Source organism: Klebsiella sp. KPN54798, assembly GCF_021184225.1.
GTDB lineage: Bacteria > Pseudomonadota > Gammaproteobacteria > Enterobacterales > Enterobacteriaceae > Klebsiella > Klebsiella pneumoniae.
This window is the reverse complement of the sequence record NZ_CP089234.1, coordinates 2,400,787-2,455,910: the sequence shown is the minus strand read 5'-3', so window position 1 is coordinate 2,455,910 and position 55,124 is coordinate 2,400,787. Positions and strand designations below refer to the sequence as shown.

The 55,124-nt window shown below is 56.7% G+C and carries 59 protein-coding genes and 3 tRNA genes (2 of these 62 only partly in view); 38 read left to right on the top strand and 24 right to left on the bottom strand.

Features of this window, described 5'->3' with window-relative positions; all coding sequences use genetic code 11:
• From pcaG to LPQ25_RS11800, 3 genes are all read left to right on the top strand, one after another.
• On the top strand, positions 1–346 hold the 3' portion of the coding sequence (gene pcaG, locus LPQ25_RS11810) for a protocatechuate 3,4-dioxygenase subunit alpha (protein WP_004175889.1). It extends 275 nt beyond the left edge of the window; 346 of the gene's 621 nt are visible here — the last part of the coding sequence; the start codon falls outside the window, past its left edge; its stop codon occupies positions 344–346.
• Positions 347–501: 155 nt separating this feature from the next.
• Entirely contained in the window at positions 502–1,446 is a 945-nt protein-coding gene (locus LPQ25_RS11805; protein WP_032439458.1) for a LysR substrate-binding domain-containing protein, read from the top strand.
• A gap of 300 nt (positions 1,447–1,746) precedes the next feature.
• Positions 1,747–4,119, top strand: coding sequence for a membrane-bound PQQ-dependent dehydrogenase, glucose/quinate/shikimate family (locus LPQ25_RS11800; RefSeq protein ID WP_014907498.1), 2,373 nt, complete (start codon positions 1,747–1,749; stop codon positions 4,117–4,119).
• A gap of 69 nt (positions 4,120–4,188) precedes the next feature.
• Here the strand turns inward: LPQ25_RS11800 and LPQ25_RS11795 are convergent, their stop codons facing one another.
• The 3 genes from LPQ25_RS11795 to cybB form a co-directional block, all read right to left on the bottom strand.
• Positions 4,189–5,307: an S-(hydroxymethyl)glutathione dehydrogenase/class III alcohol dehydrogenase gene (locus tag LPQ25_RS11795; RefSeq protein ID WP_004143804.1), complete on the bottom strand. Its 1,119-nt coding sequence runs from the start codon at positions 5,305–5,307 to the stop codon at positions 4,189–4,191.
• 24 nt (positions 5,308–5,331) lie between these two features.
• The gene (locus LPQ25_RS11790) at positions 5,332–5,607 is read right to left on the bottom strand and encodes a metal/formaldehyde-sensitive transcriptional repressor (protein ID WP_002907563.1); all 276 of its coding nucleotides are present in this window, start codon (positions 5,605–5,607) and stop codon (positions 5,332–5,334) included.
• A 104-nt stretch (positions 5,608–5,711) separates the two neighbouring features.
• Positions 5,712–6,239 (bottom strand): cytochrome b561, encoded by a 528-nt coding sequence (gene cybB / locus LPQ25_RS11785; protein WP_002907640.1) that lies wholly within the window; start codon positions 6,237–6,239, stop codon positions 5,712–5,714.
• 259 nt (positions 6,240–6,498) lie between these two features.
• Between cybB and LPQ25_RS11780 the strand changes: the two genes are divergently transcribed.
• Positions 6,499–6,861, top strand: coding sequence for a hypothetical protein (locus LPQ25_RS11780; protein WP_004143806.1), 363 nt, complete (start codon positions 6,499–6,501; stop codon positions 6,859–6,861).
• 9 nt (positions 6,862–6,870) lie between these two features.
• On the opposite strand, the gene LPQ25_RS11775 is transcribed toward LPQ25_RS11780, so the two are convergent.
• Both LPQ25_RS11775 and LPQ25_RS11770 read right to left on the bottom strand, forming a co-directional pair.
• On the bottom strand, positions 6,871–7,056 hold the full coding sequence (locus LPQ25_RS11775) for a hypothetical protein (protein WP_002907644.1): 186 nt from the start codon (positions 7,054–7,056) through the stop codon (positions 6,871–6,873).
• Between the two features lie 243 nt (positions 7,057–7,299).
• Complete coding sequence (locus LPQ25_RS11770) at positions 7,300–7,683, bottom strand: winged helix-turn-helix transcriptional regulator (RefSeq protein ID WP_004143807.1); 384 nt, start codon at positions 7,681–7,683, stop codon at positions 7,300–7,302.
• A gap of 274 nt (positions 7,684–7,957) precedes the next feature.
• Here LPQ25_RS11770 and LPQ25_RS11765 point away from each other — a divergent pair, with 274 nt between their 5' ends.
• Together LPQ25_RS11765 and add are read left to right on the top strand one after the other, a co-directional pair.
• A complete protein-coding gene (locus tag LPQ25_RS11765) occupies positions 7,958–9,112 on the top strand; it encodes an MFS transporter (RefSeq protein ID WP_041168959.1) in 1,155 nt (384 codons plus the stop codon).
• Between the two features lie 156 nt (positions 9,113–9,268).
• Positions 9,269–10,270 (top strand): adenosine deaminase, encoded by a 1,002-nt coding sequence (gene add / locus LPQ25_RS11760; protein ID WP_004151209.1) that lies wholly within the window; start codon positions 9,269–9,271, stop codon positions 10,268–10,270.
• Between the two features lie 35 nt (positions 10,271–10,305).
• Here the strand turns inward: add and LPQ25_RS11755 are convergent, their stop codons facing one another.
• On the bottom strand, positions 10,306–11,346 hold the full coding sequence (locus LPQ25_RS11755) for an oxidoreductase (protein WP_014907495.1): 1,041 nt from the start codon (positions 11,344–11,346) through the stop codon (positions 10,306–10,308).
• Positions 11,347–11,536: 190 nt separating this feature from the next.
• Between LPQ25_RS11755 and blr the strand changes: the two genes are divergently transcribed.
• From blr to gstA, 13 genes are all read left to right on the top strand, one after another.
• Positions 11,537–11,674, top strand: coding sequence for a division septum protein Blr (gene blr, locus LPQ25_RS11750; RefSeq protein WP_004227851.1), 138 nt, complete (start codon positions 11,537–11,539; stop codon positions 11,672–11,674).
• Positions 11,675–11,789: 115 nt separating this feature from the next.
• On the top strand, positions 11,790–13,160 hold the full coding sequence (locus LPQ25_RS11745) for a GH1 family beta-glucosidase (protein ID WP_004180160.1): 1,371 nt from the start codon (positions 11,790–11,792) through the stop codon (positions 13,158–13,160).
• Positions 13,161–13,376: 216 nt separating this feature from the next.
• Positions 13,377–13,592: a transcription modulator YdgT gene (gene ydgT / locus LPQ25_RS11740; protein ID WP_002907652.1), complete on the top strand. Its 216-nt coding sequence runs from the start codon at positions 13,377–13,379 to the stop codon at positions 13,590–13,592.
• 75 nt (positions 13,593–13,667) lie between these two features.
• On the top strand, positions 13,668–14,108 hold the full coding sequence (locus LPQ25_RS11735) for a DUF2569 domain-containing protein (RefSeq protein WP_002907654.1): 441 nt from the start codon (positions 13,668–13,670) through the stop codon (positions 14,106–14,108).
• A gap of 78 nt (positions 14,109–14,186) precedes the next feature.
• Positions 14,187–14,768, top strand: coding sequence for an electron transport complex subunit RsxA (gene rsxA / locus LPQ25_RS11730; RefSeq protein WP_002907658.1), 582 nt, complete (start codon positions 14,187–14,189; stop codon positions 14,766–14,768).
• On the top strand, positions 14,768–15,346 hold the full coding sequence (gene rsxB, locus LPQ25_RS11725) for an electron transport complex subunit RsxB (RefSeq protein ID WP_004143816.1): 579 nt from the start codon (positions 14,768–14,770) through the stop codon (positions 15,344–15,346). Before rsxA ends, rsxB begins: the two co-directional genes overlap by 1 nt.
• A complete protein-coding gene (gene rsxC, locus LPQ25_RS11720; protein WP_015874858.1) occupies positions 15,339–17,600 on the top strand; it encodes an electron transport complex subunit RsxC in 2,262 nt (753 codons plus the stop codon). The genes rsxB and rsxC overlap by 8 nt, the downstream gene beginning before the upstream one ends.
• A complete protein-coding gene (gene rsxD / locus LPQ25_RS11715) occupies positions 17,601–18,653 on the top strand; it encodes an electron transport complex subunit RsxD (RefSeq protein WP_002907730.1) in 1,053 nt (350 codons plus the stop codon).
• A gap of 10 nt (positions 18,654–18,663) precedes the next feature.
• Entirely contained in the window at positions 18,664–19,284 is a 621-nt protein-coding gene (gene rsxG, locus LPQ25_RS11710) for an electron transport complex subunit RsxG (RefSeq protein ID WP_015874859.1), read from the top strand.
• Between the two features lie 2 nt (positions 19,285–19,286).
• Positions 19,287–19,985 carry an electron transport complex subunit E gene (locus LPQ25_RS11705; RefSeq protein ID WP_002907733.1) on the top strand — a complete coding sequence of 233 codons (699 nt, stop codon included), beginning with the start codon at positions 19,287–19,289 and terminating at the stop codon, positions 19,983–19,985.
• A gap of 1 nt (position 19,986) precedes the next feature.
• On the top strand, positions 19,987–20,622 hold the full coding sequence (gene nth / locus LPQ25_RS11700; RefSeq protein ID WP_002907734.1) for an endonuclease III: 636 nt from the start codon (positions 19,987–19,989) through the stop codon (positions 20,620–20,622).
• Positions 20,623–21,229: 607 nt separating this feature from the next.
• Positions 21,230–22,735: a dipeptide/tripeptide permease DtpA gene (gene dtpA / locus LPQ25_RS11695; protein WP_004151206.1), complete on the top strand. Its 1,506-nt coding sequence runs from the start codon at positions 21,230–21,232 to the stop codon at positions 22,733–22,735.
• A 110-nt stretch (positions 22,736–22,845) separates the two neighbouring features.
• On the top strand, positions 22,846–23,451 hold the full coding sequence (gstA, locus tag LPQ25_RS11690) for a glutathione transferase GstA (RefSeq protein ID WP_002907736.1): 606 nt from the start codon (positions 22,846–22,848) through the stop codon (positions 23,449–23,451).
• A gap of 42 nt (positions 23,452–23,493) precedes the next feature.
• Here the strand turns inward: gstA and pdxY are convergent, their stop codons facing one another.
• The 5 genes from pdxY to anmK form a co-directional block, all read right to left on the bottom strand.
• On the bottom strand, positions 23,494–24,354 hold the full coding sequence (pdxY, locus tag LPQ25_RS11685) for a pyridoxal kinase PdxY (protein WP_002907739.1): 861 nt from the start codon (positions 24,352–24,354) through the stop codon (positions 23,494–23,496).
• Positions 24,355–24,415: 61 nt separating this feature from the next.
• Entirely contained in the window at positions 24,416–25,690 is a 1,275-nt protein-coding gene (gene tyrS, locus LPQ25_RS11680; protein ID WP_014907489.1) for a tyrosine--tRNA ligase, read from the bottom strand.
• Positions 25,691–25,814: 124 nt separating this feature from the next.
• The gene (gene pdxH / locus LPQ25_RS11675) at positions 25,815–26,471 is read right to left on the bottom strand and encodes a pyridoxamine 5'-phosphate oxidase (RefSeq protein ID WP_002907742.1); all 657 of its coding nucleotides are present in this window, start codon (positions 26,469–26,471) and stop codon (positions 25,815–25,817) included.
• 57 nt (positions 26,472–26,528) lie between these two features.
• The gene (gene mliC / locus LPQ25_RS11670; protein ID WP_002907744.1) at positions 26,529–26,852 is read right to left on the bottom strand and encodes a C-type lysozyme inhibitor; all 324 of its coding nucleotides are present in this window, start codon (positions 26,850–26,852) and stop codon (positions 26,529–26,531) included.
• 92 nt (positions 26,853–26,944) lie between these two features.
• A complete protein-coding gene (anmK, locus tag LPQ25_RS11665; RefSeq protein ID WP_004143831.1) occupies positions 26,945–28,069 on the bottom strand; it encodes an anhydro-N-acetylmuramic acid kinase in 1,125 nt (374 codons plus the stop codon).
• 267 nt (positions 28,070–28,336) lie between these two features.
• Here anmK and slyB point away from each other — a divergent pair, with 267 nt between their 5' ends.
• Positions 28,337–28,804 carry an outer membrane lipoprotein SlyB gene (gene slyB / locus LPQ25_RS11660; RefSeq protein WP_002907749.1) on the top strand — a complete coding sequence of 156 codons (468 nt, stop codon included), beginning with the start codon at positions 28,337–28,339 and terminating at the stop codon, positions 28,802–28,804.
• A 222-nt stretch (positions 28,805–29,026) separates the two neighbouring features.
• Positions 29,027–30,388 carry a sensor domain-containing diguanylate cyclase gene (locus LPQ25_RS11655; RefSeq protein ID WP_004151205.1) on the top strand — a complete coding sequence of 454 codons (1,362 nt, stop codon included), beginning with the start codon at positions 29,027–29,029 and terminating at the stop codon, positions 30,386–30,388.
• A 33-nt stretch (positions 30,389–30,421) separates the two neighbouring features.
• On the opposite strand, the gene slyA is transcribed toward LPQ25_RS11655, so the two are convergent.
• Positions 30,422–30,862 carry a transcriptional regulator SlyA gene (gene slyA, locus LPQ25_RS11650; RefSeq protein WP_004143833.1) on the bottom strand — a complete coding sequence of 147 codons (441 nt, stop codon included), beginning with the start codon at positions 30,860–30,862 and terminating at the stop codon, positions 30,422–30,424.
• A gap of 172 nt (positions 30,863–31,034) precedes the next feature.
• On the opposite strand from slyA, the gene LPQ25_RS11645 reads away from it, so the two are divergent.
• From LPQ25_RS11645 to LPQ25_RS11635, 3 genes are read left to right on the top strand one after another with little or no spacing between them, the layout of a single operon-like run.
• Positions 31,035–31,271 carry a DUF1656 domain-containing protein gene (locus tag LPQ25_RS11645; protein ID WP_004143834.1) on the top strand — a complete coding sequence of 79 codons (237 nt, stop codon included), beginning with the start codon at positions 31,035–31,037 and terminating at the stop codon, positions 31,269–31,271.
• Positions 31,272–31,281: 10 nt separating this feature from the next.
• Positions 31,282–32,178 carry an efflux RND transporter periplasmic adaptor subunit gene (locus LPQ25_RS11640; protein ID WP_014907487.1) on the top strand — a complete coding sequence of 299 codons (897 nt, stop codon included), beginning with the start codon at positions 31,282–31,284 and terminating at the stop codon, positions 32,176–32,178.
• Positions 32,178–34,202 (top strand): FUSC family protein, encoded by a 2,025-nt coding sequence (locus LPQ25_RS11635; RefSeq protein WP_014907486.1) that lies wholly within the window; start codon positions 32,178–32,180, stop codon positions 34,200–34,202. Before LPQ25_RS11640 ends, LPQ25_RS11635 begins: the two co-directional genes overlap by 1 nt.
• Here LPQ25_RS11635 and sodC read toward each other — a convergent pair.
• The 3 genes from sodC to LPQ25_RS11620 form a co-directional block, all read right to left on the bottom strand.
• Positions 34,195–34,716 (bottom strand): superoxide dismutase [Cu-Zn] SodC, encoded by a 522-nt coding sequence (gene sodC / locus LPQ25_RS11630; protein ID WP_004184268.1) that lies wholly within the window; start codon positions 34,714–34,716, stop codon positions 34,195–34,197. The genes LPQ25_RS11635 and sodC overlap by 8 nt on opposite strands.
• A 69-nt stretch (positions 34,717–34,785) precedes the next feature.
• The gene (locus LPQ25_RS11625; RefSeq protein ID WP_002907760.1) at positions 34,786–35,682 is read right to left on the bottom strand and encodes an aldo/keto reductase; all 897 of its coding nucleotides are present in this window, start codon (positions 35,680–35,682) and stop codon (positions 34,786–34,788) included.
• Between the two features lie 48 nt (positions 35,683–35,730).
• Positions 35,731–35,973 (bottom strand): DUF1289 domain-containing protein, encoded by a 243-nt coding sequence (locus tag LPQ25_RS11620; protein WP_004189722.1) that lies wholly within the window; start codon positions 35,971–35,973, stop codon positions 35,731–35,733.
• Positions 35,974–36,112: 139 nt separating this feature from the next.
• On the opposite strand from LPQ25_RS11620, the gene LPQ25_RS11615 reads away from it, so the two are divergent.
• The 4 genes from LPQ25_RS11615 (at position 36,113) to rnt (ending at position 39,134) form a co-directional block, all read left to right on the top strand.
• Positions 36,113–36,712, top strand: coding sequence for a TetR/AcrR family transcriptional regulator (locus LPQ25_RS11615; RefSeq protein WP_004175857.1), 600 nt, complete (start codon positions 36,113–36,115; stop codon positions 36,710–36,712).
• A gap of 53 nt (positions 36,713–36,765) precedes the next feature.
• Positions 36,766–37,863, top strand: coding sequence for an alkene reductase (locus tag LPQ25_RS11610; protein WP_002907763.1), 1,098 nt, complete (start codon positions 36,766–36,768; stop codon positions 37,861–37,863).
• 78 nt (positions 37,864–37,941) lie between these two features.
• Positions 37,942–38,349 (top strand): lactoylglutathione lyase, encoded by a 408-nt coding sequence (gene gloA, locus LPQ25_RS11605; protein WP_002907764.1) that lies wholly within the window; start codon positions 37,942–37,944, stop codon positions 38,347–38,349.
• Positions 38,350–38,486: 137 nt separating this feature from the next.
• Positions 38,487–39,134: a ribonuclease T gene (gene rnt, locus LPQ25_RS11600; protein ID WP_002907766.1), complete on the top strand. Its 648-nt coding sequence runs from the start codon at positions 38,487–38,489 to the stop codon at positions 39,132–39,134.
• Positions 39,135–39,181: 47 nt separating this feature from the next.
• Here the strand turns inward: rnt and LPQ25_RS11595 are convergent, their stop codons facing one another.
• A complete protein-coding gene (locus LPQ25_RS11595) occupies positions 39,182–39,529 on the bottom strand; it encodes a Grx4 family monothiol glutaredoxin (protein WP_002907768.1) in 348 nt (115 codons plus the stop codon).
• Positions 39,530–39,869: 340 nt separating this feature from the next.
• Between LPQ25_RS11595 and LPQ25_RS11590 the strand changes: the two genes are divergently transcribed.
• Positions 39,870–40,742 carry a C40 family peptidase gene (locus tag LPQ25_RS11590; protein WP_004151204.1) on the top strand — a complete coding sequence of 291 codons (873 nt, stop codon included), beginning with the start codon at positions 39,870–39,872 and terminating at the stop codon, positions 40,740–40,742.
• Here LPQ25_RS11590 and LPQ25_RS11585 read toward each other — a convergent pair.
• Entirely contained in the window at positions 40,697–41,182 is a 486-nt protein-coding gene (locus LPQ25_RS11585; RefSeq protein ID WP_004212764.1) for a helix-turn-helix domain-containing protein, read from the bottom strand. The two genes, LPQ25_RS11590 and LPQ25_RS11585, sit on opposite strands and share 46 nt — an antisense overlap.
• Before the next feature lie 469 nt (positions 41,183–41,651).
• On the opposite strand from LPQ25_RS11585, the gene sodB reads away from it, so the two are divergent.
• Positions 41,652–42,233, top strand: coding sequence for a superoxide dismutase [Fe] (sodB, locus tag LPQ25_RS11580; protein ID WP_015874862.1), 582 nt, complete (start codon positions 41,652–41,654; stop codon positions 42,231–42,233).
• A gap of 61 nt (positions 42,234–42,294) precedes the next feature.
• On the opposite strand, the gene LPQ25_RS11575 is transcribed toward sodB, so the two are convergent.
• Positions 42,295–43,461 (bottom strand): MFS transporter, encoded by a 1,167-nt coding sequence (locus tag LPQ25_RS11575; protein ID WP_002907773.1) that lies wholly within the window; start codon positions 43,459–43,461, stop codon positions 42,295–42,297.
• A 167-nt stretch (positions 43,462–43,628) separates the two neighbouring features.
• Positions 43,629–43,721, bottom strand: coding sequence for a cytochrome bd-I oxidase subunit CydH (gene cydH, locus LPQ25_RS11570; protein WP_002907776.1), 93 nt, complete (start codon positions 43,719–43,721; stop codon positions 43,629–43,631).
• 292 nt (positions 43,722–44,013) lie between these two features.
• Here cydH and purR point away from each other — a divergent pair, with 292 nt between their 5' ends.
• Positions 44,014–45,039 carry an HTH-type transcriptional repressor PurR gene (purR, locus tag LPQ25_RS11565; protein WP_002907778.1) on the top strand — a complete coding sequence of 342 codons (1,026 nt, stop codon included), beginning with the start codon at positions 44,014–44,016 and terminating at the stop codon, positions 45,037–45,039.
• On the opposite strand, the gene punR is transcribed toward purR, so the two are convergent.
• Positions 44,966–45,970, bottom strand: coding sequence for a DNA-binding transcriptional activator PunR (gene punR / locus LPQ25_RS11560; protein ID WP_048265636.1), 1,005 nt, complete (start codon positions 45,968–45,970; stop codon positions 44,966–44,968). The genes purR and punR overlap by 74 nt on opposite strands.
• Before the next feature lie 112 nt (positions 45,971–46,082).
• Here punR and punC point away from each other — a divergent pair, with 112 nt between their 5' ends.
• Positions 46,083–47,264 carry a purine nucleoside transporter PunC gene (gene punC, locus LPQ25_RS11555; protein WP_014907484.1) on the top strand — a complete coding sequence of 394 codons (1,182 nt, stop codon included), beginning with the start codon at positions 46,083–46,085 and terminating at the stop codon, positions 47,262–47,264.
• Between the two features lie 292 nt (positions 47,265–47,556).
• The gene (gene cfa, locus LPQ25_RS11550; protein ID WP_002907788.1) at positions 47,557–48,705 is read left to right on the top strand and encodes a cyclopropane fatty acyl phospholipid synthase; all 1,149 of its coding nucleotides are present in this window, start codon (positions 47,557–47,559) and stop codon (positions 48,703–48,705) included.
• A 36-nt stretch (positions 48,706–48,741) separates the two neighbouring features.
• Here cfa and LPQ25_RS11545 read toward each other — a convergent pair whose 3' ends face one another.
• A complete protein-coding gene (locus LPQ25_RS11545) occupies positions 48,742–49,377 on the bottom strand; it encodes a riboflavin synthase (protein WP_002907792.1) in 636 nt (211 codons plus the stop codon).
• 229 nt (positions 49,378–49,606) lie between these two features.
• On the opposite strand from LPQ25_RS11545, the gene mdtK reads away from it, so the two are divergent.
• Both mdtK and asr read left to right on the top strand, forming a co-directional pair.
• Positions 49,607–50,980, top strand: a complete 1,374-nt coding sequence (mdtK, locus tag LPQ25_RS11540) for an MdtK family multidrug efflux MATE transporter (RefSeq protein ID WP_014907483.1) — start codon at positions 49,607–49,609, stop codon at positions 50,978–50,980.
• A gap of 175 nt (positions 50,981–51,155) precedes the next feature.
• Positions 51,156–51,563, top strand: a complete 408-nt coding sequence (asr, locus tag LPQ25_RS11535; protein WP_004200137.1) for an acid resistance repetitive basic protein Asr — start codon at positions 51,156–51,158, stop codon at positions 51,561–51,563.
• A 139-nt stretch (positions 51,564–51,702) separates the two neighbouring features.
• Here the strand turns inward: asr and LPQ25_RS11530 are convergent, their stop codons facing one another.
• The gene (locus LPQ25_RS11530) at positions 51,703–52,281 is read right to left on the bottom strand and encodes an LOG family protein (protein ID WP_004175848.1); all 579 of its coding nucleotides are present in this window, start codon (positions 52,279–52,281) and stop codon (positions 51,703–51,705) included.
• A 254-nt stretch (positions 52,282–52,535) separates the two neighbouring features.
• Between LPQ25_RS11530 and LPQ25_RS11525 the strand changes: the two genes are divergently transcribed.
• The 3 genes from LPQ25_RS11525 (at position 52,536) to LPQ25_RS11515 (ending at position 52,774) form a co-directional block, all read left to right on the top strand.
• Positions 52,536–52,612: transfer RNA gene (locus LPQ25_RS11525), tRNA-Val, on the top strand.
• A 4-nt stretch (positions 52,613–52,616) separates the two neighbouring features.
• A tRNA-Val gene (locus tag LPQ25_RS11520) sits at positions 52,617–52,693 on the top strand.
• A gap of 4 nt (positions 52,694–52,697) precedes the next feature.
• A tRNA-Val gene (locus tag LPQ25_RS11515) sits at positions 52,698–52,774 on the top strand.
• 186 nt (positions 52,775–52,960) lie between these two features.
• Here the strand turns inward: LPQ25_RS11515 and LPQ25_RS11510 are convergent.
• Together LPQ25_RS11510 and LPQ25_RS11505 are read right to left on the bottom strand one after the other, a co-directional pair.
• Entirely contained in the window at positions 52,961–53,188 is a 228-nt protein-coding gene (locus tag LPQ25_RS11510) for a hypothetical protein (protein ID WP_015874864.1), read from the bottom strand.
• A gap of 1,281 nt (positions 53,189–54,469) precedes the next feature.
• On the bottom strand, positions 54,470–55,124 hold the 3' portion of the coding sequence (locus LPQ25_RS11505) for an SDR family oxidoreductase (protein ID WP_014907481.1). Its footprint extends 98 nt past the window's final position; 655 of the gene's 753 nt are visible here — the last part of the coding sequence; its start codon lies off the right edge, out of view; its stop codon occupies positions 54,470–54,472.

Genomic DNA, 55,124 nt, shown 5'->3' with positions numbered 1-55,124 from the left:
CCCGGCCTTCCGCGGCTGGGGGCGTACCTGCTCTGATTTCACCTCCGGCATTTGGCGCTTTGAAACCATCAAGCCGGGCCCGGTGGTCGGTCGCGATGGCCGCCTGATGGCGCCGCACGTCAACCTGTGGGTGGTGGCGCGTGGGATCAATATTGGCCTGAATACGCGGATGTACTTTGCCGATGAACACGAGGCCAACGCCAGCGACCCGGTGCTGAATCTCATCGAGTGGGAGGTGAGACGCAAAACCTTAATCGCCGAGCGCGAGGTTCGCGGTACGGAAGTGGTCTATCGTTTTGACATTCATCTGCAGGGCGAGAACGAAACCGTCTTTTTCGATATTTAGCCGTCGCGGTGACCACCACCTTCGCCCCGTTTCTGCGGGGCGAAGGCGTTTTCAACCACAGGGAAAGATCTTGTCATGTAACCAACTCAAATGTTAATAATATTTTGCTATCTGGTTATCAAATTTAAACAAGTCCGCTTGTCTCTTTCACCGCTGTGTTTTTAACATCATCTTACTATGGAAAAAATGGTCTCTTCAGTCAGCGCATTCGCTTGCGCCATCTACACACCTTCGTGGCCGTCGCTCAACAGGGAACGCTGGGGCGCGCGGCTGAAACATTAAATCTGAGCCAGCCAGCACTCTCGAAAACGCTTAACGAGCTAGAACAGCTGACCGGTACCCGGCTGTTCGAGCGGGGTCGTCTTGGGGCGCAGCTAACCCTGGTCGGCGAACAGTTTCTGACGCATGCCGTTAAGGTGCTTGACGCCCTTAATTCGGCCGGCCAGGCGCTGAACCGCAAAGAGGGCCTGAATAACGACATCGTGCGCATCGGCGCGCTGCCCACCGCCGCGCTGGGGATCCTGCCGACGGTGATCGGCCAGTTTCACAAGCAGCAAAAAGATATCACGCTGCAGGTCGCCACTATGAACAACACCATGCTGCTCGCCGGCTTAAAATCCGGGGAGATCGACATCGGCATTGGACGTATGTCCGACCCGGAGCTGATGAGCGGGCTGCATTACGAACTGTTGTTCCTTGAATCCCTGAAGCTGGTGGTTCGCCCGGGACATCCCCTGCTTCAGGAGACAGTGACCCTTAGTCGGGTGATGGAGTGGCCGGTGGTGGTCTCACCTAAAGGCACCGTGCCGCGGCAAAACGCCGAAGCGCTGCTCCAGAGCCAGGGCTGTAAGATGCCCGCCGGCTGCATCGAGACCCTCTCCGCCTCCCTGTCGCGCCAGCTGACGGTGGATTTTGACTATGTCTGGTTTGTCCCTTCCGGGGCGGTAAAAGACGATCTTCGCCGTGGCGTGCTAACCGCCCTGCCAATCGCCACCCAGGGCGCCGGAGAGCCCATCGGCATTTTAACCCGCGTCGATGCGACACTGACCCCGGGTACGCAGACGCTGCTCAGCGCTATCCGTAAGTCCATGCCTGCCTGACCCCCCTTTCTCCCCGGCCCGCAACGGCCGGGGAACCTGCAAACGCGCCGACGCCGCTCCCCATGACGTTAGACATATTCGGCAAAATAATCATTTAGTGCGAAATTATTTATTAACATTTGCGCAAACTTCTTTAACAGATCTATCATGTCTCGATTTCACCAAATGGTTCACTCGAAATCTAATCAAGCAACAAATACAGTTTTATGAAGGTTAAAACCACTTCATTCAAAAATGATTCAAAAGCAACATGTTTCATTTGGTTCACAGTGAGGTGGCTGGTGTGGTTAAGGAGATTACATGGCAACTGGCAACGCGCCGCGCGGATTCCCCCGGATCCTGCAGTGGCTTCTCGCCGGACTGATGCTCATCATCGGTCTGGCTGTGGGTATTCTTGGGGCAAAACTGGCCCTCGTCGGCGGAACACTGTACTTCGCGCTAATGGGCGTGGTCATGGTCATCGCGGCGGTGTTGATTTTCCGCAACCGCCGCGGCGGTATTCTGTTATACGCCGTGGCGTTTATCGCCTCGGTGATCTGGGCGATTAGTGACGCTGGCTGGAACTACTGGCCGCTCTTCTCGCGCCTGTTTGCGCTCGGCGTACTGGCCTTCCTGGCCGCCCTGGTCTGGCCTTTCCTCGCCAGCCCACCGGCGAAAAAAGGCCCGGCCTATGGTGTCGCCGCCGTTCTCGCCGTGGCGCTGGCGGTGAGCTTTGGCTGGATGTTCAAATCCGCACCGCTGGTCAGCGCGACTGAAGCGGTACCAGTCAAGCCCGTCGCGCCAGGCGAACAGCAGAAAAACTGGGCGCACTGGGGTAACACCACCCACGGCGACCGTTTCGCCGCCCTCGACCAAATCAACAAACAAAACGTCAACCAGCTACAGGTTGCCTGGGTAGCGCATACTGGCGATATCCCACAGAGCAACGGCTCGGGCGCAGAAGATCAGAACACCCCGCTGCAGATTGGCGATACTCTCTATGTTTGTACCCCTTACAGTAAAGTGCTGGCGCTGGATGTGGACAGCGGAAAAGAGAAATGGCGCTATGACTCCAAATCCTCTTCACCCAACTGGCAGCGCTGCCGCGGCTTAGGGTATTACGCAGATAGCCAGGCGCAAACCGCGCCAGCGTCAGGCACGCAGCCGGCCGCCTGTTCCCGTCGTCTGTTCCTGCCGACCATCGACGCCCGCCTGATCGCCATTGATGCCGATACCGGCAAACTGTGCGAAAACTTCGGCGATGGCGGTATTGTCGACCTCAGCGTCGGCATGGGTGAAGTGAAAGCGGGTTACTATCAGCAGACCTCCACCCCGCTGGTGGCGGGCAATGTGGTGGTGGTGGGCGGCCGCGTCGCGGATAACTACTCCACTGGCGAACCGCCGGGCGTGGTCCGCGCGTTTGATGTCCACACCGGCAAACTGGCATGGGCGTGGGATCCGGGCAATCCAGCGCTGACCGGTGTTCCGCCGGAAGGTCAGACCTACACGCGCGGTACGCCAAACGTCTGGTCGGCGATGTCCTACGACGCGAAGCTGAATCTGATCTATCTGCCCACCGGCAACGCCACGCCAGATTTCTTTGGCGGCGAACGTACCGCGCTGGACGATAAATACAGCTCCTCTATCGTGGCTGTGGATGCCACCACCGGCCAGGTGCGCTGGCACTTCCAGACCACACACCACGATCTGTGGGACTTTGACCTGCCGTCTCAGCCGCTGCTGTACGATCTGCCTGACGGCAAGGGCGGCACCACCCCGGTGCTGGTGCAGACCAGCAAGCAGGGCATGATCTTTATGCTCAACCGCGAGACCGGCGAGCCGGTGGCCAAAGTGGAAGAGCGTCCGGTGCCGGCGGGCAACGTCAAAGGTGAACGCTACTCGCCGACGCAACCTTACTCGGTAGGGATGCCGATGATCGGCAACCAGACGTTGACCGAGTCCGATATGTGGGGAGCGACACCGATCGACCTGCTGCTGTGCCGCATTCAGTTCAAAGAGATGCGCCATCAGGGCGTCTTTACCCCGCCAGGTGAAGACCGTTCCCTGCAGTTCCCGGGCTCGCTCGGCGGCATGAACTGGGGCAGTGTTTCGCTGGATCCAAACAACAGCCTGATGTTTGTCAACGATATGCGTCTGGGCCTGGCCAACTATATGGTGCCGCGCGCGAAGGTGGCGAAAGACGCCAGCGGGATCGAGATGGGCATCGTGCCGATGGAAGGCACGCCGTTTGGCGCGATGCGCGAACGTTTCCTGTCGCCGCTGGGCATTCCGTGCCAGAAGCCGCCGTTCGGCACCATGTCCGCGGTAGATCTGAAAACCGGGAAACTGGTGTGGCAGGTGCCGGTTGGCACCGTAGAAGACACCGGGCCGCTGGGGATCCGTATGCACATGCCAATTCCAATCGGCATGCCGACCCTTGGCGCATCGCTGGCAACGCAGTCCGGACTGCTGTTCTTCGCCGGCACCCAGGATTTCTACCTGCGCGCCTTTGATACCGCGAACGGCAAAGAGATCTGGAAATCGCGTCTGCCGGTCGGCAGCCAGTCCGGCCCGATGACCTACGTCTCACCGAAAACCGGTAAGCAGTACATCATTATCAATGCCGGCGGCGCCCGTCAGTCACCGGATCGCGGCGATTACATCATCGCCTACGCGCTCCCAGACCATCACTGATCGACATAAACAAAAGGGCCCATCCGGGCCCTTTTTTTATGGGTGACGATTCGCCTTCAGCGTCGGGGATTACTGGTCGCCAAAGTGGATCACGGTGCGAATCGATTTACCTTCATGCATCAGATCAAAGGCCTCGTTAATCTGCTCCAGCGGCAGGCGATGGGTAATAAACGGATCGAGGCGAATTTTACCCGCCATGGCGTCTTCCACCATGCCCGGCAGCTGACTGCGCCCTTTTACGCCGCCGAAGGCGGAACCGCGCCACACGCGGCCGGTCACCAGCTGGAACGGACGGGTCTTGATCTCCTGCCCGGCGCCGGCTACACCGATGATCACGCTCTCACCCCAGCCTTTATGGCAGCACTCCAGCGCCGCGCGCATCACATTTACATTGCCGATGCACTCGAAGCTGAAATCCACCCCGCCGTCGGTCAGCTCAACAATCACATCCTGAATCGGCTTATCGTAGTCGTTCGGATTGATAAAATCGGTCGCGCCCATCTCTTTAGCGAGAGTGAATTTATCCGGGTTGGTATCAACCGCCAGAATGCGCCCGGCCTGCGCCTGCACCGCGCCCTGGATCACCGCCAGACCAATGCCGCCCAGACCAAAGACCGCGACGCTATCCCCGGCCTTGACCTTCGCCGTGTTATGCACCGCGCCGATACCGGTGGTTACGCCGCAGCCCAGCAGGCACACTTTATCCAAAGGCGCCTGCGGATTGACTTTCGCCAGCGAAATCTCGGCGCAAACCGTATATTCGCTGAAGGTGCTGGTGCCCATATAGTGATAGATCGGTTCGCCATTGTACGAGAAACGAGTGGTGCCGTCCGGCATCAGCCCTTTACCCTGGGTGGCACGCACCGCCTGACAGAGGTTGGTTTTACCCGACTTACAGAATTTGCACTCGCCACATTCGGCGGTATACAGCGGAATGACGTGATCGCCCGGCTTAAGGCTGGTGACGCCCTCGCCTACTTCCACGACAATCCCGCCGCCCTCATGGCCCAGCACCGCCGGGAAGACACCTTCCGGATCGTCACCGGAGAGGGTGAAGGCATCGGTATGACACACCCCGGTGTGGGTGATTTTCACCAGAACTTCGCCTTTTTTCGGCGGCGCGACGTCAATCTCAACGATTTTTAACGGCTGACCGGGGCCGAAGGCCACTGCTGCGCGTGATTTCATAACTGTCTCTTCCTCGTCGTGATGTTATTTTAAATAGGATCGTAGCAGATGACCGACCTCTGCCATTCTCGCGGCCCGCTGCTCAGGGGTGGTGTCGCCGCTGACCAGCTCGTCCTGCAGGTGGATCTCCACCATTTCGCCCATCAGGCCGTTCGCCGCCCCGCGAATCGAGGCGATCTGCTGCAGAATAGTCATACAGGGCTCGCCGGACTCCAGCGCGCGCTCAAGGGCTTCGACCTGGCCGCGGATGCGTCTTACGCGGCTGAGCGCCCGTTTTTTATCTTCAGGTGAATGTGGCACGATTACGCCTCCGTATCATATAGGGGGGTATACTATATTCTATTAGCGGTGAAGGCAAAAAAAACCCCGTCGCGGGACGGGGTCAGGAAGTGAAAGAGGATGATTTAGCGCTTACGAGGCATCATTCGCAGCAGAGTATTATCCTTCCACCAGTAATGATGGAGCAGCGCGGCGAGAGCATGCAGGCCAATCACAAAGTACCCGGCATTGGCCAACCATTCATGAATCGCCTTCAGGGTATCCACCCGCTCAAAATCGCTCTGCGGGGCATACGGCATGGTCAGACCAAAGGCATACCAGGGGTTACCGCGCCAGTACATCATCACCATGCCGATCAACGGCAAGGCAATGAACAGCAAATAGATCGCCAGGTGACCAAGATGGGCGAAACCGGTCATCATCGGCGATGGTTTAGGTACGATCGGCGGCGCCGGCGATTTCAGCCGCACCAGCAGACGTGCCACCATCAGCACGAAAATGGTGATCCCGCAGGAAACATGCACCATATTAATCAATGGCCGTTCACTGCGGGGGAAAAACCCGCGCAGCTCCATCGCCGCATAGGCTACTACTACCAGCAAAAAAACCAGCCAGTGAATCCCAATCTGCAGGCCGGAATATTTATCGCGCATGGCATATCCTTTATGGAAAGTATGATGCTGCCAACATAGCGGCGTTCCCTTAAATTTTCATTAACCTTTACGTAGAATTAACAATTGATTACCGCTTTCTGCCGAGCCGCTATGCCACGCTTAGCGCACGCTCTTTCCTGGCCGAACGACAAACCGTCCACCGGTCATTACAAAATTACACAGTTTTGTTACTTACCGCGCTACTGCCGCCGCTATAGTACAGAATGTCTGGCAGACCACACGGCCCTGGGAGATAAGAATGAAGGAAATCGGCTTACCGTTATTGCTACTGACCGCGCTGGCCAGTCCGGCTTTTGCTGCAGACTGTCAGCCAAACGGCATTGGCGGCTCGTTTTGCATTAACGATGACGGTACGACTACCGACACGGTGCCTAACGAAGTCAACGGCATGGATACGTACTCGAATAATGGCGGCTATACCAGTTCCCTGCCCGATCGGTCAGGGGCGGATGAAGCACTGGAAGGTTCATCGCTGTCGACGCAGCAAGGCGTCGGCAGCGGACAGAGCGACAGTGCGCTGGCGGGTCGCGACTGGCATTCGCCCGCCAATCTGAATGATGGCGCCGCCACCTCCAGTATGAGCCTGCTGGATAAACCCTGAGGCCAGCGGCTAAGCGAGACTCCAGCCTGCGGCGCCGATGGCGAGGGCGAAAAGCAGGCAGGCCAGCGCCGTCTTACGTAACAGCATGGTATAGAATGAAATTGCGACACCAATGAATACCACCAGCAGAATCGGCCACATGCTTAATAACAACAGCAGAAAACCCTCAATATTGTTATGGATTACGCTCTCCACATCCGCATCCTTGCCTCATCGTCGATAAAGTAAGCAGAATTTAATATGTAACATGAATACATTCAAATAAAATATAATTGTAAATGGTTATGCACCGCCTCCTGCGGTTGGCGGTGGGTCACTTTCACGCGTCCGGAGCTTTGGCATCAGAAGCAGTTCGCAAAAAAACACGTCAGGATTGTTCCATGACCCTTTAGCGATACGCTCGTATTCTCGCTGGTATCCTGCAAATTCTTCACGCCATTATTCGGCGCGGGTATCGGACACAATGCGCCGGCGATGACAGTCGCCTGGTTGCAGTTTATCCCCCTGAGCGGAACGCACATCCAGATACTGAAGGGGCTGGCCGTGCGCGTTATCCAGCAGGACCGAATAGGTTTCCCCTTGCTCAAACATATAACGCTCTCCCCATTGCCGCAGCGCAACAACAATGGGAAACACGGAGCGCCCCTTTTCAGTCAGGACATATTCCTTGTATGCGCTGCCATCCGATGCCGGTAAAATCTCGAAAATACCGATATCAACCAGATGCTTCAGCCGCGAGGCAAGGATATTTTTGGCCAGCCCCAAATTTTTTTGAAACTCGCTGAATCTCCGCACATCGTCAAATGCTTCGCGGATAATCATCAGGCACCAGCGTTCACCAATTGATTCCAACGTTCTCGCCACCGGACATTCACTGGTTCTAAGTGATTCCTGCTTTGCCATCTGCGCGCTCCTTATCAATTTATCTACTGATCTAGCTTAATCCTCACCTTTACCAGTTGCAAAAAAAAACCACTAAGGCTAATTCTATAGGCATACTAGTTTTAAAAAGCAACCAGCCAGAGGGTCTCTTATGAAATGCAAGGCAAGTAGATGTACCGGCCAAAGGATCCAAACTGCGTCAGTCCCTGACACGATGCTGACCACAGGGATAACGGCGTTGTTTTCACTAACCTGCGCGCTGGCAGTAGCCAATGTTTATTCAGCACAGCCTTTACTCGACTCAATGGCGGTCAGCCTGAAGGTGTCGCCAGGCATGATTGGCAGCGTCATCACCGCTACGCAGGCGGGCTATGCCATTGGCCTGCTGTTCCTGGTTCCGCTCGGGGACTGGTTGAACCGTAAATACGTGGTGATGAGTCAACTGTTGCTTTCAGTAGCGGCGTTAGTCGCGGCAGGGTTATCCCCCAATATAGCAACTCTGCTTGGCGCCATGCTGATCGTCGGCCTGATGGCCGTGGTGGTGCAGGTGCTGGTGGCCTGGGTGGCAGTACTGGCGACGCCGCAGAAACGAGGCCAGGCGGTGGGTACCCTGACCAGCGGCATTGTTTCAGGTATCCTGTTATCTCGGTTTATCTCAGGCGCGATAGCCGATATCGCCGGCTGGCGAGCCGTGTATCTCACGGCTGCCTGTCTGATGTTGGTGATTGCAGGGGTCGTCTGGAAAATCATGCCTTCGCCCCCGCAGCAGCCGCAGCCGCAAAAGCCGACTTACCTTTCCTTATTGAAGTCCGTGTTTCAGCTGTACCTCACCGAGCCGCAACTGAGAAAGCGCGGGATCCTGGCGCTATTTATCTTCGCCGCTTTCAGCATGCTATGGACGACCATGGTCATGCCGCTCACCGCCCTTTCCCTCTCGCACACCCAGACGGGGATGTTTGGCTTAGCCGGCTTCGCTGGCATGCTGGCCGCCGCCAGAGCGGGCAAGTGGGCTGACCAGGGATGGGCTCAGCGCACTACCGGCCTGGCGCTGGCGCTGCTGACCATCTCATGGCTTCCTATCGGCTATGCCGAAACCTCTCTGCTTTGGCTGATAGCTGGCGTCATTGCGCTGGACTTTGCGGTACAGGCCGTTCATGTCTCCAGCCAGAGCCTGATCATTGCCGCCAGGCCTGCAGCGGCAAGCCGCCTGGTTGGGGCTTACATGTGTTTTTATTCGCTGGGCAGCGCGACAGGGGCTATCGTTGCCACACAGCTTTATTCCCACTGGGGATGGCAGGCGGTCTGCCTTGCGGGCGCCACGGTCAGCGCGTGTGCATTTCTGATCTGGTCAGGATCGCGTCAATCATGATATTCGTTCTGCGTTTTAAAGGGGCCAGTCAAAAAGACCGTAATGCTGACCTGATTGCTGCCAGCTATTTGTATCGCATACATTTTTCAATGCTTTTAAACAGTTATGTTCATGTTGTATAATGACGTGCACTTTAACTAAAAAAAGAGTGCGACCATGATTGATTCCTCATTGCCATTAACCGACATTCATCGTCATCTTGACGGTAACATCCGGGCCCAAACCATCCTCGATCTTGGCCGCGAATTTAATATCGCTCTTCCCGCAACCACCCTCGACACGCTGCGTCCTCATGTCCAGGTCACCAGCCTTGAGCCCGATCTGGTTAGTTTCCTCGCCAAGCTCGACTGGGGGGTAAAGGTCCTGGCCTCGCTGGAAGCCTGTCGCCGCGTGGCGTATGAGAACGTCGAAGACGCGGCGCGAAATGGCCTGCACTACGTTGAGCTGCGCTTCTCTCCCCGCTATATGGCGATGACCCACCGGCTGCCGGTCGACGGCGTGGTAGAGGCGGTAATTGCCGGGGTTCAAGAGGGATGCCGCGATTTCCAGGTCGACGCCCGGCTGATCGGTATTCTGAGCCGCACCTTCGGCGAAGCCGCCTGTCAGGAAGAGCTGGCGGCGCTGCTCGCCCACCGCGAGGGCATCACAGCCCTCGACCTCGCCGGCGATGAGCTCGGCTTCCCGGGTACGTTGTTCCGCAACCATTTTAACCAGGCCCGCGACGCCGGGTGGCATATCACCGTCCACGCGGGCGAAGCGGCCGGCCCGGAAAGTATCTGGCAGGCCATTCGTGAGCTGGGCGCGGAGCGCATCGGCCATGGGGTTAAAGCGGTAGAGGATCCAGCCCTGATGGACTACCTGGCCGAGCACCGCATCGGGATTGAATCCTGCCTGACCTCGAACGTGCAAACCAGCACCGTGGCCTCCCTGGCCCAGCATCCGCTGAAGCAGTTCCTTGAGCACGGCGTGCTGGCGAGCCTCAACACCGACGATCCGGCGGTCCAGGGTGTGGACATCATTCACGAGTATACCGTGGCGGCGCCGGCGGCAGGGCTGAGCCGGGAGCAGATCCGTCAGGCGCAGATCAACGGCCTGACCCTGGCGTTCCTCGGCGAACAGGAAAAAGCCGCCCTCATTCAGCGGGTTGCCAAAGGCTGATAACCGGCCCGGCAGCCGTGCTGCCGGGCTCCTCCTCAGACCAGGCTGAGCGTGGCGCGATGTCTGGCCGACTCAATACCCAACTCAATCAGGGTCATTATCTGAATCGCCTCGCTGGCCGGGACCGGGTTTTCCCCTACGCCGTTAAGGGCGTCGCGGATAGCGGCATAGTAGGCGGGATAATTACCCGGTAGCGTCAGCCATTTCTCCTGACTACGTTCATCCCCTTCGGCGCGGGTCAGGGTACCGTCGCGCATATCATATCCCCAGTCCTCCTGCGGCAGCCGTTCACCGTTTTTTAGCCGCTCCTCCTGCGGGTCAAGACCGTACTTAATATAGCTGGCCCGCGAGCCGTGGACGATAAAGCGCGCGCTCTCCGCGGCGGCGAGTAACGTACCATGCAGTACTACCCGCCGCTGCGGATAGGCCAGCACGGCGTGAAAATAGTCGGTGGATTGCGCGCCGGGCCGAAGCTGCGCGAGGTCCACCGTGATGCTTACCGGCAGGCCAAACAGCACCACGACCTGGTCGAGCAGATGCGGCGCGAGGTCATACCATATGCCGCTGCCAGGACCCGCCTGCTCACGCCAGCGCTGGCGCACCTGTGGTCGGAAGCGATCGAAATGCGACTCGAAGTAACACACCTCCCCCAGCTGACCTTCGTTGATTAACGCGCTGACCGTTAAGAAATCGCTGTCCCAGCGCCGGTTATGAAACACCGAAAGTATCCGACCGCAGTGCTTCGCCAGGCTTTCCAGCTCACGAGCTTGTGACAGTGTCACGGTAAAGGGCTTATCCACCACAACATGCTTTCCCGCCTCCAGCGCCGCTTTCGCCAGCGGAAAGTGGGTGTCGTTCGGGGTGGCGATGACCACCAGATCGATATCCGGGTCGTCCAGCAGATCCCCCGGCGCACTCATTACCTTCACGCCAGGCCAATCGGCATGGACCTTATCGGCGTCGCTGCTGGCGACCGCCTTCAGCGCCATACCCGGCGTGCCGCCGATCAACGGCGCATGAAACTTTTTGCTGGCGTAACCGAACCCCACCAGCCCCACCCGGATCGCATCGCTCATCTTACCGCCTCGCTTATGCAACTGATATCAACACCAGGTTAATGAGAATAATTTTACAAACCGTGAGCAAAACTTATCATTCCTCACTTTGCGACTTACATGCAAGTGAGAGAAATCAGACAGATACCCCTTGTGATCTGCTGACCATCGAGTAACATTTCACGCTGTGTTCAAAGGATATTGAAGTGTTATGACAACTGTTTTTACCCGTATTGTAGAACTTATTGGCTGGATTGTTTTTGGTATTTCGGCACTGCTTTTGGTTATCGCACACCATATAGATAACTATCAGTCCCCACCGCCAGCGGATGTGGTGCACACGAAGTAGCTCCGCGTTAAAACAGTGACCCGCCTCGCAACTGTGCAACCGGTTTCAGAAACCGGTTGCACATATGTTCGCGCTTTTATTACACTCCCTTTATCATCAGACAGGGAGCTTTTTCATGGCCGCTTTTCCGCACAATTTCTTATGGGGTGCCGCTACCGCAGCGTATCAGGTTGAGGGAGGACACGACGCCGACGGTAAAGGACCGTCAATCTGGGATATCTACTCTCATCTGCCGGGTACCACCTTTGAAGGCACCACCGGCGATATTGCCGTCGACCACTATCACCGTTTTCGCGAAGACGTGGCGTTAATGGCCGAGATGGGCCTGCAAAGCTATCGATTCTCCATCTCCTGGCCCCGCCTGCTGCCCGCCGGGCGCGGTAAGGTGAATGAAGCGGGAGTCCAGTTTTACAGCGATCTGATCGACGAACTGCTGGCGCACAATATTGAGCCGATGATCACCCTCTATCACTGGGATCTGCCGCAGGCCCTGCAGGATGAGGGCGGCTGGGAAGCGCGCACTACCGCCGAGGCCTTCGCCGAGTACGCCCGCCTGTGCTATGCGCGCTTTGGTTCACGGGTGAAGCTGTGGGCTACCTTCAACGAAACCATTGTCTTCATTGGGCACGGCTACATTAACGGCCTCCATCCCCCGGCGGTCCGCGATCCGGCGCGCGCCATTCAGGCCTGCCACCACGTATTTATCGCCCATGCGCTGGCGGTGAAGGCCTTTCGCGAGATGGCTGTGGCCGGCGAGATTGGCTTCGTCAACGTACTGCAACCGCATACCCCGCTCACCGACAGCGAGGCGGACATTAAGGCCACCGAACTGGCTGACGCCATCCATACTCACTGGCTGTACGATCCGGTGCTGAAAGGCACCTATCCTGCCGACCTGCTGGCGCAGACCCAGGCGCTGTGGGGGGTACCTCGCTTTGCTCCAGGCGACGACGCGCTGCTCCGTGACAACCGCTGCGACTTTATCGGTCTGAATTACTATCGCCGGGAAACGGTATCTGCCCAGCCGCCTGAGATCGCTACCGGCGGCGAGCCTGGCGTGGAGGGATTATTCTATTTCGTGCGTAATCCCCAGAGTACATATACCGAATGGGGCTGGGAAATCTGGCCGCAGGGGCTAACTGACGGCATTATGATGATTAAGGCGCGCTATGGCGATATTCCGATATATATCACCGAGAATGGCCTCGGCGCGAAGGACCCGATTATTGACGGGGAAGTGGTCGACGACCCGCGGATTGATTATCTCAGCAGCCATATTGGCGCCCTCGAAAAAGCGCTGGCGCTGGGGGCAGATGTGCGCGGCTATTACCCCTGGTCATTTATCGATCTGCTGAGCTGGCTCAACGGCTACCAAAAGCAATATGGTTTTGTCTATGTCGATCACCAGCAAAATCTGGCGCGGAAACGAAAGAAGAGTTTTTATTGGTACAAATCTGTTATTGCCAGTCACGGCGAACAGCGTTAATCTTCTCTTGCGGGCGCCATTCGGCGCCCGGTCTGATTTTAGAATATTCTTAAACTTCTCCCTGCTCTTCAAGGCTGGCTTTGCCCCTTGTCATGGGTTTATATAACCTGATTCATTCCACGCGGCCCCAGCAGAAGGCGCCGTTGGTTGAGAGTAGGTTTAGTGAATGCTGATAATATTCAACGCAATAATTCCGATTATAAAATGGATACGAAAATGACCGTGCTGGACTACTTATTAAAATTTCGCAAAATCAGTTCGCTGGAAAGCCTTGAAAAACTATTTGATCACCTTAACTACTCCCTGACTGACACCCAGGAGATCGTGAATATGTATCGCGCCGCCGATCATCGTCGCGCAGAGCTGGTCTCCGGTGGTAAATTGTTCGATGTAGGCCAGGTTCCTAAATCCGTTTGGCGATTCGTGCAGTAAGGCTGTCATCCTTCACGCCAGTTGCTTATACTTCCCGGCCTGATTTTATTCACTGGCGTTGAATAGGGGAGAAACATGACGTCTCAATCTGCAGAGCGCATCGGCGGATGGCTGCTGGCTCCGCTGGCCTGGTTGCTGGTGGCGCTGCTGAGCGCCTCGTTATCGCTGCTGTTTTTTGCCAATGCGCTGATGTCGCCGCAGACCTATACCCTACTGCGCGCCATGAGCGCGGGCCATATGGCGCTGTGGGTCGCCTCGCTGCTGTTTGCCCTCGCCATGTGGTATTACACGCTCTGGCTGACTATCGCCTTTTTCAAGCGGCGCTCGGTGGTGCCGAAACACTACATTATCTGGCTGCTCATCACCCTGCTGCTGGCGATAAAGGCTTTTGCCTTCTCGCCGGTCTCGGATGTGCTTGCCCTGCGTCAGCTGCTGTTTCCGCTGCTGGCCGCTGCGCTGCTGGCGCCCTATTTTCGCCGTTCGCAGCGGGTAAAACGGACTTTTGTTAATCCGTAATACCCCCACACTTAACCTGTTGTCGCTGGTATCGTTTTATTCGATAATAAGCGGCTTTTTTTCGTTTCAGGTCGCATGATGGCTGATTATTTACTGCTCTTTATTGGTACAGTCCTGGTCAATAACTTCGTTCTGGTGAAGTTTCTTGGTCTGTGCCCGTTTATGGGGGTTTCCAAAAAGCTGGAAACCGCAATGGGGATGGGGCTCGCTACCACCTTCGTGATGACCCTGGCCTCTATTTGCGCCTGGCTGATTGATACCTGGATCCTTATCCCGCTAAATTTGGTTTATTTGCGTACCCTGGCCTTTATTCTGGTTATCGCCGTGGTGGTTCAGTTTACTGAGATGGTGGTGCGTAAAACCAGCCCGGCGCTCTATCGCCTGCTGGGGATCTTTCTACCGCTGATCACCACCAACTGTGCCGTACTCGGGGTAGCGCTGCTGAATATTAATCTGGGCCACAATTTCCTGCAGTCGGCGCTGTACGGCTTTGCCGCCGCCGTCGGCTTCTCGCTGGTAATGGTGCTGTTCGCGGCGATCCGTGAACGCCTGGTGGTGGCCGATGTCCCCGCGCCGTTTCGCGGTAATGCCATCGCGCTGATTACCGCCGGTTTAATGTCTCTGGCCTTCATGGGCTTTAGTGGTTTGGTGAAGTTGTAATGAGCGCAGTCTGGATAGCCGTGATCGCCATCAGCCTGTTAGGGCTGATTTTCGGCTTAATACTGGGATACGCCTCGCGTCGTTTCGCGGTGCAGGACGACCCGGTGGTGGAAAAAATTGATGAGCTATTGCCGCAGAGCCAGTGTGGGCAGTGCGGGTACCCTGGGTGTCGCCCCTATGCGGAAGCAGTCGGCGTGCAGGGTGAGAAAATAAACCGCTGCGCGCCGGGTGGCGAAGCGGTGATGTTAAAAATCGCCGCCTTGCTGAACGTCGACCCGCAGCCTGTCGACGGCGACGCACAGGAAGCGGAGCCGGCCCGCATGCTCGCGGTAATTGACGAGCCGAACTGCATTGGCTGTACCAAGTGTATCCAGGCCTGTCCGGTGGATGCCATCGTTGGGGCGACCCGCGCCATGCATACCGTGATGAGCGACCTGTGCACCGGCTGCAATTTGTGCGTCGCCCCCTGCCCGACCCAGTGCATTTCACTCGTTCCGGTGGCCACCACCCCGGAGACCTGGAAATGGGATCTGCATACGATCCCGGTGCGAAATATTCCTGTGGAACAACATGTTTAAGCTATTTTCCGCTTTCCGAAAAGACAAGGTCTGGGATTTCAACGGCGGTATTCACCCGCCTGAAATGAAAACCCAGTCTAACGGCACCCCGCTGCGTCAGGTTTCCCTGCCGCAGCGCTTTGTTATCCCGTTGAAGCAGCACATTGGCGCCGAGGGCGAACTGTGCGTTAAAGTGGGCGACCGGGTGCTGCGCGGCCAGCCGCTGACCCGCGGCTGGGGAAGAATGCTGCCCGTTCACGCCCCGACTTCCGGCACCATTGCCGCCATCGCTCCGCACACTACCGCGCACCCGTCGGCGCTGGCGGAGATGAGCGTGATCATTGACGCCGACGGCGAAGACCGCTGGATCGAGCGCGATGGCTGGAGCGACTATCAGACCCGCACGCGTGAAGCGCTGATCGAGCGTATCCACCAGTTTGGCGTTGCTGGCCTCGGCGGCGCAGGCTTCCCCACCGGCAGTAAACTGCGCGGTGGCGGAGATAAAATTAAAACGCTAATCATTAACGCCGCCGAGTGCGAGCCCTATATCACGGCGGATGACCGCCTGATGCAGGACTGCGCGGCGCAGATTGTCGAGGGTATCCGCATCCTCGCTCATATACTGCAGCCTGAAGAAGTGCTGATCGGCATTGAAGACAATAAGCCGCAGGCCATCTCAATGCTGCGGGCGGTGCTCTGCGACGCCCATGGCATTTCGCTGCGCGTGATCCCCACCAAATATCCCTCCGGTGGCGCCAAGCAGCTCACCCAAATTCTCACCGGCAAACAGGTACCGCACGGCGGTCGTTCATCGGACATTGGCGTGCTGATGCAGAACGTCGGTACGGCTTATGCGGTGAAACGCGCGGTGATTGACGGTGAGCCGTTAACCGAGCGCGTGGTCACCCTCACCGGCGAAGCGGTAACCAGACCGGGCAATGTCTGGGCGCGTCTTGGCACGCCGGTGCGCCATCTATTGAACGATGCCGGCTTCTGCCCCAGCGCCGAGCCAATGGTGATCATGGGCGGCCCGCTGATGGGCTTTACCCTGCCGTGGCTCGACGTCCCGGTGGTGAAGATCACCAACTGTTTGCTGGCGCCTTCCGCCAGCGAGATGGGCGAACCGCAGGAAGAGAAAGGCTGCATTCGCTGCAGCGCCTGCGCTGACGCCTGCCCGGCCGATCTGCTGCCGCAGCAGCTGTACTGGTTCAGCAAAGGTCAGCAGCACGATAAAGCCACTGCCCATAATCTGGCGGACTGCATCGAGTGCGGCGCCTGCGCGTGGGTATGTCCAAGTAATATTCCGCTGGTGCAGTACTTCCGTCAGGAAAAGGCCGAGATCGCGGCGATTCGTCAGGAAGAGCAGCGCGCTGCGGAAGCCAAAGCCCGATTCGAGGCCCGACAGGCGCGCCTGGAGCGTGAGAAAGCCGCGCGCGCCGAGCGGCATAAAAAAGCCGCCGTTCAGCCTGCCGCCAAAGATCAGGAGGCGATTAGCGCCGCCCTGGCCCGGGTACGGGATAAACAGCGCGATGCCGCGCAGCCGATCGTGATCCAGGCCGGCGCCAAACCTGACAACAGCGAGGCGATTGCCGCCCGCGAAGCGCGTAAGGCTGAGGCCCGGGCGCGCAAAGCGCAGCAGCAGGCCGCGCCGATGGTAGCCCCGGCCGCCGAACCGGTCGATCCGCGCAAGGCGGCGGTGGAAGCCGCTATCGCCCGCGCCAAAGCGCGTAAAGCCGAACAGCAGGCCGCGCCGGTGGACGCCCCGGCCGCCGAACCGGTCGACCCGCGCAAGGCGGCGGTGGAAGCCGCTATCGCCCGCGCTAAAGCGCGTAAAGCCGAACAGCAGGCCGCGCCGGTGGAAGCCCCGGCCGTCAAACCGGTCGACCCGCGCAAGGCGGCGGTGGAAGCCGCTATCGCCCGCGCCAAAGCGCGTAAAGCCGAACAGCAGGCCGCGCCGGTGGACGCCCCGGCCGCCGAACCGGTCGACCCGCGCAAGGCGGCGGTGGAAGCCGCCATCGCCCGCGCCAAAGCGCGTAAAGCCGAACAGCAGGCCGCGCCGGTGGACGCCCCGACCGCCGAACCGGTCGACCCGCGCAAGGCGGCGGTGGAAGCCGCCATCGCCCGCGCTAAAGCGCGTAAAGCCGAACAGCAGGCCGCACAACAGGATCTCGCGTCAGCCGCAGCCAATGACGACCCGCGCAAAGCGGCCGTCGCCGCGGCTATCGCCCGCGTTCAGGCGCGTAAAGCAACACAGCAGGCAGTTAACGAGGAATAAATGGTTTTCAGAATCGCAAGCTCCCCCTATACCCATAACCAGCGGCAGACCTCGCGTATTATGCTGCTGGTGCTGCTCGCCGCTGTGCCTGGCATTGTGGTCCAGACCTGGTTTTTCGGCTGGGGCACCGTACTGCAGATTGTCCTCGCCGCCCTGACGGCCTGGGCGACCGAAGCCGCTATTCTCAAACTGCGTAAACAGCCTGTTGCTGCCACGCTGAAAGATAATTCCGCCCTGCTCACCGGCCTGCTGCTGGCGGTGAGTATTCCGCCACTGGCCCCGTGGTGGATGGTGGTGCTCGGCACTGCCTTTGCCGTAGTCATTGCCAAGCAGTTGTACGGAGGCCTGGGCCATAACCCCTTCAACCCGGCAATGATCGGCTATGTCGTGCTGCTGATTTCGTTCCCGGTGCAGATGACCTCCTGGCTGCCTTCCTATGAGATAGCCGCCCATATCCCGGCATTCAGCGACGCGCTGCAGATGATCTTCACCGGTCATACCGCCGCCGGAGGCGACATGGCCAGTCTGCGGCTGGGTATCGACGGCGTCAGCCAGGCCACCCCGCTGGATACCTTTAAAACCTCCCTGCATGCCGGACATAGCGTTCAGCAGGTGCTGCAATTGCCGGTCTACGGCGGCGTGCTGGCAGGTCTGGGCTGGCAGTGGGTGAATATCGCCTGGCTGGCAGGCGGCCTTTTCCTGCTGTGGCAGAAGGCGATCCGCTGGCATATCCCGGTCAGCTTCCTTGTTAGCCTCGGCCTGTGCGCCACCCTCGGCTGGATTTTTTCGCCGCAGAGCCTGGCCTCACCGCAGATGCATTTGCTCTCCGGGGCGACCATGCTTGGCGCCTTCTTTATCCTGACCGATCCGGTGACGGCCTCAACAACCAACCGCGGCCGTCTGATCTTTGGCGCCCTCGCTGGCCTGCTGGTCTGGCTCATCCGCAGCTTCGGTGGTTATCCGGACGGCGTGGCGTTTGCCGTTCTGCTGGCGAATATTACCGTGCCGCTGATCGATTACTACACGCGCCCGCGCGTATATGGCCACCGTTGAGAGAGCAATGATGTTAAAAACGATGCGTAAACACGGCGTCACGCTGGCGCTGTTTGCCGCCGGTTCCACCGGGCTGACGGCGGCGATCAATGAGCTGACCAAAAGCACCATCGACCAGCAGGCGGCCCTGCAGCAAAAGGCGTTATTCGACCAGGTTTTACCTGCCGACCGCTATAATAACGATCTGCTTAAGAGCTGCTATCTGGTCAGCGCCCCGGCGCTGGGCAAAGGCCAGCATAAAGTGTGGATCGCCAAAAATAACGATCGACCGATCGGCGCGGTGATGGAAGCCACCGCGCCGGACGGCTACTCCGGAGCAATACAGCTGCTGGTTGCCGCCGATTTTAGCGGCACGGTCCTCGGCACCCGCGTAACTGAGCATCATGAAACGCCGGGCCTGGGTGATAAAATCGAACTTCGCCTGTCGGACTGGATTACCCATTTTGCCGGGAAAGTCGTCCACGGCCAGGGCGATAGCCACTGGGCGGTCAAAAAGGATGGCGGCGATTTTGACCAGTTCACCGGCGCCACCATCACCCCCCGGGCGGTGGTCAATGCCGTTAAGCGCGCAGGCTTATATGCACAAACGCTGCCTGCGCAACTTCCTGAATTCACCGCCTGTGGAGAATAACCATGAGCGAAGTTAAAGACGTCATCGTCCAGGGCCTGTGGAAAAATAACTCCGCCCTGGTTCAGCTGTTAGGTATGTGTCCTCTGCTGGCGGTCACCTCGACCGCCACCAACGCCCTCGGGCTGGGTTTGGCCACCACCCTGGTGTTAACCCTGACCAACCTGACCATCTCCAGCCTGCGCCGCTGGACGCCGGCGGAGATCCGGATCCCCATCTACGTAATGATTATCGCCTCGGTGGTGAGCGTCGTGCAGATGCTGATCAACGCCTATGCCTTCGGCCTCTATCAGTCGCTGGGGATTTTCATCCCGCTTATCGTGACCAACTGCATCGTGGTCGGCCGCGCCGAAGCCTTTGCCGCCAAAAAAGGGCCAGCGCTGTCGGCACTGGACGGTTTCTCGATCGGCATGGGCGCTACCTGCGCGATGTTTGTGCTGGGCTCCCTGCGCGAGATCCTTGGCAACGGCACCCTGTTTGACGGCGCCGACAGTCTGCTTGGCAGCTGGGCGAAGGTTCTGCGCATCGAGGTTTTCCACACCGACACCCCTTTCCTGCTGGCTATGCTGCCGCCAGGCGCCTTTATTGGCCTCGGCATGATGCTGGCGATTAAATACCTTATCGATGAACGTAGCAAACAGCGGAAGGCGCAAGCGGCCCGGGCCGTCTCTGTCGCCCCGTCCGACGTGACAGGGAAAGCATAATATGAACAAAGCCAAACGCCTGGCGATCCTTACCAGGCTGCGGGAAAACGATCCCCACCCCACTACCGAACTGCATTTCAGTTCGCCATTCGAGCTGCTGATTGCCGTCCTGCTTTCTGCACAGGCCACCGACGTAAGCGTCAACAAAGCGACAGCCAAACTCTATCCGGTGGCCAATACGCCCGCAGCGATGCTGGCCCTGGGGGTGGATGGGGTAAAATCGTATATCAAGACTATCGGCCTGTTTAACAGCAAAGCGGAAAATGTCATTAAAACCTGCCGCATCCTGTTGGAGCAGCACAATGGCGAGGTGCCGGAAGACAGAGCAGCGCTGGAGGCGCTACCCGGCGTGGGCCGTAAAACCGCCAACGTGGTGCTGAATACCGCCTTTGGCTGGCCGACCATCGCCGTGGACACGCACATCTTCCGCGTCTGCAATCGGACGCAGTTCGCCCCGGGCAAGAATGTTGAACAGGTGGAAGAGAAGCTTCTGAAGGTGGTCCCCGCCGAGTTTAAGGTCGACTGCCATCACTGGCTGATCCTGCATGGGCGTTATACCTGTATTGCCCGCAAGCCGCGCTGCGGCTCCTGCCTGATTGAAGATCTTTGCGAATACAAAGATAAAGTCTACGCCTGACTGTCTCGTCTCTATTGCGGTCATAGCTTAACTCTGGGTTATGGCCCGCATTCATCTATTTCACCGGCTATTAACACCACATAATCATCATGATTATGGATGATTATCCGGTTATATAACAAACAACTAGTTCATTCATTTTTTATCAGCGCAAAATTTCTATGCATTTGTGATCCAGATCATGCTCGCAACTTTATGTTGAATGAATGTTACTGGAATGGAAATAAATGTCAGGCAATACAACGGATGAGTAAAGATTGTCAGGATAATGACCCATGATTTTTTAAGATAATGGACCATATCACTATGCTTACGCCAGATCAGTAGAATATATCGCCTTTTCCCGGCAAACCGGCGAACCCGAAAGATAAAAATACCAACGATATCGAAACGGTAAAATTTAACGCTGTATAACATTCATATGTCCGGAGCATTATACCACCCTGATTATGTGTAACAGATTATTACAAAAGCCTTGCCTGATGCGCCAGGATAGTGAACATTACTTGCCGTTTTCCCTCCAAGAATAACTATAAAGGCGGCGGTCCAACGAGATTGCGCCCCGAACACCCCCCAGTAAATATGGGATGTAAAAAAAGAGGTATATGTGTCTACTGCAAACAATAAACCAGCAGAAAGCGTGAGTCTGAACGCTTTCAAACAACCACGCGCGTTCTATCTCATTTTCTCGATCGAGTTGTGGGAGCGTTTTGGTTACTACGGCCTGCAAGGGATCATGGCCGTTTACCTGGTAAAACAGCTGGGTATGTCGGAAGCGGATTCCATTACTCTGTTCTCCTCCTTTAGCGCGCTGGTTTATGGCCTCGTCGCCATTGGCGGCTGGCTGGGTGATAAAGTGCTGGGTACCAAGCGTGTCATCATGCTGGGCGCTATCGTGCTGGCGATTGGCTATGCGCTGGTGGCCTGGTCCGGCCATGACGCCGCTATCGTCTATATGGGTATGGCGACCATCGCCGTCGGTAACGGCCTGTTTAAAGCCAACCCGTCCTCCCTGCTTTCTACCTGCTATGACAAAAACGACCCACGTCTGGACGGTGCATTTACCATGTACTACATGTCCATCAACATCGGTTCGTTCTTCTCTATGCTGGCAACCCCGTGGCTGGCCGCACGTTTTGGCTGGAGCGTAGCGTTTGCCCTCAGCGTGGTGGGGATGGTGATCACCATTATTAACTTCGCCTTCTGTCAGAAATGGGTTAAACAGTACGGCTCTAAACCGGACTTTGCCCCGGTACACATGGGTAAACTGCTGGCGACCATCGCTGGCGTGGTGGTGCTGGTCGCTATCGCCACCTGGCTGCTGCACAACCAGGGTATCGCACGTATGGTGCTGGGCGTCGTCGCACTGGGTATCGTCGTGATTTTCGCCAAAGAAACCATAGGCCTGAAAGGCGCTCCGCGTCGTAAAATGATCGTCGCTTTCCTGCTGATGGTAGAAGCGATTGTCTTCTTCGTGTTGTACAGCCAGATGCCGACCTCGCTGAACTTCTTCGCCATCCGTAACGTGGAGCACTCGATCCTCGGTCTCGCCTTTGAACCGGAACAGTATCAGGCGCTGAACCCGTTCTGGATCATGATTGGTAGCCCGATTCTGGCCGCCATCTACAACAAGATGGGCGACCGCCTGCCGATGCCGCACAAATTTGCTATCGGTATGGTACTGTGCTCTGGCGCATTCCTCGTCCTGCCTTTAGGGGCGAAGTTCGCCAGCGACGCCGGTATCGTCTCGGTCAACTGGCTGATTCTGAGCTACGCGCTGCAGTCTATCGGTGAACTGATGATTTCCGGCCTCGGCCTGGCGATGGTCGCTCAGCTGGTTCCTCAGCGTCTGATGGGCTTCATCATGGGCAGCTGGTTCCTCACCACGGCAGGCGCGGCGATCATCGCTGGGAAAATCGCTAACCTGATGGCAGTCCCGGAGAATGTCACCGATCCGCTGGTGTCGCTGGAAGTCTACGGTCACGTATTCCTGCAGATTGGTATCGTCACCGCGGTTATCGCCGCCCTGATGCTGCTGACCGCGCCGAAACTGAATCGTATGACTCAGGACGACAGCGCGGACATTAAAGCACGCGAAACCGCGGCTGCCTGACGCCGCAGGGAAAACTAATTATTTTTAAGCCGCTAACGTTAGTTTAGCGGCTTTTTTTTTACCCCTGGCAGGACTAACATACAGAAAACTGCAGCCACGAGGAGTCACGCATGAAACTGTTCTACAAACCCGGCGCCTGTTCCCTTGCCTCGCATATTGCCCTGCGCGAAAGCGGTCTGGATTTTACCCTGCAGAGCGTGGATCTGGCCCAAAAACGGCTGGAAAACGGGGAAGACTATCTGCTGATCAACCCGAAAGGTCAGGTGCCGGCGCTGCTGCTGGATGATGATATCCTGCTCACTGAGGGCGTAGCCATCATGCAGTACATCGCAGACCAGGTGCCGGATCGTCATCTGCTGGCGCCGGTGGGCTCGATCGCGCGCTATCAGACTCTCGAATGGCTGAACTATGTGGCCACCGAGCTGCATAAAAGCTTTACCCCCCTGTTCCGCCCGGATACCCCGGAGGACTATAAGCCTGTCGCGCGGGGGCTGCTTGAGAAAAAGCTGCAATACGTTGATGCAGCGCTGGCAGACAAACAGTGGCTGACCGGCCATCGCTTCACCATTGCCGATGGTTATCTGTTTACGGTGCTGCGCTGGGCCTATGCTATAAAACTGGATATGGCTGCCTATGGTCATATCGGCAGCTGGATGACGCAGGTGGCAGCGCGTCCGGCGGTGGCGGCCGCACTGGCGGCTGAAGGCTTAAAATAAGGCCTGAACCTGCCCGGCGGAACGTCGGGCAGGCCCTGGGAGTTACAGCCGGGTGGCGCTGAAGCAGTGCTCCGGTACGGCGATGCGATCCTGCGCCGCTACTACCTGTAGTTCGTATTCCTGCATATTTTTGGTGGCGAGCATAATCTCGTACACCGCGGCGGTGACGTGTTCCAGCGCATCGCGCAGACTTGCCCCCTGCAGCAATTTAACCAACAGCAGACCGCTGGTCACATCGCCGACGCCCACCGGCTGACGCAGGCCGAAATCCACCAGCGGCCGACTAATATGCCAGGCTTCTTCGGCCGTCACCAACAGCATCTCAAAACGATCCATACTCAGACCCGCACGGGCAAGATGCTTAACTAATACCACTTCCGGCCCCTGGGCAATCAGCTCCCGCGCGGCGGCCACTGCCTCGCTGACGCTGGCGACCGGATGACCGCACAGGATCTCCAGCTCAACCAGATTCGGGGCAATAATATCGCTGGCCGGCAGCGCATAGCGCACGTGGAACTCCGCCACGCCCGGCGCGACGATGCAGCCCTTCTCCGGGTGACCCATCACTGGATCGCAAAAATATTTCGCCGCCGGATTGGCCGCCTTAACCTGACGCACGATACCGAGGATATGCTCTCCCTGCTCAGCGGAGCCAAGATAGCCGCTCAGTACCGCATCGCAGGTCTGCAGCTTGTCGATATCGGCAATGCCCTGAACGATCTCCGTCAAATGCGAAGGCGGCATGACGCAGCCGGTCCATTTGCCGTACTGCGTATGGTTAGAGAACTGTACGGTATTCAGGGGCCAGACATTGGCGCCCAGACGGCGCATCGGAAATTCGGCGGCACTGTTGCCGGCATGGCCAAACACAACGTGAGACTGAATGGCGAGGATGTTCTTCATTTTCTTACCACAACCCTAAAAAGAAAAAGGGCGTGGTTTCCCACGCCCTGGCAGTATTTTTTTATTTCCAGCAGACCAGGCAGTAATTTTTCTTACCGCGACGCAGCAAGGTGTAGCGGCCAAACAGGCGATCGCTGTCGGCGAAAACATATTCCGGGTCGGCCTGTTTTTCGCCGTTGATGGTCACCGCGTTAGAGGCAACGGTTTTACGCGCCTGACCGCGGGACGGCTGCAGCTCGGAATCAACCAGCGCCTGCAGCAGATCGGCGCCTTTTTCCATTTCGATCATCGGCACGCCATCCTGGGCCAGCTGTTCGAAGTCTGCTTCGCTCAGGTCGCTCAGGTTACCGTTGAACAGGCTTTCGGTAATGCGCTTCGCCGCTTCCAGGCCTTCTTCGCCGTGGACAAGGCGCGTCACCTGCTCTGCCAGCACGTACTGGGCGCGCGGCGCTTTACCGCTGTTTTTGTCTTCTTCTTCCAGGGCATTGATCTCCACAATGTCCATAAAGGTGAAGAATTTGAGGAAGCGATAGACATCAGCATCCGCGGTGTTGATCCAGAACTGGTAGAATTTGTACGGACTGGTTTTCTTCGGATCCAGCCACACGGCGCCGCCTTCGGTTTTACCGAATTTGGTGCCGTCCGCTTTGGTGATCAGCGGTACGGTCAGGCCAAACACCTGGTTCTGATGCAGACGACGGGTCAGATCGATGCCGGAGGTGATGTTGCCCCACTGGTCAGAGCCGCCAATCTGCAGCGCCACGCCGTGCAGCTTGTTCAGGCAGGCAAAGTCGTAACCCTGCAGCAGATTGTAAGAGAACTCGGTAAAGGAGATACCCTGATCGTCACGATTCAGACGCTGCTTCACCGCTTCTTTGTTGATCATCTGGTTAACAGAGAAGTGTTTACCGATATCGCGCAGGAAGGTCAGCACGTTCATGCTGCCAAACCAGTCATAGTTATTCGCCGCGATCGCCGAGTTGTCGCCGCAGTCAAAATCAAGGAACGGAGCCACCTGTTTGCGGATTTTATCCACCCACTCCTGCACGGTATCCTCGGTGTTTAGTTTACGCTCAGCGGCTTTGAAGCTTGGGTCGCCAATCAGACCGGTTGCGCCGCCCACCAGCGCCACAGGTTTATGACCTGCCTGCTGGAAGCGTTTCAGGCATAACAATGGAACAAGATGCCCCAAATGCAAGCTGTCAGCGGTAGGATCGAAGCCGCAATAGAGCGCGATCGGGCCTTGCGCCAGTCGCTCTGCTAACGCTTCCTCGTCCGTCACCTGGGCTACCAGCCCCCGCTCTTGCAATTGTTTAATCAAGTTACTGCTTGCCATCAAATTCTCCATGTATAAACGACTGCACCTCTGCCGGTACACGACTTTTCGCCAGATGCGAAAAGTACATAGAATAAAGCGCCGGCCCTTTCAGCGCCAGCGCTTCGATAACTAATTTCGGCGTTTACGGCGCCAGACGGTCTATTTTCCAGGCGCCGCTATCGCGCTGGTATAAAAAGCGATCGTGCAGACGGTGTTCTCCCCCCTGCCAGAACTCCATCTGCTCAATGCTGACGCGGAATCCGCCCCAGAAGCTCGGCAACGGCACTTCACCCTGCTGGAACTTCTGCTTCAGCTCGAGGAATTTGCTTTCGAGGATGCCGCGGGCTGAGATCCGGCTCGACTGCTTCGAGACCCAGGCGCCAATCTGGCTGTCGCGCGGACGGCTGTGGAAATATTTGACCACTTCCAGCGTCGACAGACGCTCCGCTTTGCCGATTACCATCACCTGGCGCTCCAGCATATGCCACGGGAAAAGCAGGCTGACCTGCGGGTTGTTTTCAATTTGATGCGCTTTGCGGCTGCCGAGGTTGGTATAAAACACCAACCCTTTTTCGTCGTAGTGCTTCAGCAACACAATGCGCTGGTAGGGCTGGCCGCGCTCATCGACGGTGGCAACCACCATGGCCGTCGGGTCGGCAAGTTTCGCATCGCAGGCCTGACGCAGCCAGCGTTCAAACAGCGGCAGGGGTTCAGCAGGAAGATCGTGGCGACGCAAACCGCCACGGGTGTATTCACGGCGCAAATGCGCAATTTGCTGGAGTTCGTCGTTATCAGACATGGCCATTGAGGATGTAGTCATAAGGTGGCGTTATTGTGCGCCCCCCGGACAGAAATCTCAACGTTTGGCCGTCTGCAGCTGACAGTTATCAAGGACGATGCGGTCGCGCTTATAGACGGTGGCGGTATCGCCTTTTGACCAGAACACATAGACGCCGTCGGTGTAGCGCGCCCCGGAAGCCGACAGCCCCTCAGACAGGTTCAGTTGCTGATTATCATAGATAAAACTGACCTGCTGGCGTGCGTTATTGCGATGGACCGTCAATGGTTTCTGGTCGCATTGATACTCCAGCGTGTCCGTCTGCATCCGCTCGACAAACTGGTTGTAGTAGCTACAGCCCGCCAGCATAAAAGGTACAACTGCGATAAGAATTTTTTTCATTCGTTTGCCTTCGACTTTCCCGGTCACGGCGGGCACTCCGCCCTCCGCTTAACTTGTCCAGTTTACCGGTCGCATCGTATTTAAGATTTCAGTTAACTCCGATTCTGCGGCGGGTTAGCCGGAAAAATGGCGCCCAGCACCGAGGCTTCGCTGGCGCCGGTCACGGAGGGCAGATTGCCCGGCAGACCAGCCAGCGTTCGCCAGGCCAGCCAGGCAAAGGCCAGCGCTTCCATATCATCGCCGCTGATCCCCGCCTCATCGGTGGTGGAGACCTCGGTTCCCGGCAGCAGCGCCGCCAGGCGCGCCATTAACAAGGGGTTACGCGCGCCGCCGCCGCACACTAACAAACGCTCGCAGCCGCCGCTTAACAATACCTGCTCACTGATGGTGACGGCGGTCAATTCCGCAAGCGTAGCCTGAACATCCTCCCCGCGTAGCCCCGGATAGCGGGCCATATGCTGCTCCAGCCAGCCGTAATTGAAATATTCCCGACCGGTGCTTTTCGGCGCCGGCAAGGCAAACCACGGATCGCTCAGCATGTCCTGCAGCAGCGGCAGCAGCACTTTACCTTCGCTAGCCCATTGGGCGTCCTTGTCGTACGGTTTGCCCTTCTGGCGCCAGATCCAGGCGTCCAGCAACATATTTCCCGGCCCGGTATCATAGCCGCGCACCGGCTGCCCTGGCGCCAGCAGCGACACATTAGCGATCCCGCCGATATTGAGCACCATACGTCGCTCAACGGGGTGGGCCAGCAGCGCATGATGAAAAGCCGGCACCAGCGGCGCCCCCTGCCCGCCTAGCGCCATATCCCGGCGACGAAAATCCCCCACTACGGTTATCCCGGTGTGGGCGGCGATCTGGTTGTTATCACCAATTTGCAGGGTATGCGGAGCCTCTCCCTGCGGTTCATGCCATACGGTCTGTCCATGGCAGCCGATGGCGATGACGTCGGTGGGTTTGAGACTTTCCTGGCGCATCAGCGCCAGTACGGCATCGGCAAACAGCCGTCCCAGACGGGTGTCCAGACGGCCTAGCTGCGAAAGGGTCAGCGACTGCCCCTGGCAAATCGCCAGAATCTCTTCTTTTATCGCGTGTGGAATGGGCCAGGTGAGACTAGCCTGCTGCGCCACCATGTTTTCAGTAATGGTGGCCAAAACGACATCGATACCATCCAGGCTGGTACCAGACATAACGCCAATAAAGCGACCCGATCTCATACGTTTTCCTTCATTCCATGACCCTTGTATGCCCTTCACTCCATCATAAAGTGTCGGCTAATGCTATGTTGTACTAATACTTTTTAACAATAGAGCGACAAATCAGAGAACATCGTAAAGAACCGGCGTTTAGTTGAGGTTGAAGCACCAGTGTTTATTATTTTTTGTATAGTCCAGGGAGAACCTATGCCCGCCGACGACTAAATGCCATATAATTAACCGTATGGACGTTCAATTGAACACCTTCGGTGAACAGGAGATTCATAAATGATTTTACGTGTTTTGGCTGTATCGATGATTGGTTTTACGCTCGCAGGCTGCGTGAGCAGCAGCGGCCTGTCCGGCGACGTTTATTCCGCATCTGAAGCCAAACAGGTGCAGAGCGTGACTTACGGTACTATCGTGCATACGCGCGCCGTACAGATCCAGAGCGGCGACGATAGCAATGCCATCGGGGCCATTGGCGGTGCGGTACTGGGCGGGTTCCTTGGAAACACCATCGGCGGCGGTACCGGACGCTCTCTGGCTACGGCGGCAGGTGCGGTCGCGGGCGGCGTAGCCGGTCAGGGCGTTCAGGGCGCGATGAATAAAACGCAGGGCGTTGAACTGGAAATCCGTAAGGACGATGGCAATACCATTATGGTAGTGCAGAAACAGGGCAGCACTCCGTTCTCCGTTGGTCAGCGCGTGGCCATTGCCGGCAGCGGCAGCCAGGTCACCGTCTCTCCGCGATAATTTCCCTTACGATGCGGCCGGTTGCGCCGCATCGTATTTTTCAGCCACGTTTATTTCGCCGTAATAAATTCGTAGTAACCATCAGACATCTTTATTTTAATATTCCATGAATCATTGCGCCTGCGCAATATCTTATCTGCCCGCCCCTATTACCCTCAAGAACGTAAATTAGCCCTGGTGACTCATCGTCGCTGCCGTTGCCTTTTATGTGGAATATTGCCTATGCCCGAACATGTGCATCATATCGTTAAACGTCTAATCCTTTATATTTGCATTTGTTTACTGGCCGGGATTGGCATTTCCGGGATGACTGCTTTTTTTCATACCAGCTTCAGTAGTACTTCCTCAATATTATTTCCGCTGCTGACCAGTTTCCTGATGGTTTTTCATATTACCATTGCCTGTTTTATGGGCATGAAATACTGGAGCAGCAAGCGGCGTCTGTACCTTACTCCAGTCTCTTTCGGGTTTGCCTGCTCAGCGCTGCTGATGCTTGGCACGCTCAGCAGCTATCCGGACTGGCTTACCTGCAATCCGGCCCCGGTCGTTAATCAAAATGACGCCGTTATCTATTATTTCTTCCGCAATATAATGATGGCTGTGTTATTCATGTCATCTATTATTTTGTACTATTTTCGCCAGCGCATCATGCATTCGTGGAAAGCACACGTTCTTACATTTACAGCATGTATACTTTTTACGTTGACCATTATTGTTTTATCATGGCTATACTCCAGCCATTCGCCGTGGCTGAGCGTCAATTTTATCGACGATCTGAGCCATACCTTTACCCCGTTGTGGCAAAGTATTATCGGCTGGCTGCTGATGGCAGTTTGGTTCATCACGCTGATTTTATTAATTAGCTTGAGTAAACTGCGTAATATTTTTTGGTTCAGCGGCGCTTTTTTTTGCAGCGCTTATTTGTTCACGCTTTTCCAGCTGCTCTCCACCGCAGGGGAGCTGGATCAGACCTGGTACCAGGCGCGTTTTTTCGAAACGCTATGCACCTTGTTCCTGATTCTGGTGCTACTGGTTGACGTCTTTATCCTCTATCGCGAGTCTAACCACAAATATGTCCATTCGTATCAGAATTCGATCCGCGACCCGTTGACCCGCCTCTACAACCGCAGCTTTTTCTACGACACTCTTAACCAACAGCTGGCGAAGGTGAATGCCCAGCATCCGCTGTCGGTGCTCATCAGCGACCTCGACCATTTCAAACGCATCAACGATAGCTACGGCCATGTCGCCGGCGACAAAGTGATCCAGTTCGCCGCCTCGGTGCTGGAAAGCCATTCGCGGGTAGATGACGCCGCCGCACGCATCGGCGGTGAGGAATTTGCTCTGCTGCTGGTCAACACCGGTGAAAAAGAAGCGCAAGCGATCGCCGAGCGTATCCGCCTGGCGGTCAGTGCCGGGGAGAGCCATTTACCGGAGCGAATGACCATCAGCATGGGGGTGTATACCACCTACGACAATAGCGTGACAGCGGAAGCGTGCGTTCAGCGCGCGGACGAAGCCATGTATGAAGCAAAGAATAACGGACGTAACCAAGTGATCGTCTGGCATCAGCAGGGAGGGTGAAAAAAGGCCCGGATTAGCCCGGGCCGCAAAGAATTAATCTTTAGCCTGGAGATCGAGGATATTTTGTTCAAGTTTACGGATTAAGTGGAGCAAGGTTTCCACTTCCTGCTTCGAGACCCCTGAGAGGATTTCATCACGGGTCTTACCTATCACCTCTTCCATCTCGTTGATCAGCGGTTCGGCTTTTTCCGTCAGCTTGATGCGTTTGGCCCGCCGATCGCTTGCGCAGGTCTGGCGAGAAATGAGCCCTTTCTCCTCCAGCTGATCGAGCGTGCGCACCAGCGACGGCTGTTCAATACCGATAGCTTTCGCCAGCTGGATCTGCGACTGCTCAGGCGGCAGCTGGTGGATGTTATGCAGCGTGACCCAGTGGGTCTGCGTTAACTCCAGAGGTTTCAGGCGATGGTCGATTAGCGCGCGCCAAACGCGAACTAAACGTGCCAGATCAGAACCAAGTGGCGATTCCAATTTCATCTCCTTATAATTAGCTTGCTAAGTTATTATACTGATTTTAGAATAGTGTGCAGCATTTGAATTATCAAAACAAATGAATTACTTGATTCAACAAAAACCAAAACAATGATTTACACTGTTAAAGAGTAGCACGTCCTGAGGTTACCCCTGTAATGGCAAAGGATTTTTGCTTGTGAAACTGAGTCTTAACACATCCGGATTGCCGCTGCAGGACCTGGTGTTCGGCGCATCCGTCTATTTCCCTCCGCTGTTCAAAGCCGTCTTGTTGGGTTTCTTTATCTGGTTGTTTTTACATCGCCAGCTGCGTGACTGGATGTATGCGGGCGACATCTGGCACCCGCTACTAATGGATCTCTCCCTGTTCGCGCTCTCGGTCTGTCTGGCCCTGGTATTGCTCATTGCCTGGTGATCTCCCTGTTATGAAAAGATTAAAATATCTGTCAACGCTGCTGGTCGCGGCCGTCGCCCTGATTGCCGCATGGTTGTTATGGAATTTCTACACTCAGTCACCCTGGACCCGCGACGGCAAAGTGCGCGCCGAGCAGGTTGGGATCACCCCTCAGGTCTCCGGCAGTATTCTGCAGTTGAACGTAACCGATAACCAACGGGTCAAAGCTGGGGAAGTATTGTTTACCATCGACGACACCCCCTATCGCATCGCGGTGCTGAACGCCCAGGCGCAGCTGGCGAAAGCCCAGGCGGAGGTGGAGAAAGCGCAGGCGGAGCAAAGCAAGGCCGCCAGCGAGGCTCGCCGTCGCCGAAGCCTGTCGCAAAATGCCATCTCGGCTGAAGACCTTGAGAACGTCAATACCGCCCTGAATACCGCCACCACCACCCTGGCTGCCGCCAGAGCGGGGGTCGGCGTAACTGAAGCGGCGCTGAAACATGCGCAGTGGCAGCTCAGCCAGACGGTTGTCAAAGCGCCGGTGGATGGCTGGGTGACCAACCTTTCCACCCGCGTCGGTGATTACGCTACCACCGGCCATCCGGTCTTTGCCCTGGTGGACAGCCATTCGTTTTACGTACTGGGCTACTTCGAAGAGACCAAACTGCGCCACATTCGCATCGGCGATCCGGCACAAATTATTCTCTATAGCAATCAGCAGACGCTAAAGGGCCATGTCGCCAGCATCGGCCGCGCGATTGTCGACCAGAGCGTGGAACAGGGAACCGGGCTGGTGGCCAACATCAAACCAAATATCCCCTGGGTTCGTCTCGCCCAACGCGTTCCGGTGCGAATTGCCTTTGATACGCTGCCGGCCGATGTCACCCTGGTCTCCGGCACCACCTGCACTGTCTCAATTGGCGGGCAGTAATGAACCTGCAGACCCTGTCGTGGCGCACACTCCCCTGGGTTAAAGCCACCCGGCCGCAGTGGCGGTACGCATTGCGCAACGGCATCGCGATGTGTCTTGCGCTGAGTATCGCCTATGCGCTGGATCTTGATGAGCCCTACTGGGCGATGACGTCCGCGGCGGTGATCAGCTTTCCCACCGTCGGCGGAGTGATCAGTAAAAGTTTTGGCCGCATCGCAGGCAGCCTGCTCGGCGCCTGCGCCGCCCTGCTGCTTGCCGGTCATACACTCAACGATCCCTGGCTGTTTCTGTTCAGTATCTCCGGCTGGCTGGCGCTCTGCACCTGGGCCTGCGCCCTGTTCACCAACAACGTCGCCTACGCCTTTCAGCTGGCGGGCTATACCTGCGCCATCATCGCCTTTCCGGTGATTAACATCAGCGACAGCTACGAACTGTGGGTCATCGCCCAGTCGCGCGTCTGCGAAGTCATCGTCGGGATCCTATGCGGCGGGCTAATGATGATGATCCTGCCAAGCACCTCCGACGGCAGCAACCTGCTGACGGCCCTGAAAACCATGCACGCCCGGCTGCTGGAGCACGCCAGCCTGCTGTGGGTGCCGGAGACGACGGATGCCATTCGCACCGCCCATGAGAGCGTGATTGGCCAGATCCTGACCATGAACCTGCTGCGTATCCAGGCCTTCTGGAGCCACTACCGTTTCCGTCGGCAGAATCCTCTGCTGAACTACCTCCTGCATCAGCAGCTCAGAATGACCAGCGTCATCTCCAGTCTGCGACGGATGCTGCTGAACTGGCCTGACGCGCCGGCGAACACTCGCCAGGTACTGGAGTCGCTGCTCGCCGAGCTCGCCACCCCTCATGCCGACAGCTATCACGTTGCGCGGATCCTGGCGCCGCTGGCGCCGCGGCAGGATGCCGATTACCGGCACATCGCTTTCTGGGCGCGATTGCGCTATTTCTGTCGCATTTACCTGGAGAGCAGCCGCTGGATCCGCCGCGTTGAAAATGCCTCGGCGATCGCCGAGTTCAATGTGCCCGCCGCCCCGCCGTTAGCCCGCCATACCGATCAGGCGGAGGCGTTGCTCAACGGTGTCCGTACCTTTTGCGCGCTGGTGGCGATTGGCGCATGGGGGATCAGTACCCAGTGGACCAGCTGCGCGGCGGCCCTGACCCTGGCCTCCATCTGCTGCGTGCTCTACTCCGTATCCGCCTCGCCGTTTCGCTCGCTGACATTGCTGATGCAGACTCTGGTCCTGCTGTCGCTATTCAGTTTCGTGGTGAAGTTCGGCCTGATGGTGCAGGTAACCGACCTGTGGCAGTTTCTGCTGTTCCTGTTCCCGCTCCTGACCACCATGCAGTTACTCAAACTGCAGTGGCCCAAATACGCCGGCCTGTGGGGACAGCTTATCGTCTTTATGGGCTCGTTTATCGCCGTCACCAACCCGCCGGTGTACGATTATGCGGCCTTTTTCAATGATAATTTGAGCAAGATTGTCGGGGTAGGCTTTGCCTGGCTGGCCTTTGCGGTACTGAGTCCGGGCTCGGACGCCCGCAAAGGGCGACGCCATATCAGAGCGTTACGGCGTCACTTTGTCGATCAGCTTAGCCGTCATCCTCAGCACAGTGAGCATGAATTTGAATCGCTGGTCTATCACCACGTCAGTCAGCTCAGCCAGAGTAAGGATGCCCTGGCGCGCCGCTGGCTGTTGCGTTGGGGCGTCGTGCTGCTCAATTGCTCGCACGTCGTCTGGCAGCTTCGCGAATGGGAAACCCGCTCCGATCCTCTCGCCCAGGTGCGCGACCTGTGCATCAACCTGTTACGCGATGTGATGAGCGAGCGCGGCGTGCAGCAGCGCCCGCTGGCCTCCACCCTGCAGGAGCTGCAGCGGATCTGCGACGCCCTGAACCACCATCATCAGCCGGCGGCGCGGGAACTGGCCGCCGCGATTTGGCGACTGTACTGCGCCCTGTCGCAGCTGGAACAGGCCCCGGTGGCCGGCACAATTGGCGAAGGAACTACTTAATCACCCCGCAGGCAAACCGTTCGCCGCCGCCGCCCAGCGGCTGCGGACTGTCGGCCATGTTATCCCCGCCTACGTGGACCATCAGCGCTTTCCCTTTCACCTCCGCCAGCGTTTTCAGGCGCGGAGCAATAATCGGCTGGTCGGCTACGCCCGCATCGTTGACCACCAGCAGGGGCAGGTCGCCAAGATGCCCGGCCCCCAACGGCCCTTCGTGTTTGCCGGTATGCTGCGGATCGTAATGTCCGCCCGCCGCCCCGGCGGCCACGGCTTTACCTTCTTTCATCGCTGGCTGGCAGCTGCCTTCGGCATGAATATGAAACCCGTGCTTACCCGGCGGTAGCGCCCGCAGAGTGGGGGCGAACTCGAGTCCGCGGTCGGTTTCGGTGATTTTGACGCTGCCGATGGTCTGACCGACGCCCTGGGTGGTCACGAGATTAAGTTGCACATCTTCACTAACGGCCTGTGCGCCAGCGCAAAATGCGAGGGATAAGATCGCGAGAATACATCGTTGCATAACACCTCCGGATGGCTGTCTCCCTGTTAAGTGTAAACCAGGAACGCCTTTCCGGAGGGGAAATGCCCGTTACGGTACGTCGTACCCGAGCGCGGCTTTACGGATGCGGAACCACTGCTGACGGGTCATGCTGAGTTTTTCAGCCACAATCGCCGAGCGCACGCGCTCGATTTTGCCCGAGCCAATAATCGGCAGAGGCTGCGACGGCAGACGCAGCACCCAGGCATAAACTACCTGTTCGATGCTGTCGGCGTTAAGCTCGTGCGCCACCTGCGCCAGCTCATCGCGCAGCGCCTGGAAGCCCTCTTCGTTAAACAGGCGACCACCGCCAAGACAAGACCACGCCATCGGACGAATACGCAGTTGCTGCAGCTGATCGAGAGTACCGTCGAGCAGCAGCGGCTGATGCACCGGTGAAATTTCGACCTGGTTGGTGGCCAGGGTAAACGGCAGACGTGACTGCAGCAAGGTGAACTGGGCGGGGGTAAAGTTCGAGACGCCAAAATGGCGCACTTTACCGCTATGATGCAGCGCGAGAAAAGCTTCGGCTACCTCGTCGGCGTCCATCAGTGGGTCCGGCCGGTGGATCAGCAGCAAGTCGAGATGGTCCGTCGCCAGATTACGCAGCGATTGCTCGGCGCTGAGCACGATGTGATCGCGGTCGGTAATGTAGTGGCCAATGGTGTTCTCAGCGCGCGCCCGGGTGGCGATACCGCATTTGCTGACGATTTCCATCCGGCTACGCAGATGCGGCGCTCGCTTCAGCGCTTCGCCAAAGGCAGCCTCACACTGATAATCGCCATAGATATCGGCGTGATCGACGGTGGTTACGCCTAAATCGAGATGCTGCTCAATAAAGCTGACCAGCTCGCCAGGCGACATTTTCCAGTCCATCAGACGCCAGTAGCCCATCACAAAACGTGAAAATTCCGGCCCCTGGGGAGCCATAGCAATACGCTGAACCATAACCGCTTCCTCAATAAAAAAGTGCTCTGAGTATACGTAATTTTTGGCTTAAAACAGTGAGGGTTGCTGCGGTTCTTCCGCCGGCTCCGGCCTGTTCGCGCGTATTTTGCGCAGCAGCCGTTGGCGGCAAAGACGCAAAACCTCCTGTTTCTGCGCATCGCTCATCGTTTGCCAGTTAAAACGTTCCTCACGGCTGCGGAAACAGCCGCGACAGTAGCCGCGCTCATCGGTCTGACATATTCCCCGGCACGGGCTCTGCACCGGGAAAAATTCTAACTGCTCTGCCACCACACGCCTCCTGTCCCCTCGTCTCCTTTCATTGAAGACGTTTCCCCGCGCCGACGCAAATTTTGTTCACTACGTGCTGCGCCAGCTAACATTTTTCCGCCGACGCTTGCATTAGACCAATCGGTCTACTACAGTGTGCAGCATGAACAGACACAGCGATTGCGATACCCGAGAACATATCCTGGCCACCGGCGAGCAGCTTTGCATGCATCGCGGTTTTACCGGAATGGGCTTGAGCGAACTTCTGAAGACGGCGGAGGTGCCCAAGGGCTCCTTCTACCACTACTTTCGCTCTAAGGAAGCCTTCGGCGTCGCGCTGCTTGAACATCACTACACCGGATATCTGCAGCGCCTGGTCGACCACTTCGATCATGGCGACGGTAACTATCGCGATCGCCTGCTGGCCTACTATCAGCACACGCTGAATCAGTTCTGCCAGCAGGGGATTATTAGCGGGTGTCTTACTGTCAAGCTATCCGCGGAGGTTTGCGATCTGTCGGAAGATATGCGCGCCGCCATGGATCGCGGAGCCAGCCAGATTATCGCCCTGCTGGGCGACGCGCTGGAGAAAGGACGTCAGGAAGGCAGTCTCGCATTTGACGGCGAGGCCATGACCCTGTCGCAGGTGCTGTATTCCCTGTGGCTCGGGGCCAACCTGCAGGCCAAAATTACGCGTAGCGCAACGCCGCTGGAAAGCGCCCTTGCCCACGCCAAACAGATTATTGCGGCGCCTGCGGTATAACAGGCGTTTTTATTTCATCAGTTACTAGACGACCGGTCTACTCAGGAGTCACTATGTCGGAAGCAAAATTATTCAGCCCACTGAAAGTCGGTGCGGTCACCGTCCCTAATCGCGTATTTATGGCGCCGTTGACGCGTCTGCGCAGCATTGAGCCGGGCGATATCCCTACTCCGCTGATGGGCGAATACTACCGCCAGCGCGCCAGTTCCGGGCTGATCATCACCGAAGCGACGCAGATCTCCGCGCAGGCCAAAGGCTACGCCGGCGCGCCTGGGCTGCACAGCCCGGAGCAGATTGCCGCCTGGCAGAAAATCACCGCCGGCGTTCATGCCGAAAACGGTCATATCGCCGTCCAGCTGTGGCACACCGGGCGTATTTCCCATAGCAGCCTGCAGCCTGGCGGCGCCGCCCCGGTAGCGCCTTCCGCGCTGAGCGCGGGCACCCGTACCTCACTGCGTGACGAAAACGGCCACGCCATTCGCGTCGACACCTCAATGCCCCGCGCCCTGGAAACCGCAGAGATCCCAGGGATCGTCAACGATTTCCGTCAGGCGGTCGGCAATGCCCGTGACGCCGGCTTCGATCTGGTTGAGCTGCACTCAGCCCACGGCTATCTGCTGCACCAGTTCCTCTCGCCATCGGCGAACCAGCGTACCGATCAGTACGGCGGCAGCGTGGAGAACCGTGCCCGTCTGGTGCTGGAAGTGGTTGACGCCGTGAGTCAAGAGTGGAGCGCCGAACGCATTGGCATCCGCGTGTCGCCGATTGGCAGCTTCCAGAATGTGGATAATGGCCCGAACGAAGAAGAAGACGCGCTGTATCTGATTAGCGAGCTGGCGAAACGCGGTATCGCCTATCTGCACATGTCCGAGCCGGACTGGGCGGGCGGCAAACCTTACAGTGAAGCTTTCCGTCAGAAAGTCCGCGACCGCTTCCCGGGGGTGATCATTGGCGCTGGCGCTTACACAGTAGAAAAAGCCAACGATCTTATCAATAAAGGGCTGATTGATGCCGTGGCCTTTGGCCGCGATTACATCGCCAACCCGGATCTGGTGGCTCGCCTGCAGAAAAAAGCGCCGCTTAACCCGCAACGCCCGGAATCCTTCTACGGCGGCGGCGCGGAAGGCTACACCGATTACCCGACTCTGTAATCCCTCCATTGATAGCGGCGACGTATCGCCGCTATACTCAACGCTCTGATCTATCAAATAAACTGCATAGGGGACATTATGCGCTTACTCCACACCATGCTGCGCGTTGGCGACCTGCAACGTTCTATCGACTTCTATACCAACGTGTTGGGCATGAAGCTGCTGCGCACCAGCGAAAACCCGGAGTACAAGTACTCCCTCGCCTTTGTCGGCTACGGCGAAGAGAGCGAAACCGCGGTGATCGAACTGACCTACAACTGGGGCGTGGACAGCTATGAGCTGGGCACCGCCTACGGCCATATCGCGCTAAGCGTCGATAACGCCGCCGAAGCCTGCGAACGGATCCGTCAGAACGGGGGCAACGTCACCCGTGAAGCCGGGCCGGTAAAAGGCGGCACCACCGTCATCGCCTTCGTGGAAGATCCGGACGGTTACAAAATCGAGCTCATTGAAGAGAAAGATGCAGGCAAAGGTCTGGGCAACTAACGCTTCCCCACGCTGGCATATTTAATGCCATGGCTCGCCCGGGCGCTACGGCGCCCGTTGTTTTCACCCCTGCCTGCTGCAAGCCGCGGCAAAATTTGCCATAATGCGCGCTACTTTTTTCCAGCTAAGAGAATCTGATGTCCGAGAACGCTCAACTGAATGGTCTGTGCGACCGTTTCCGCGGTTTTTATCCGGTGGTGATCGATGTTGAAACCGCAGGATTTAACGCCAAAACCGACGCCCTGCTGGAGATCGCCGCCATTACGTTGAAGATGGATGAGCACGGCTGGCTGATGCCCGATGAAACGCTGCATTTCCATGTTGAACCTTTCGAGGGCGCCAATCTGCAGCCCGAAGCGCTGGCTTTTAACGGGATTAACCCGCATGACCCGCAGCGCGGGGCCGTCAGCGAATACGATGCCCTGCATGCCATCTTCAAAATGGTGCGCAAAGGGATGAAAGAGAGCGACTGCAGCCGGGCAATCATGGTGGCGCACAATGCCACCTTTGACCACAGCTTCACCATGACCGCCGCCGAACGCGCGGGACTTAAACGCAACCCTTTCCATCCGTTTGTTACCTTCGACACCGCCGCGCTAAGCGGGCTGGCGCTGGGCCAGACGGTGCTGTCGAAAGCCTGTATTGCCGCGGGTATGCCGTTCGACGGCGCGCAGGCTCACTCCGCCCTGTATGATACCGAGCAGACGGCGCAGCTGTTTTGCGAGATCGTGAACCGCTGGAAGCGTCTGGGCGGCTGGCCGCTGCCAGTGGCCACCCCGGAGTGATAAAAAAAGCGACTTCCAGGAAGTCGCTTTTTTACTGATGGCGGGAATTACTCCGCTTTTGGCTCGTCGGTATGGTACTTTGCCGCCGTCTCTTTGATCAGCTGCTGCAGTTCACCGCGCTGGTACATTTCGATGACGATATCGCAGCCGCCCACCAGTTCACCGTCTACCCACAGCTGCGGGAAAGTCGGCCAGTTGGCGTATTTAGGCAGCTCGGCGCGGATATCCGGGTTCTGCAGGATATCAACGTAAGCAAAACGTTCGCCACAGGCGGACAGCGCCTGAACAGCCTGGGCAGAGAAACCGCAGCTTGGCAGCTTCGGCGACCCTTTCATATACAACAGGATCGGGTTTTCAGCGATTTGGCGTTGGATCTTTTCTAAAGTCGAGCTCATTGTCGTGCTTCCTTAAACTTCTTTCTACGGCAGTAACTTGTCATTGTAGCGTCCTGTAGGCAGGACGGATAATAACATTTTTTTCACTATTCATATTTTATCTTCTGTTGCGCGAAGTTGCCTTAAAAATATCACTTTGCGATCGCAGGCGGGCACTCATTGCGCATTTTCTGTGCGAGGCGGTCAATGTCTGACGCGTTTTCTTGCAATCGTTAACCAATCGACATTTTTGATACAAAAGAATATTAACTTTCCGGCTTTTTATGCTTTAGAATCATTCCGGTTTGTCATTCATCGTCAGGCATTTGTACATGTCTGTAATTAATCAGGGGATTGCTCAGTGGCGCGGCTAAACAAAATCGCGATATCGCTCTGTGCATTACTGTTCACGTCTATCTCATTCACGCCACTGGCTCAGGCATCAGGGCATACGCACGCCTCCGCTTCGCCAAAAGCGTTGCCCGCGAAAAGTGGCTCAGAGCGCAAGAAAAAAGCAACCAGTCAAAAAACTAAAACCACCGCTAAAACCACCAGTAAAAAGTCCTCGCGCACCCGGCTCCCTACCCGCACTACCGCAGCAAGCCAAACCGCACTTCATCGTCAGGCCGCCGGCGCGACGAAAAAATGCGTGCTGCGTAAAGGTTATAAAAAGCAGTGCGCGAAAACGGTCGCCGCCAGCGCCGAGCCGACCCTGGCGCTAAACAGCGTCAAAAGCAAATGCGTGGTGCGCAAGGGCTATAAAAAACGCTGTAAGCCCGAGGCCAGCGAAGCGAATTTAACGATCGCCGACGCCCACAAGGTCCGGGTGCAAAAAGCGCAAAGTACCGCGATGAACAAACTGATGGGCCAGTTGGGTAAACCCTATCGCTGGGGCGGCACCTCGCCGCGCACCGGGTTTGACTGCAGCGGGCTGGTCTATTACGCCTATAAGGACCTGGTCAAGATCCACATCCCGCGTACGGCCAACGAAATGTACCACCTGCGCGATGCGCGTCCGGTGGATCGTGATGAACTGCAGAGCGGCGATTTAGTCTTCTTCCGCACCCGCGGACGGGGCGCTGCCGACCATGTCGGCGTCTACGTCGGCAACGGAAAATTCATTCAGTCGCCGCGCACAGGTCGTGATATTCAAATCACCTCCCTGAGCGAGGATTACTGGGTTCGCCATTATGTCGGCGCTCGTCGCGTCATGACGCCGAAAACCATTCGCTGATCCCGGTCTGCCGCTGCGGCGGCAGACCGCCTCTCCTGCTCGATCTCCATCCCCACCCGCAAGGGATATTGCAGATTGCTCTCTTTGCCCGGCGTATCACGACGATAGCGGGTCGGCGACATGCCAAAGTGACGGTGAAAGGTCCGGCAGAAAGCGGCTTGTCCCTCGTATCCCAGGCACTGAGAAATACTCTGTATCGACGCCTGCGTCTGCGTTAAATAGATTGTCGCAATCGTCATCTTTCGTCGGCTGACGTAGCTCGCCAGCGTGCAGCCCGTTACCATGGCGAATTGTCGCTGGAAGTACCAGTGTGAGTAGCCGGACTTTTTCGCAATCGCGCTCACCGACAGGGTGTCGAAAATATGTGCTTCGATCCAGTCAACAATCCCCTGCACCACCGGGATCATTTTCGCGCTCACCACCTCATCTGTTTTTGCCATCGTCGTCATCCTGGGGAAATTACTGCTGGCGGCTATATTTGTCATACAAATTAAAAAATAGACAATGAATTATTGGCATAGCGACGATTGCCTGAGCGCATGTTTTTATTAATCGTTTGATATTAAAGTTTTATTTTTTATTCAGCGCATTGCGTGACAGCGGAGAAGCAGAGTAGTTAATCGCCATGCGAGTTCGCAAATCCGCAGAGGGCATCTCCTTATACAGGGTTGCAACAATTTTGGTGGCTTATCGCCCACTCCTGCAGAAAACGGTTAAGCCTTCACCACATGCACCGGTGATAATAGCCTTTATCGTTGTAAGGCTTTTCACTGCTTGCGGCAAATGTTAACATTCTCAATACAATAACACGCCCGGGACGCGACAGCGTCGGGCGGTCAGAACACGATTCAGGTGAAAACCTCATCCTGTCAATGTGAGATAAAACAAAAAGTTATAAGGAGAGTAGCAATGTCGTTTGAATTACCTGCATTACCATATGCAAAAGACGCCCTGGCGCCGCACATTTCCGCAGAAACCCTGGAATATCACTACGGTAAACACCACCAGGCGTATGTCACTAACCTCAACAACCTGATCAAAGGCACTGCGTTCGAAGGCAAGTCCCTCGAAGAGATCGTCCGCACGTCTGAAGGCGGCGTATTCAACAACGCAGCGCAGGTCTGGAACCACACCTTCTACTGGAACTGCCTGGCGCCTAACGCCGGCGGCGAACCGGAAGGCGAACTGGCGGCCGCAATCGCCAAATCTTTCGGCAGCTTCACGGATTTTAAAGCCAAATTTACCGATGCCGCGGCGAAAAACTTCGGCGCTGGCTGGACCTGGCTGGTCAAAAATGCCGACGGCAGCCTGGCGATCGTCTCCACCAGCAACGCCGGCACCCCGCTGACCACCGACGCGAAGCCGCTGCTGACCGTTGACGTTTGGGAACACGCCTACTACATCGACTACCGCAACGCCCGTCCAAGCTACCTGGACCACTTCTGGGCGCTGGTAAACTGGAAGTTTGTTGCGGCTAACCTGGCGGCATAAACGACAAACCGCAGCGGGGTCTCCCCGGCTGCGGTTTTTTTTGCCCTTGCCCAGCCGATGATTACTGGCTGGCGAAAGCCTCTTCCGGCTGCGCTCGCCCGCTAAACCAGACCAGCAGCAGCGCCAGACCAGCGATAATCGCGCCCATCACCGGCACAAACGCATAGCCCAGTCCGCCAGAGATCACCGCCCCACCGGCGGCGGCGCCCAGCGCGTTGCCGAGGTTGAACGCGCCGATATTCACCGAAGAAGAGAGCCCCGGCGCCTCATGCGCTACGCGCATAACCCGCATCTGCAGCGGCGGAACCACCGCAAAGGTTGCTGCGCCCCAGACAATCATGCTGATGGCCGCCCCGGCCTGGGATTGCGCCAGCAGCGGGATCGCCAGCATGATCGCCATCAGCAGCAGCAGAAAGCCCTTCAGCGTGCCGGAGACCGACCGGTCAGCAAATTTGCCGCCCAGATAGTTGCCTAGCGAAAAACCGACGCCAATCAGCACCAGCATCGCGGTTATAAACAGCGATGAAGCGTGGGTCAGCGTATTGAGCACTGGCGAAATGTAGGTATACAGCGTAAACATCGCCCCGGCGCCCAGCACGGTGGTCAGCAACGCGGAGAGCACCTGCGGGCGCAGCAGGACAGAAAGCTCTTTTTTGACATCAGGACGTTCCCCCGCGCTGCCCTTCGGCAGGGAGAACCACAGGCTAACCATCGCCAGCAGGCCTAATCCCGCAGTAGCAAGGAAGGACATCCGCCAACCGATGGTTTCGCCAAGCCAGGTGGCCGCCGGCACGCCGCCAATGTTGGCGATGGTCAGGCCCATAAACATAGTGGCTACCGCGCTGGCCTGCTTATGCTTTGGCACGACGCTGGCCGCCACCACCGATCCCAGGCCGAAAAAAGCGCCGTGGTTGAGGCTGGTAATAATCCGCGACAGCAGCAGCGTGGTGTAATCCGGCGCGATGGATGACAACAGGTTGCCGACGGTGAAGATCCCCATCAGAAAAATCAGCGCATTGCGCCGTGCGCGATGCGACAACAGCAGCGTCATCAGCGGTGCGCCGACCATGACGCCGATGGCATACGCACTGATCAGCATTCCCGCTACCGGTATCGAGACGTCCACACCTTTCGCAATCACCGGCAGCAATCCCATCGGGGAGAACTCGGTGGTACCGATGCCAAAGGCGCCGATCGCCAGCGCAAGTAAAGGAAAGTTGATTTTCATTCAATGACTCCATCAGACCGTCAGAGAGGACGGCGTAACATCAGAAGTCAAAAGCATGACATCAATCACAAAAAAACAAAAGTGAACGAAATGACAAAAGATTTTTGCAGAATTGATAATAATAGCGGGATATGGGGAGGAAGCGGCGCTCCTCCCTCAGCGAAACATTAGTGCAGTATGGCGGTCAGGCTGAAAGCGACAATCACGCCGAGAGCAATAATCGTGGTGATCAGCGAAAACTTTAAATTGGTATCCATCATTTTTCCCTCTTGTTATCCCCACACCAAAAGTGAGCTTGCTCATTTTTGCACAAAAAATCGCAAAAATCTTCCGGGATTTAGGGCGATGCACATTTTTGCTCTTCCACTTTGCCCCAAGATCGGACAAAATCCCACGCTAATTTAAAAGCGTATCGGCCATTGACCCCTTCCTGTCGTTCTGTGTCGTTTTCCCGACGTGATGCAATGTTGAAAATTGTATTCAGGGTGTGTGTAGGCAAACGTTTACGTATCGATGATCAGGCGATCAGGTCAAGGCATGGAGTGAGATGTAATGGCAACTATTAAAGATGTAGCGAAACGCGCAAACGTTTCCACTACAACTGTGTCACATGTAATTAACAAAACCCGTTTCGTTGCCGAAGAGACGCGTAATGCGGTATGGGCGGCGATCAAAGAGCTGCACTACTCGCCGAGCGCCGTGGCGCGCAGCCTGAAAGTCAATCACACCAAATCGATTGGCCTGCTGGCGACCAGTAGCGAAGCCGCCTATTTCGCTGAAATTATTGAGTCCGTTGAAAAGAGCTGCTTCCAGAAGGGCTATACTCTGATCCTCGGTAACGCGTGGAACGATCTGGAAAAACAGCGCGCCTATCTGTCGATGATGGCGCAAAAGCGCGTAGACGGTCTGCTGGTGATGTGTTCCGAGTATCCGGATTCGGTATTGAGCATGCTGGAAGAGTACCGCCATATCCCGATGGTGGTGATGGACTGGGGCGAGGCGAAAGCCGACTTCACCGATGCGGTGATCGATAACGCCTTCCAGGGCGGCTATATCGCCGGACGCTACCTGATTGAACGCGGCCATCGCGAAATCGGCGTGATCCCGGGTCCGCTGGAGCGCAACACCGGCGCGGGGCGACTGGCCGGCTTCATGCAGGCGATGAAAGAGGCGCATATCAGCGTGCCGGAAAACTGGATTGTGCAGGGCGACTTCGAGCCGGAGTCCGGCTACCGCGCAATGCAGCAGATCCTAAACCAGCAGCACCGCCCGACGGCGGTCTTCTGCGGCGGCGATATCATGGCGATGGGCGCTATCTGCGCGGCGGATGAAATGGGACTGCGGGTGCCGCAGGACATTTCGCTGATCGGTTATGATAATGTGCGCAACGCCCGCTATTTCAGCCCGGCGTTAACCACCATTCATCAGCCGAAAGATTCCCTGGGCGAGGCCGCATTTAACATGCTGTTGGATCGTATCGTCAACAAGCGTGAAGAGTCGCAGTCTATCGAAGTGCACCCTCGTCTGGTTGAGCGCCGCTCGGTAGCGGATGGCCCGTTTGTCGATTATCGTCGTTAAGGCATCTGGCGGGCGCGGATCTCTCCGGCGCCCGCAGCCACTCCCGATTCAGCGTGTCGCTGTCCCCCAGATAGTCAAGCATCCAGTTCAGCGCCGGTGAGGCATCGTTCTGCTGCCACGTCAGGCAGCAGGCGGCATCCGGGAACGGATTTTCCAGCGCCAGCGCAGTCCACTCGCCGCGATCTATCCATGGACGGGCGAAATGGCTCGGCACCATGCCGACGCAGAGTCCTGCCGACAAACAGGTTGCTGATGATTCCCAGTCAGGGACGACTACCCTCTTCTGGTTATCCAGCAACCATGTTGTCCGTTTAGGCAACGAGCGCGAGGTATCCTCCCGCACCAGCGACGGCCAGTTACGCAGGACGTCGTCGCTCAGGGGTCCATCCATCTTTGCCAGCGGATGATCGCTCGCCACCACGCAGTCCCAGCTCAGCATCCCCATATCGCGGAACGCATAGCGACCGCCGACCGGAATAGATCGCGTTGCGCCAATCGCCAGCTCAACGCGGCCGTCGGCCAGCGCATCCCATACGCCATTGAATACTTCCTGAAAGACGATCAGTTCGACGTCGGGAAAATGGCGATAGAAATCGACGATCATCTGACGCATCCGCGCCGGTTTCACAATATCATCCACTGCGATCGACAACTGTCCGCGCCAGCCGTTCGCAATTTGCTGACACAGCTGGCGGGTGATCTGCATTTTTTTGATAACAGAGCGCCCTTCCTGTAAAAACCAGACCCCGGCGGGGGTCAACTCCACATCACGATGGCGACGCTCAAATAAGGGAACGGCGAGCCACTCTTCGAGCTGACGCACGGTATAGCTGACCGCGGAAGGCACCCGGTGAAGCTCCTGCGCGGCCGCGCTGAAGCTGCCGTTACGGGCGACGGCATCAACCACTTCCAGAGAGTATTCAGACCACATTTTCTGCCTGCAAAATTTTTGAATGCATGTGACAAATATTAGCGTTTCACAAGCCACAATGCACTCCCTACACTCTGCGGCATCGTACCTGTACACCAACTATGAGAACGTTATGTCACAACCCGGGAAAGGATTTTTAGTCTGGCTGGCCGGCCTGAGCGTGCTGGGCTTTCTGGCCACCGATATGTACCTGCCGGCGTTTGCCGCCATGCAGCAGGATCTCAACACCACCGCCGCCTCCATCAGCGCCAGTCTGAGCCTGTTCCTCGCCGGCTTCGCGCTGGGCCAGCTGTTCTGGGGACCGCTGTCGGACCGCTATGGACGTAAACCGGTACTGCTGAGCGGCCTGGCGATTTTCGCGGCCGGCTGTCTGGGGATGCTTTGGGTGCACAACGCCACCCTGATGCTGGCGCTGCGCTTTCTGCAGGCGATTGGCGTCTGTGCCGCGGCCGTTACCTGGCAGGCGATGGTCGCCGATTACTATCCTGCCCAGCGCACGAACCGCATCTTCGCCACCATTATGCCGCTGGTAGGACTGTCGCCGGCGCTGGCCCCGCTGCTGGGCAGCTGGCTGCTGGTGCACTTCGAGTGGCAAGCCATCTTCGCCACCCTGTTCGCCATCACTCTGCTGCTGATGCTGCCTGCCCTGCGCCTGAAGGCAGCCGCGAAGTCAGTAGTAGTGACGCAGCAAAAGATCACCTTTCTCGCGCTGCTGCGCTCCCGGGAATACAGCGGCAACGTCCTGATCTACGCCGCCTGTTCCGCCAGCTTCTTCGCCTGGCTTACCGGTTCACCTTTTATCCTGCATGAAATGGGCTATGGCCCAACCGCTATCGGCCTGAGCTATATTCCGCAGACCATCGCCTTTCTGGTGGGAGGCTATGGCTGTCGCGCGGTGCTGCAGAAATGGTCCGGTCAACAGATGCTGCCGTGGCTGCTGGTGATTTTTGCCGTCAGCGTAGCCGCCACCTGGCTGGTGGGCCTGCAAACCCATGCCTCGCTGGTGGCGTTAATGATCCCGTTCTGCATGATGGCGGTGGTCAACGGCGGGATCTACCCCATCGTGGTTGCTCAGGCGCTGAAGCCTTTTCCGCAGGCGACCGGCCGCGCGGCGGCGCTGCAAAATACCCTGCAGCTTGGCCTGTGCTTCCTGACCAGTCTGCTGGTATCCGCGCTGATCGCCACGCCGCTGCTGACCACCACCAGCGTCATGCTGGTTTCGATTGGCTTAGCCGGAATAGGCTATCGCCTGCAGCAGACGCCGGAGCTGACACCCCACTCTTCCCACGCGTAATGCCCGTCGCCAGGGCCCGGACCAGTCGTTAGCATGCTAAGAAATTTTTATTGAAAGCCAGTACTTAGCGTCCTATACTGGATCCGGGTTCACATAAATAGAAAATAGTTACAGATTAACGGATGCAGGATGCCTCCGTTTCACCATGGAAGGCCTTTCGGCAAGGGTTATCTCCCTTCCTCTGTTTACGTCGGATAGCGACTTCACGGATTATCCGTGAGATTTCTCACAAAGCCAAAAAAGCGTCTACGCTGTTTTAAGGTTCTGATCACTTGGGCGTGATGGAGAAGCTATGAGTTCATCGTGTATAGAAGAAGTAAGTGTACCAAATGATGACTGGTACCGGATTGCAGCTGAATTATTAGGCCGTGCGGGAATTGAAATCAATGGCTCCGCGCCGTCCGACCTGCGGGTTAAAAATCCTCTCTTTTTTAAACGGGTTTTGCAGGAAGGTTCGCTGGGTTTAGGCGAAAGCTATATGGACGGCTGGTGGGAATGCGAGCGTCTGGATATATTCTTCCACAAGGTGTTACGCGCCGGGTTGGAAAAGCAGCTCCCACACCATTTCAAAGACACACTCCGCATCGCAGGCGCTCGTCTGTTTAATCTACAAAGTAAAAAACGTGCCTGGATTGTCGGTAAAGAGCACTACGACCTCGGCAACGATCTCTTCAGCCGGATGCTTGATCCCTATATGCAATATTCCTGCGGTTACTGGAAAGAGGCGCAGAGCCTCGAGGCCGCCCAGCAGGCTAAGCTGGATCTCATCTGCCGCAAACTGGAGCTGGAGCCAGGCATGCGGGTACTGGATATTGGCTGTGGATGGGGCGGTCTCGCCGAATATATGGCGCGAAATTATCAGGTCAGCGTCGTGGGTGTAACCATCTCCGCCGAGCAACAAAAAATGGCCCAGGCACGCTGCGCCGATCTCGATGTAGAGATTCGTCTCCAGGATTATCGCGATCTGCACGACAGCTTTGACCGCATCGTCTCCGTTGGCATGTTTGAGCACGTGGGGCCGAAAAATTACGCTACCTACTTTGAGGTTGCCGACCGTAATTTGAAACCCAACGGCCGCTTTTTACTGCACACCATTGGTTCCAAGGTCACCGACCATAACGTTGACCCGTGGATCGATAAATATATCTTCCCGAACGGCTGCCTGCCTTCCGTGCGTCACATTGCCGAAGCCAGCGAGAAGCATTTTGTGATGGAAGACTGGCACAACTTCGGCGCCGATTATGACACGACCCTGATGGCCTGGTATGAGCGTTTCCTCGCCAGCTGGCCGGAAATTGCCGATAACTATTCTGAGCGTTTCAAACGCATGTTTACCTATTATCTGAACGCCTGCGCCGGCGCCTTCCGCGCCCGCGACATTCAGCTCTGGCAGGTGGTGTTCTCGCGCGGTATTGAACATGGACTGCGCGTCGCCCGTTAAATAACACTCCCCCGCTTATCGGCGGGGGATTTTTTTTCAGGCTTCATTGACCTTAGCCGCCATCTCTTTCGCGGCCAGCACGCGTTCGACCGTATCGACAACCGCCTGGGTCTGCGGATCAATCTCAATATTGACGCGATCGCCCAGTTTTTTTGCTCCCAGGGTGGTCCGCTGCAGCGTCTCCGGAATAAGATGCACGCAGAAACGGGTCGCCGTCACCTCACCCACCGTCAGACTAATGCCGTCAATACCGATGAATCCTTTATAGAGGATGTATTTCATCAGCGTTGGATCCTGCACTTTAAACCAGATCTGACGGTTATTTTCGGAAGTCAGAATCTTCACGATTTCCGCGGTGGTCATAATGTGGCCGGACATTAAATGCCCGCCGATTTCATCACTAAATTTCGCCGCTCGCTCGACGTTCACTTCATCGCCGACCTGAATATCGCCAAGATTGGTAATCCGCAGCGTCTCTTTCATCAGATCGAAGCTGATGCGTGCGCCGTTGATTTCGGTCACCGTCAGGCAGCAGCCGTTGTTGGCTACCGAGGCGCCGGTTTCCAGCCCCTCCAGCATATGTGCCGGTAACTCAACCACGTGAGTGCGAAAATTGGGTTTATCATCAATGGAGACCACTTTCGCGGTTCCCTGAACAATACCAGTAAACATGTTTGGCTCCTGTTGAAAATCATGACGGTATCATTACCGCTTTCGCTATCGGGAACAATAACAGGAGGGCAAAGCGGTTGCCAGCGCGCTTCGTGCCTCGACTCTTTTTTCACTGGCTTAATAGCCAATCCTCGCTACAATAGACTGGAAATTCCTCATTTTTATCCCCTTGCTGCCAGTTACGGCGGCTTTTTTAGTCTCAAAATAACAACAATTCGAAGGTGTTCACGTGCAGAAGTATTTCGTTGAAGCGCGTCAGTTATTAGCTCTGGCTATACCCGTCATCCTTGCGCAGGTGGCGCAGACGGCGATGGGTTTTGTCGATACCGTGATGGCGGGTGGCTACAGCGCCACGGATATGGCCGCCGTGGCCATCGGGACCTCCATCTGGCTGCCGGCGATCCTCTTCGGCCACGGCCTTCTGCTGGCGCTGACCCCGGTGGTGGCGCAGCTTAACGGATCCGGGCGGCGAGAGCGTATCGCGCCGCAGGTGCGTCAGGGCTTCTGGCTGGCCGGCTTTGTCTCGGTGCTGATCATGGTCGTGCTGTGGAACGCCGGATACATCATCAGCTCCATGCATAACATCGATCCGCTGTTGGCAGAGAAGGCGGTTGGCTACCTGCGCGCGCTGCTGTGGGGCGCTCCGGGCTATCTGTTCTTCCAGGTCGCCCGTAACCAGTGTGAAGGGCTGGCAAAAACCAAGCCCGGGATGGTCATGGGCTTTATTGGATTACTGGTCAACATTCCGGTGAACTATATTTTTATCTATGGTCATTTCGGCATGCCCGAGCTGGGCGGCGTCGGCTGCGGTGTGGCGACGGCCTCCGTTTACTGGGTGATGTTCGCCAGCATGCTGTGGTGGGTGCGCCGGGCGCGTACGATGCGCGATATCCGCTGCGTCGAGCGCTTCAACGGCCCTGATTTTGCCGTCCTGTTACGGCTGGTGCAGCTGGGGCTGCCCATTGCTCTGGCGCTGTTCTTTGAAGTCACTCTGTTTGCCGTCGTCGCGCTGCTGGTCTCCCCGCTCGGGATCATTGACGTCGCTGGTCACCAGATCGCGCTTAATTTCAGCTCGCTGATGTTCGTTCTGCCGCTGTCGCTGGCGGCGGCGGTCACCATTCGCGTCGGCTTCCGCCTTGGCCAGGGCTCAACGATCGATGCCCAGGTTTCGGCCCGCACCGGCGTGGGCGTGGGGGTCTGCCTGGCGGTATTTACCGCTATCTTTACCGTCCTGATGCGTAAGCAGATTGCGCTGCTGTATAACGATAATCCCGAGGTGGTGACGCTGGCCTCGCACCTGATGCTGCTGGCGGCTATCTATCAGATCTCCGACTCTATTCAGGTGATCGGCAGCGGCATTCTGCGCGGCTATAAAGATACGCGGTCTATCTTTTTCATTACCTTTACCGCGTACTGGGTGCTGGGTTTGCCGAGCGGCTATCTGCTGGCGCTGACCGATATGATTGTGCCCCGCATGGGACCTGCCGGTTTCTGGTGCGGATTTATCATCGGTCTGACCTCCGCCGCCATCATGATGATGCTGCGGATGCGTTTTCTGCAGCGCCAGCCTTCCAGCATCATCTTACAGCGCGCTGCGCGCTAACTTGTCTAAGCCCGCCGCTCCGGCGGGCTTTTTCGTTCTTCGCTATAACGGCGCGTTGTACATTCCGTTACTCCCTGACACCAAAGACTCACTGATAGCCTCCCGGCAGGCGCTTATAGTGTTGCCAACAGCCCCGCAGTGGGGTTACTCAAGAAACCAAGTCGAGGATTTCAGAATGAAAAAAGTATTAGCTCTGGTCGTTGCCGCTGCTATGGGTCTGTCATCAGTTGCTTTCGCTGCCGATGCGGCAAGCACCACCCCGAGTGCAGCAGCCAGCCATACTACCGTTCACCATAAGAAACATCACAAAGCGGCCGCGAAACCGGCAGCCGAGCAGAAAGCGCAGGCGGCGAAGAAACACCACAAAGCCGCTGCAAAACCGGCTGCTGAGCAAAAAGCCCAGGCGGCGAAGAAACACCATAAAGCCGCTGCTAAACCGGCAGTAGCGCAGAAAGCGCAGGCGGCGAAGAAACACCACAAAACCGCTGCGAAACCGGCAGTCGCGCAGAAAGCGCAGGCTGCAAAGAAACATCATAAAGCGGCACACCACGCAGCTAAACCGGCGGTTAAACCGGCGGCATAATGGTCAGGGCGTTAAGGTGATAAACCGGCGCTGAACAGCGCCGGTTTTTTTCAGGAGGACATCATGCTGCAACGCTATCGCTTCGAATTGCTGCTGTTACTGCTCATCGTCTGCGCGCTGTTTACCCTGCGCTTGATGTTTAAATAGCTGGCTGCTGAACCCATTTACGGGCCGGCGGCGTATAGTCGCGAAAACCGGCGATAATCTCGTCTGCCGAGGTAGCGAACGGCAGCATCTCCGCGTAGCGCGGGTGCATAAACCCTTCCCGTACCATGTTATCGACCATCGCCTGAAGCGGATCGTAATAACCCTTAATATTCAGGAACGCGCACGGTTTCTCATGGATCCCCAGCTGCGCCCAGGTCCATTGTTCGAAAATCTCCTCAAGCGTCCCCGCCCCGCCCGGCAGGGCAATAAAGCCATCTGCCAGCGCCGCCATTTTGGTTTTCCGCTCGTGCATATCCTCGACCACATGCAGCTCCGTCAAGCCGCGGTGGGCAATTTCCCGCTCCACCAGGCCGCGCGGCATCACGCCGATCACCACGCCACCGGCCTCCAGCGCCGCATCGGCGACCGCCCCCATCAGACCAACTTTGCCGCCGCCATAGACAAGCGCCAACCCCTGCTGCGCCAGCGTACGTCCAACCAGACGGGCGGTTTCGAGGTACAGCGGATGTTCGCCAGCTGAAGAACCGCAGAAAATACCAATCGATTTCATCTTCGTTATGACTCCTTCTCTTCTGGTGGCCGATAATTTAACACATCGGCAACCCTTCCGCGCAGGTTTGGACTGCCTGAAAAATGAGAGCCGTGATGCTCGCTGGCGAAGAAATATCCTTGTGGTTCAGTAAAATATATCCGGAATGAGTAAAAGTTCCGCAATCGCATGCAATGTGCAAGAAAAGTGACGTTTACCTCTTGCCACATCCCCTCCCTGCCGCTAATATGCGTCCCCGTTGTCACCACAACATTGCGTTCGTAGCTCAGTTGGTTAGAGCACCACCTTGACATGGTGGGGGTCGTTGGTTCGAGTCCAATCGAACGCACCATAATGCGTTTATAGCTCAGTTGGTTAGAGCACCACCTTGACATGGTGGGGGTCGTTGGTTCGAGTCCAATTAAACGCACCATAATGCGTCTGTAGCTCAGTTGGTTAGAGCACCACCTTGACATGGTGGGGGTCGATGGTTCGAGTCCATTCAGACGCACCAATCATTTTTCCTTCTGTAATTCCTGAATTTTATCACCTGCTCCCCGTTGGTATTGCTGACTTAAAATGTTGTGTATTGGCAAAGCGTTTTCCTTGCATAGTCCATACTAGTCCACATGAGTGCTAAGGAAGCCAACCCTTTTAATGAGCATCAAAAATCGATCAACAGACCACGCCGTTTAATTTCTTAATGATAATCATTCCATTCATCATAAATATATGCATATGCAAATCGATATATCAGATACCCCACCAGGAATCCCATAACTGAAAGTAAACCCCAGAGAAATTTATATTCATTTACTGAGAAAAAAAAGAACCAGCCAGCCAGCGCGATACCTGAAGCACCTAATCCCATCCCAGCCCCTCTGATAACACGGGAAAGCAGGATGAGTAATGTTCGTTTTATATTCATAATCCACCAAAGAAATATTCACATATTTTGTTAAATTCTGCTGAATTCTTATCACTGACCATACACGCTGTTTCGAAAGGTTTTACAATATCCTCAACAAGAAAATACAGAACATCCAGATCTCCCAGATTTTGCAGTTTATCATGCAGTACCGGATTTCTGCGCTTCAGATATCGGGACGTGTATATTGCTCTGGATGTTTCAGCTCCAACGGATAATAATAATCCGGCAAGACTTCCTGCAAAAATGCGGACACTCCTCTTGAGGCGTTCCCCTCTTCCTCATCCCGCCCCGCGTCAGGTGCTGCGGCTTCGGTCCTGCCGCCATATGGGTTAACAGTTGCTGATTCAGCAGGCTGTCGATATTGCGCCCCCGGAGAACAACCATCCGGTAGCGTGACTGCCCCGGCGGTTGCTTTACCAAACTGGTTGCATCGTTTATCAACCTGTTCCTCATCGCTTCACTCCATCTATTCTGGCGTTAAAATTCATCATTACGTCCTCCATTCGTTACCCTTCGCCATCCCACCCACTGGCCGCGCTATCGCACCCGCCTGCTTTCGCGAACGCTACCGCCCGTCGCTGTCTCCCTACAGGAACCCAAAGCGCACTGGGTAAGGCAGAACGGTGATCTTTTATTTAACGCCCGGAATAACAGTCGCTCAGCAATACATGCACAAGGAAATCCCGTTCGTATCCACATCCTGCCGGAGTACGTCCAGTTTTAATTCAGTGGCATCTCGGTTCAGATCGGGAGTAACTGCGTAATGCTGAAAAAGACGACAAACAGAATAAAAAAAATAAACTGATAATATTTTGTAAGACGAGAGAAGGAGGCCGTCTGGACGCAGGGCGGAAGCGGTGGCTTCGCAACAACAATATTCCCTACTGAAAACTATTCCCTTGCGTAAAAAAACGAGCGCGCGGTACAACAGGGAGGAAACCATGCCACAGTAGAATAAAGAAAGTCCAGCCCCGACCGGGCCAGACTAACTTTTTAAGATTAACGCCCGAATTACATTGAGAATTTACATATAAATGACCTGAGCTATTGATCATCTAATAATATAGCGGACGGATCGCACACATCCAGAATAAGCTGCGAAAACGCACCATGAAATATATTGCTGTCCTGATTTACATCAGTAAATCCCCCCGACCGTTATATCGTATAACAGCTCATATTATCCAGGCGATCCTGACAGAGATAATATTCCCCGACCATAAAGCGCAGGGCAGCTTGCGCACCCACCGTCTGACAGACAAGTCCCGCATATTGCCTTCAGGCAAGGCGATGACTGGCCTGCGCCATCGCCAGGGCGTCTTCCCCTGCCGGCAGCCGCGAAGGGGCATCAGGATCGTGCACCATTCGCCAGACGGCCTGAGCGACATCGGTCGCCTGCGTCACGCTGGCGTTATCCTGCATGCTGTCGAAGATCTGCTGGCCGAGCGCCGCATAGCTCTCCGGGAGCTGCCCCATCGTCCGGCGGGCGTTTTCCCCGAACCGGGTCTGCGGGGCGCGTCCCGGGAGGATCAGCCCGACGCGAATATTAAAAGCACGGAGCTCCAGCGCCAGCGACTCCGTGAAGGCATTCACCGCCGCCTTACTCGCGGTGTAGACAGCCAGCAGGGGCATCGGTTGCAGGGTGACCGCCGAGGTAATATTAACGATGGTCCCGCTTCGGCGCTCTCTGAACCGGGGGATCACCGCCTGGGTCATGGCAATCGTTCCCAGGGTATTGGTGGCAAACAGGTTGGCTATCGCCTCGCGCGGGGCGCCCTCCAGGGCATTAAGCATCCCCACCCCGGCGTTGTTAACCAGCACATCAATCTCTCCGACTTCGGCAATGGCCTCTGCGATACTCTGCGCCGAAGTGACGTCAAGACGTACCAGCCGCAGGCGGTCGCTGGCGGGTAACACACCTTCCTGCGGAGCG

What these genes read in the sequence shown, in the direction of transcription:
- LPQ25_RS11655 (WP_004151205.1), top strand. Translation starts at nt 29,027, where the DNA reads ATGCCCGAACATGTGCATCATATCGTTAAACGTCTAATCCTTTATATT.
- LPQ25_RS11745 (WP_004180160.1), top strand. Translation starts at nt 11,790, where the DNA reads ATGGCCGCTTTTCCGCACAATTTCTTATGGGGTGCCGCTACCGCAGCG.
- LPQ25_RS11640 (WP_014907487.1), top strand. Translation starts at nt 31,282, where the DNA reads ATGAAAAGATTAAAATATCTGTCAACGCTGCTGGTCGCGGCCGTCGCC.
- asr (WP_004200137.1), top strand. Translation starts at nt 51,156, where the DNA reads ATGAAAAAAGTATTAGCTCTGGTCGTTGCCGCTGCTATGGGTCTGTCA.
- LPQ25_RS11530 (WP_004175848.1), bottom strand. Translation starts at nt 52,281, where the DNA reads ATGAAATCGATTGGTATTTTCTGCGGTTCTTCAGCTGGCGAACATCCG.
- LPQ25_RS11765 (WP_041168959.1), top strand. Translation starts at nt 7,958, where the DNA reads ATGCTGACCACAGGGATAACGGCGTTGTTTTCACTAACCTGCGCGCTG.
- LPQ25_RS11780 (WP_004143806.1), top strand. Translation starts at nt 6,499, where the DNA reads ATGAAGGAAATCGGCTTACCGTTATTGCTACTGACCGCGCTGGCCAGT.
- LPQ25_RS11625 (WP_002907760.1), bottom strand. Translation starts at nt 35,682, where the DNA reads ATGGTTCAGCGTATTGCTATGGCTCCCCAGGGGCCGGAATTTTCACGT.
- LPQ25_RS11635 (WP_014907486.1), top strand. Translation starts at nt 32,178, where the DNA reads ATGAACCTGCAGACCCTGTCGTGGCGCACACTCCCCTGGGTTAAAGCC.
- LPQ25_RS11795 (WP_004143804.1), bottom strand. Translation starts at nt 5,307, where the DNA reads ATGAAATCACGCGCAGCAGTGGCCTTCGGCCCCGGTCAGCCGTTAAAA.
- cydH (WP_002907776.1), bottom strand. Translation starts at nt 43,721, where the DNA reads ATGATGGATACCAATTTAAAGTTTTCGCTGATCACCACGATTATTGCT.
- LPQ25_RS11705 (WP_002907733.1), top strand. Translation starts at nt 19,287, where the DNA reads ATGAGCGAAGTTAAAGACGTCATCGTCCAGGGCCTGTGGAAAAATAAC.
- punR (WP_048265636.1), bottom strand. Translation starts at nt 45,970, where the DNA reads ATGTGGTCTGAATACTCTCTGGAAGTGGTTGATGCCGTCGCCCGTAAC.
- ydgT (WP_002907652.1), top strand. Translation starts at nt 13,377, where the DNA reads ATGACCGTGCTGGACTACTTATTAAAATTTCGCAAAATCAGTTCGCTG.
- rsxD (WP_002907730.1), top strand. Translation starts at nt 17,601, where the DNA reads ATGGTTTTCAGAATCGCAAGCTCCCCCTATACCCATAACCAGCGGCAG.
- pdxY (WP_002907739.1), bottom strand. Translation starts at nt 24,354, where the DNA reads ATGAAGAACATCCTCGCCATTCAGTCTCACGTTGTGTTTGGCCATGCC.
- rsxB (WP_004143816.1), top strand. Translation starts at nt 14,768, where the DNA reads ATGAGCGCAGTCTGGATAGCCGTGATCGCCATCAGCCTGTTAGGGCTG.
- LPQ25_RS11735 (WP_002907654.1), top strand. Translation starts at nt 13,668, where the DNA reads ATGACGTCTCAATCTGCAGAGCGCATCGGCGGATGGCTGCTGGCTCCG.
- LPQ25_RS11610 (WP_002907763.1), top strand. Translation starts at nt 36,766, where the DNA reads ATGTCGGAAGCAAAATTATTCAGCCCACTGAAAGTCGGTGCGGTCACC.
- gstA (WP_002907736.1), top strand. Translation starts at nt 22,846, where the DNA reads ATGAAACTGTTCTACAAACCCGGCGCCTGTTCCCTTGCCTCGCATATT.
- mliC (WP_002907744.1), bottom strand. Translation starts at nt 26,852, where the DNA reads ATGAAAAAAATTCTTATCGCAGTTGTACCTTTTATGCTGGCGGGCTGT.
- pdxH (WP_002907742.1), bottom strand. Translation starts at nt 26,471, where the DNA reads ATGTCTGATAACGACGAACTCCAGCAAATTGCGCATTTGCGCCGTGAA.
- rsxG (WP_015874859.1), top strand. Translation starts at nt 18,664, where the DNA reads ATGTTAAAAACGATGCGTAAACACGGCGTCACGCTGGCGCTGTTTGCC.
- tyrS (WP_014907489.1), bottom strand. Translation starts at nt 25,690, where the DNA reads ATGGCAAGCAGTAACTTGATTAAACAATTGCAAGAGCGGGGGCTGGTA.
- LPQ25_RS11755 (WP_014907495.1), bottom strand. Translation starts at nt 11,346, where the DNA reads ATGAGCGATGCGATCCGGGTGGGGCTGGTGGGGTTCGGTTACGCCAGC.
- blr (WP_004227851.1), top strand. Translation starts at nt 11,537, where the DNA reads ATGACAACTGTTTTTACCCGTATTGTAGAACTTATTGGCTGGATTGTT.
- cfa (WP_002907788.1), top strand. Translation starts at nt 47,557, where the DNA reads ATGAGTTCATCGTGTATAGAAGAAGTAAGTGTACCAAATGATGACTGG.
- LPQ25_RS11545 (WP_002907792.1), bottom strand. Translation starts at nt 49,377, where the DNA reads ATGTTTACTGGTATTGTTCAGGGAACCGCGAAAGTGGTCTCCATTGAT.
- purR (WP_002907778.1), top strand. Translation starts at nt 44,014, where the DNA reads ATGGCAACTATTAAAGATGTAGCGAAACGCGCAAACGTTTCCACTACA.
- LPQ25_RS11575 (WP_002907773.1), bottom strand. Translation starts at nt 43,461, where the DNA reads ATGAAAATCAACTTTCCTTTACTTGCGCTGGCGATCGGCGCCTTTGGC.
- LPQ25_RS11615 (WP_004175857.1), top strand. Translation starts at nt 36,113, where the DNA reads ATGAACAGACACAGCGATTGCGATACCCGAGAACATATCCTGGCCACC.
- LPQ25_RS11770 (WP_004143807.1), bottom strand. Translation starts at nt 7,683, where the DNA reads ATGATTATCCGCGAAGCATTTGACGATGTGCGGAGATTCAGCGAGTTT.
- LPQ25_RS11510 (WP_015874864.1), bottom strand. Translation starts at nt 53,188, where the DNA reads ATGAATATAAAACGAACATTACTCATCCTGCTTTCCCGTGTTATCAGA.
- cybB (WP_002907640.1), bottom strand. Translation starts at nt 6,239, where the DNA reads ATGCGCGATAAATATTCCGGCCTGCAGATTGGGATTCACTGGCTGGTT.
- slyB (WP_002907749.1), top strand. Translation starts at nt 28,337, where the DNA reads ATGATTTTACGTGTTTTGGCTGTATCGATGATTGGTTTTACGCTCGCA.
- anmK (WP_004143831.1), bottom strand. Translation starts at nt 28,069, where the DNA reads ATGAGATCGGGTCGCTTTATTGGCGTTATGTCTGGTACCAGCCTGGAT.
- LPQ25_RS11585 (WP_004212764.1), bottom strand. Translation starts at nt 41,182, where the DNA reads ATGGCAAAAACAGATGAGGTGGTGAGCGCGAAAATGATCCCGGTGGTG.
- add (WP_004151209.1), top strand. Translation starts at nt 9,269, where the DNA reads ATGATTGATTCCTCATTGCCATTAACCGACATTCATCGTCATCTTGAC.
- rsxA (WP_002907658.1), top strand. Translation starts at nt 14,187, where the DNA reads ATGGCTGATTATTTACTGCTCTTTATTGGTACAGTCCTGGTCAATAAC.
- sodC (WP_004184268.1), bottom strand. Translation starts at nt 34,716, where the DNA reads ATGCAACGATGTATTCTCGCGATCTTATCCCTCGCATTTTGCGCTGGC.
- LPQ25_RS11595 (WP_002907768.1), bottom strand. Translation starts at nt 39,529, where the DNA reads ATGAGCTCGACTTTAGAAAAGATCCAACGCCAAATCGCTGAAAACCCG.
- sodB (WP_015874862.1), top strand. Translation starts at nt 41,652, where the DNA reads ATGTCGTTTGAATTACCTGCATTACCATATGCAAAAGACGCCCTGGCG.
- slyA (WP_004143833.1), bottom strand. Translation starts at nt 30,862, where the DNA reads ATGAAATTGGAATCGCCACTTGGTTCTGATCTGGCACGTTTAGTTCGC.
- rnt (WP_002907766.1), top strand. Translation starts at nt 38,487, where the DNA reads ATGTCCGAGAACGCTCAACTGAATGGTCTGTGCGACCGTTTCCGCGGT.
- nth (WP_002907734.1), top strand. Translation starts at nt 19,987, where the DNA reads ATGAACAAAGCCAAACGCCTGGCGATCCTTACCAGGCTGCGGGAAAAC.
- rsxC (WP_015874858.1), top strand. Translation starts at nt 15,339, where the DNA reads ATGTTTAAGCTATTTTCCGCTTTCCGAAAAGACAAGGTCTGGGATTTC.
- punC (WP_014907484.1), top strand. Translation starts at nt 46,083, where the DNA reads ATGTCACAACCCGGGAAAGGATTTTTAGTCTGGCTGGCCGGCCTGAGC.
- LPQ25_RS11800 (WP_014907498.1), top strand. Translation starts at nt 1,747, where the DNA reads ATGGCAACTGGCAACGCGCCGCGCGGATTCCCCCGGATCCTGCAGTGG.
- gloA (WP_002907764.1), top strand. Translation starts at nt 37,942, where the DNA reads ATGCGCTTACTCCACACCATGCTGCGCGTTGGCGACCTGCAACGTTCT.